Raw genomic sequence first — 49,717 nt, 5'->3', positions numbered from 1 at the left:
ATGAAAACCCGTGCAGCCGTCGCCTTCGAGGCGAAGAAACCTCTGGAAATCGTCGAGCTCGACCTGGAAGGCCCGAAGGAGGGCGAGGTCCTGGTCGAGATCATGGCCACCGGCATCTGCCACACCGACGCCTACACTCTGGATGGTCTCGACAGCGAAGGCATCTTCCCCTCCGTTCTGGGCCACGAAGGCGCCGGCGTCATCCGGGCCGTGGGTCCGGGCGTGAAATCGGTGAAGCAGGACGATCACGTCATCCCGCTCTACACCCCCGAGTGCCGCCAGTGTAAATCCTGCCTCTCGGGCAAGACCAACCTGTGCACCGCGATCCGCGCCACCCAGGGCCAGGGCCTGATGCCCGACGGCACCTCGCGCATGTCCTACAAGGGCGAGGCGATCTACCACTACATGGGCTGCTCGACCTTCTCGAACTTCATCGTGGTGCCGGAGATCGCCGTGGCGAAGATCCGCGAGGACGCACCCTTCGACAAGGCCTGCTACTGCGGCTGCGGCGTGACCACGGGCGTCGGCGCCGTGACCAACACCGCCAAGGTGACGCCCGGTTCGAACGTCATCGTCTTCGGCCTGGGCGGCATCGGTCTGAACGTGATCCAGGGCGCCCGCATGGTCGGCGCGGACAAGATCATCGGCGTGGACCTGAACGACGCCAAGGCCGACTGGGGCCGCAAGTTCGGCATGACCGATTTCGTGAACCCCTCGAAGATCGACGGCGACATCGTGCAGCACCTGATCGCCATGACCGACGGCGGCGGCGACTACACCTTCGACTGCACCGGCAACACCATGGTGATGCGCCAGGCGCTGGAAGCCTGCCACCGGGGCTGGGGTGTGTCGACCGTGATCGGCGTGGCCGAGGCGGGCAAAGAGATCTCCACCCGTCCGTTCCAGCTGGTGACGGGCCGCGTCTGGAAGGGCTCCGCCTTCGGCGGCATGAAGGGCCGCACCGAGGTGCCGAAGATCGTCGACTGGTACATGAACGGCAAGATCGAGATCGACCCGATGATCACCCATGTCCTGACACTGGAAGAGATCAACAAGGGCTTCGACCTGATGCACGCCGGCGAGAGCATCCGCTCCGTGGTGGTCTTCTGAATTCGCCCCCGGACGGGCCTGCGGGCACGGCCGGGGCGGATACCGCCCTTTGGAGGAGGGGCGGATATCGCGGCCCCGTGACCGGGCCGCACTCATGGGAGGAAAACATGACGAACAAACCTGGAATGATCGCCCTCGCGGCGGTCAGCGCCCTCGCTGTGTCCAGCGCCTGGGCGGATGAGATCAAGGTGGGCGTGGTTGCGCCCTTCTCCGGGCCCTTTGCCCAGTATGGCGTGCAGTACCAGCAGGCGATCGAAACCTACCAGGCCCAGCACGGCACCACGGCGGGCGAACACGAGATCACCTTCATCTACAAGGACGTGGGCGGGGTGAACCCGGACCAGTCGCGGGCGCTTGCGCAGGAACTGCTGATCCGCGAGCGGGTCGATTACCTGGCCGGTTTCACCTTCACCCCGAACGCGCTGGCGGTCGGCCCGGTCATCACGCAGTCGGAAACGCCGACGGTGATCTTCAACGCCGCCACCTCGGCCATCAACGCCGAAAGCCCCTTCTTCCTGCGCACCAGCTACACGCTCCCGCAGGTCTCCGCCCCGGCGGCGGAATGGGCCTATGACCAGGGGATCCGCAGCGTGGTCACCACGGTCAGCGATTACGGCCCGGGCATCGACGCCGAGGTGTCGTTCAAGGCGGCCTTCGAGGCCAAGGGCGGCACCGTCACCGACAGCGTGCGGATGCCGCTGTCGACCACCGATTTCACGCCGATTCTGCAACGGGTGAAGGACCAGGCGCCGGATGCGGTCTTCGCCTTCCTGCCGGGTGGCCCGCCCACCTTCTCCTTCACCAAGACCTACAATGAGAACGGGTTGCGCGACGACGGGATCACCTTCCTCGGCACCGCCGAGACGGAGGAAAGCAACCTGCAGGCCCTGGGCGACCTGGCGGTCGGTCTGCACACCGCCTACCACTACTCCGCCGCCCACGACAGCGACGAGAACCGCGCGTTCCTGGATGCGCTGGCCGAGCTGCATCCCGACGGCATCGTCAACTGGGCCTCGGTGGGCGCCTATGACGGCGTGCACCTTATCTACGAGATGGTCGCGGCTGCCGGCACCGACGGCCCGGCGGCGGTCGAGGCGGCCCTGGGTCTGGCCTGGGAAAGCCCGCGCGGCCCGATCGAGATGGACCCGGAGACCCGCACGGTGATCCAGAACGTCTACATCCGCGAAGTGGCCCGCAACCCGGAAACCGGGCTGCTGGAAAACGTCGAGACCGGCGTAATCGCCACCGTCGGCGACCTTGGCTGGAACCAGTGAGCGGCAGGACGGGCGGGCCCTGATCCGCCCGTTCCACCGAGAACACGGGACGTGACATGACATTACTTCTGAACATCGCGGTCGACGGGGTGGCCTACGGCATGATCCTGTTCATGATCGCCGTCGGCCTGTCGGTGACCATGGGGCTGATGCGGGTGGTGAACCTGGCCCATGGCGGCTTTGCCCTGATCGGCGGCACGCTGGCCCATTGGCTGGGAACCGAGGTCGGGCTGCCCTTCGCGCTGGTCCTGCTGGGGGCCGTGGCAGGCACCATCGTGATCGCCATGCCGCTGGAGCGACTGGTCTATCGCCGAATCTACGGCTTCGGAGAACTGCAACAGGTGCTGGCCACCATCGGCCTGACCTTCCTGATGATCGCCTCGGTCAACCTGTGGCAGGGGTCTTCGCTTCTGTCGATCACGCTGCCCGAAGGGTTGAACCGGTCGGTCGACCTGGGCTTCCGCCAGCTGACCGCGCATCGGGCGCTGGTCATCGGAGTGGGAGCGCTGGTGATCCTCGGCCTGTGGCTGCTGCTGGATCGAACCCGTTTCGGCATTCGCCTGCGCGCGGCGGTGGACAATCGCGACACCGCCTCCGCGCTCGGCATCGACACCGGGCGGATCTACATGCTGACCTTCGCCCTGGGCGCGGGACTGGCCGCGCTTGGCGGGATCCTGGGGGCAGAGCTGCTGCCGATCGATGCCTATTACCCGCTGCGCTACATGGTGCTGTTCCTGATCGTCGTGGCGATCGGTGGGCTGGGATCCATCCTGGGCTCCTTCGTGGCGGCCCTGGCCATCGGGATGATCGAGACCGCCAGCCGCTACCTCGTGCCCGACATGGCGACGATCACCTTCTTCGTCCTGGTGATCCTGTTCCTGGGGCTGCGCCCGCGCGGCCTGATGGGGAGGGCAGGGGCATGAACCGGCGTCTTCTCTCGCTTCTTCTGATCCTTCTGGCGGGCGGTGCGGCCTACCTGCTGTTTCCCTACAACCTGGCCTTCCTGACACGCATCCTGATCATGATCGTGCTGGTCCTGTCGCTGGACCTGATCCTGGGGCTGGCGGGGATTGCGACGCTGGGGCAGGCGGCCATGTACGGCGCAGGCGCCTACGCGGCGGGGCTCTTCGCGATTCACGTCTGGGCCGATCCGGTCGCCGGGCTTCTGGCCGGGGCCGTGGCAGGTGCCCTGCTGGCCGCGGTTTCGGGTGCGGTGCTGATGCGGACCCAGGGGCTGACCCTGATCATGCTGACCATCGCGGTGGCGCAGATCTGTGCCGAGATCGCCAACCGCGCCCGCGGCGTCACCGGTGGCGCCGACGGCCTGCGCGGCATCCGCCCCGGCAAGGTGCTGGGCCTGTGGGAGTTCGATTTCATCGGCATCACCGGCTACTGGTACGCCTTCGCCGTCATGTTCCTGGTCTTCTTGGCCCTTGCTGTCATCGCCCGGTCCCCCTTCGGGCTGTCGCTGCGTGGCATCCATGAAAGCCCCGAGCGCATGGTGGCCATCGGCGTCTCGATCTACCGCCGCCGCCTGGCCGCCTACACAATGGGCGGGGCCATCGCCGGGATCGCGGGGGCGCTGTCGGCGCAGATCACCCAGCTGGTCAGCCTGGAATCCTTTTCCTTCACGCTGTCGGCCGAGGCGCTGATCATGCTGATCCTGGGCGGCACGGGGCGGCTCTACGGCGCGATCCTGGGCACGGTGATCTTCATGGCTGTGCACCACGTGGCGGCGGCCAACGATCCGTTCAACTGGCTCTTCGTCATCGGCGCGCTGGTCCTCGTGGTGGTCTTCTTCCTGCCGCGCGGGCTGGTCGCGCTGCCCGCCAGCCTGAAACGTCTTGCCAAGGGAGGCCGCCATGCAGGGTCTTGAGGTACGTGGACTATCGAAGCGGTTCGGCGGGCTGGTGGTGTCCGAAGATATCGACTTCGACCTGCCGCCCGGCGCCCGCAAGGCGCTGATCGGGCCGAATGGCGCGGGGAAGAGCACCTTTGCCAATCTGGTCACGGGCATCCTCGCCCCCACGGGCGGCAGCATCCGCTTCGACGGGCAGGACATCGCGGCCCTGGACGAGGCCGAGCGGGTCAAGCACGGTATCGCCAAGACCTTCCAGATCACCACGCTGTTTTCCGGCCTGACGGTGCGAGAGAACCTGCGTCTGCCGGTGCTGGAACGTCTGGGGCAGGGCGGGCGCCTGTTCCGCCGCGCCGACAGCGATCCGAAGATCGAGGCCGAGGTCGAGGCGCTGCTGGCGCAGTTCGATCTGCTGGCGCTGGCGGACCGGCCGGTGGTCGATCTGGCCTATGGTCAGCAGCGCCTGGTCGAGATGGCCCTGACGCTGGCGTTGAAGCCGCGGGTGCTGATCCTGGATGAGCCTGCCGCCGGTGTGCCGTCAAGCGAGACGCATCTGATCATCGAGGCCATCGAACGACTGCCAGAGGATCTGGCGGTGCTGGTGATCGAGCATGACATGGACCTGGTGTTCCGGGTGGCACGCTCGATCGTGGTGCTTGTGCAGGGGCGGATCCTGACCGAGGGCATGCCCGAGGAGATCGCCCGCAACGCGCAGGTGCGCGAGCTTTACCTGGGAGGCGCCCATGGCTGACCGACTTCTGGAGCTTGGCAATGTCACGGCGGGCTACGGCCCGACCCACGTGCTGCGCGACCTGTCGCTGAGCGTGGCGCCCGGCGAACGGCTGGCTGTCATCGGCCGCAACGGCGCGGGAAAGACGACGCTGCTCAACACCATCATGGGGCTGACCCGGCTGCACGGCGGGCACCTTCGCTATGGCGGGCGGTCGCTGGACCGCATGGCCCCGCATCGCCGCAACGGCCTGGGACTGGGCCTGGTGCCGCAGACGCGCGACATCTTTCCCTCGCTCACGGTGGAGGAAAACCTGCTGTCCTGCCTGCGCGGCGACGCCACGCTGGAGGAGGCCTATGCGCTGTTCCCGCGCCTGAAAGAGCGGCGGCGGAACGGCGGGATGCAGCTGTCGGGCGGCGAGCAGCAGATGTTGTCCATCGCCCGGACCCTGATGACCCGGCCCGAGGTGCTGCTGCTGGACGAACCGCTGGAGGGGCTGGCGCCGGTGATCTGCGAACAGCTGATGGCGGTTTTCGAGGAACTGGCGAAGGACGGCACCCGTGCCGTCGTGCTGGTGGAACAACACGCGGAGGCGGCGCTCGCCTTTGCCACGCGGGTCATCCTGATGGCCAACGGGACGATCGTGCATGAGGGCCCCGCCGGGGACCTGATTGCCGACAAGACACTGCTGCACCGCCATGTCGGTGTCGGCATCGACCCCTGAGGAGGAGGGCATGAGAGATATGGAACTGATCGAAGGCCACCGTGCCATCACCCCGCCCGAGGGCATGCCGGTCTGGGACGTGGATCCCTTCGACACGGCGATCCTGAGCGATCCCGAACCCTACTACGCAGGCCTGCGCGCACGTGGTCCCGTGGTCTACATCCCGCGCTGGTCGGTTCTGGCGCTTGGCCAGTACGAAACGACCAAGGCGGTCTTCAGCGACCACGAGAATTTCGTCTCTTCGCGCGGCGTCGGTCTGAACGACTTCCATGTCGGGGATCCCTGGCGGCCGCCGTCGATCATCCTGGAGGTGGATCCCCCCGACCACACCCGCACGCGCCGGGTCATGTCCCGGGCCCTGTCGCCCAAGGTGGTGAGGACCATGGCCGGGATGTTTGCCGAGGCGGCGGAGGAGCTGGTCGACGAACTGGTCGCCCGTGGCCGCATCGAGGCGGTGGAGGACCTGGCCGAACGCTTCCCGATCACCGTCTTTCCGCGCGTCGTGGGCATGCGCGATGTCGACCAGCGGATCCTGGTGGATTACGGCGCCTGTGTCTTCAACTCCATGGGTCCCGACAATGCCCTGCGCCGCGCCGCCACCGCCCGCAACAAGGAAATCGCGCCCTGGATCATGGCCGCCTGCGCCCGCGAACGCCTGACGGAGGACGGGATCGGCGCGATGATCTACGCCGACGCCGATGCCGGTGAGATCGGCCAGGACGAGGCACCGCTGCTGGTTCGTTCGCTTCTGTCGGCCGGTGTCGACACGACCGTGACCGGGATCGGCAACGCGCTTTACTGCTTCGCAGCCAATCCGGGTGAATGGGACCGCCTGCGCGCCGAGCCTAAGCTGGTGCGCCCGGCGATCGAGGAGGTGCTGCGCTATACCTCGCCCGTGCATACCTTCGGACGCACCGCAGGGCGCGACTGCGAAATTGCCGGCTATCCGGTGGAGGAGGGGACGAAGATCCTCTGCGTGCTGGGCGCGGCCAACCTGGACCCCGACAAATGGGGCGATGCCGACACCTTCCGCATCGACCGGCGCCCGGTGGGCCACATGGGCTTCGGCGCGGGCATCCATGGCTGCGTCGGCCAGAACATCGCCCGCGGTGAGATGGAGGCGGTGCTGACCGCCCTGGCCCGCAAGGTGGCCCGGATCGAGTTCGACGGTGACGCCCCCTGGCGGCCCAACAACGCGATCCATGCTCTCGACAAGCTCCCCCTGAAGCTCACCCCCGCCTGAGGAGACCCCCATGCCCAAGGTTACCTACATCGAACATGACGGCACCGAGACCACGCTGGAGGCCGCGACGGGCGACAGCGTCATGGAGACGGCCATCGCCGGTGGCGTCGACAGGATCGTCGCGGAATGCGGCGGCTCGATGATGTGCGCGACCTGCCATTGCTACGTCGACGACGCCTGGATCGAGCGCACCGGCACCCGGTCGGAGGGAGAGGACGACATGCTCGCAAGCGCGGTCTGCGAGGTGAAGCCGACCTCGCGCCTGTCATGCCAGATCGCGATGACGCCCGAGCTGGACGGCCTCGTCGTGCACCTGCCGGAGGAACAGGTATGAGCAAGGGTGCCGTCGTCATCGTGGGCGCGGGGCAGGGCGGGTTCCAGGCCGCCCTATCCCTGCGACAGGAGGGATACGAGGGGCCGATCACGCTGATCGGCGCCGAGCCGGGGCTGCCCTATCAGCGCCCGCCGCTCTCGAAGACTTACCTCAAAAACGGCGAGGCGGAGAAGCTGATCCTGCGCCCGCGGAAAGTCTTCGATGCCAAGGACATCACCCTGCGGTCAGGCGCCCGCGTCGAGGGCCTCGACCGGGCGGCGCGGCAAGTTGTCATCGGCCACGAGCGACTGGACTACGAGATCCTGATCCTCGCAACCGGCACTCGCAACCTGCGCCCGCCGCTGCCGGGGGTGGAACGGGCGCTGGACCTGCGCACGCTGGAAGATGCCGCGACCCTGCGTGCCGCCCTGGACCAGCCGCGCCGCATTGCCGTTATCGGGGGCGGCTTCATCGGGCTGGAATTCGCGGCCGTGGCTGCCTCCCTCGGTCATCGGGTCAGCCTGGCCGAGGCGGCGCCCCGTCTGATGGCGCGCGCCGTTTCTCCCGAAATGTCGGAGCGGTTTCGCGCCCTTCACGAAAGCCTTGGCACCGCGCTGTATCTCGGCAATGGCGTGACCGAGGTGATGGATCAGGGCATCGGGCTGGCCGACGGGACCCGGCTGGACGCCGACCTGGTGCTGCTGGCCGCCGGCGTCTGCCCGAACGTGGACCTGGCCGCCGCGGCGGGACTGGAGGTCGACAACGGCATCGTCGTCGATGCCACCCTGCGCACCGCCGACCCGCATGTCTTTGCCCTGGGCGATTGCGCCGCCTTTCCCGAGGCCCGCAGCGGCGCGCGTGTCCGGCTGGAAAGTGTCCAGGCGGCCACCGATCACGCCCGGGCCATCGCGAAGACCATCGTGCATGGCACGACGGATCCCTATGCGGCGGTGCCCTGGTTCTGGTCCGATCAGCACGATTGCAAGCTGCAGATCGCCGGCCTCGCCTTGCCCGGCGACGAGAGCGTGCTGCTGGACAGCGGTGCGGTCCTGCGCTTCCGCGATGGTCGCCTGAGCGCGGTCGAAACGGTCAATGATGCCAAGACCCACATGAAGGGACGCCGGGTGCTGGCGCAAGACGCCGCGCCCACCCGTGACAGTCTCCTGAAAAGGAATTATGACCTGACAGCCGCATAGGTCCTAACCCCGGGGGCGTAGTACCGTGACCGACGAGCCGAACCGCCGCATCTCCAGCCCGACCCGTGACCGGGACGGGGTGCAAGTCCTCGATATCGACTACTACGCGCCCTTCCTTCTCAGCGCCGTCAGCAGCGCCTGGCAGCGGCAGACCTCGGCCATCTACCGCCGTGACTTCAACCTCGGGATCGTGGACTGGCGGGTGATCGCCATGATCAACATCGAGCCGGAGATCACGGCCAACCGCATTTGCGAGGTGATCCGTCTGGACAAGGCCGCGGTCAGCCGGTCGCTGAAGCTGCTGGAGGCGCGGGGCCTTGCGACGTTCGAGGCATCGGGCAGCGATCCGCGCCGGCGAAAATGGTGGCTGACCGACGCGGGGCAGGCGGTGCACCGCGACATCTTGGCCATCGCGCTGGAATGCGAGTCCCGCATGCTGGACGGCATCGACCCCGAGGACGTGGAGATCCATCTGAAGGTCATGCGCGGTATGCTGACGAACCTCGACAGGTAGCTCTGCTTCACCGTCGCCTGCCGAACATGATCTCGATCCGGTTGCACTGTTTGTAGCGCCGCTTGTCCACTGCCCGGCAGGGCATTGCGCAGCAATGTCCAGAGAGTGGTATCTGACAGTCGCCTTGCGCTGTTTTCGGCCAGGGATGCAGGCGCGTATACCCTTGTCTTGAACATTGGCGTGGTCTGTTGCCACCTTTGGGCACATGCGCGCCGAGGCCTGCAGCCTTCAATTAGCTTCTAGGCAAGGCCTTGGGCGCCCATCAGGTTGATCGCGTTTACTCCGGGTGTGCCTAACCAGCGGGGCTGTGCAGGGGGCCAGTGGAGACAGATCGGTCATCTGGTCGGGGCGACTGACTCCGTTTCGAACACGGTGCTGATATTGCGAACGAAGGTTATGGTCAGTTCATCGCCGAACTCTGGGTCGTCCAGAAGAAATGGTCCAGGGCGACCGAGAAGGGCGTTGATGATCGTGCCGAACAGAATCTGGAAGGACATCGTGATCCGTGTGGTCTCCCAGTCCTTCAGATCCCGGCCAAGGGTGCGGCGCGTCCAGGACAGAAAGCCCTCCAGCAGGAAGCGCCCGTGCTGCTTGGCAGCGGTGTTGCGACCCGGGTCGATATAGGCGCGCAGGATGGCCGCCTTGTAGATCGGCGCGAATCTGACGTGCCGGGCGATGGTCTGGCGCACGATCTCGGTCGCCAGCATCTCGTGGTTCTGTTGGGTCTCGAAGACATTCAGCATCAATTCCCGGGCCTGCTGCAGAGCCGCGCTGAGCAAGGCCTCCTCGAAAACCTCCTTATTCTTGAACCTGCGGTAGAAGGCGCCGACGGAGCATCCCGCCCGGGTCGCCACGTCCGAAATCGTCATATCATTCAGGGACTTCTCGTGGATCAACTGATAGCCCGCTTCCAGTAGTCGATCACGTGTCTGTTCACTTCGGCGCTGCCGGGTCGGCAGGGCGCCGCTGTTCGGATCGTTTTTCAAGCTTGACCTCCGCGTTCCTCAATTGCGAACATGTATTCGCAGAATATGATTCCGATCAAGGGATCATGTTTGGCGGGAGAGGCGCAGGGTGGAGGACTCTGCAGCTCTCTCCGTTAGGGAGGATACACGATGAAAGACCTTTTTAATAAGGTGGCTTTTGCTTTTCTTGGCGTGTCGGTGATGACGCAGGGGGCGCTGGCCTCTAGCTGGGATGATGTTGTCGCGGCGGCGAAGGAGGAGGGTCAGGTTGCAATCTATCATTCGCAACTTGGCGCAGATTACTTTGAAGACGTCGTTCGGGGGTTCGAGACCGAAACCGGGATCGATGTCGTGCTTCTGGCCGGGCGCGCGACCGAGGTGATGGAGCGGGTTCGAAGCGAAGGGGCGAGCGGCCGGGTCGCGGGTGATGTCGTGATGAGCTCGACCGCCATCAACCAGCTGCTCGGCGAAGAGGGGTTTCTGGCCGAAATCGCAGAGGTTCCGAACGCTGCGAACCTTCGGCCCGAGTTCTCCGTAGCCCCGATGCAGCTGCCTGCCTTCAGTCAGGCTTATGGTTTGCTGGTGAATACCAACCTGGTGCCCGAAGCCGACCGGCCGACGTCGTGGAATGATCTGCTCGACCCGAAGTGGCAGGGGAAGATCCTGTCGAACGAGGTGCGCACAGTGGGCACCGGTCTTGCGGTGCTTGGCCCAATCTACGAGCTCTATGGCGAGGACTACGTCGAGGGTCTGGCCCAGCAGGATGTCACCTTCAGCCGCGATATTCGCCTGGAAGAACGGCGCGTTGCCATGGGGGAGTTTCCGATCCTGATGACCGAGATGTTCGGCTTCTACAAGGACCTTGAGGGGCTGCCGGTGGAGCTGATCCTGCCGGAACCGTCGAGCCCCTATACCCCGATCGACATGTCGGTCATTAAGGACGCCTCCCATCCCAATGCTGCCCTGCTGTTCATGAACTACTTCCTGAGCCAGGAGGCGCAGACCATCTACGCCAAGGTCGGCATGATCCCGGTGGTCGAGGGGGTGATCGACACTCTTTCGCCGGAAGAGGCCAGGCTCTCGGGTGTCGAACTCATGGGCTGGATCGGTCGCGACCAACGCGGCCCTGCAATTGCCGTCATGAAGAAGCACTTCGGCGAATAGTCTGAAGAGCTCTTGCGACGTGGGGTCTGCCCGCGTCGCTCTCACTACCACACTCACACGACGACAGGGGCCCTCCGCGCGGAGATCGGCACCCTATGGCTAGGACTTTGCCCATGACACCCGAGAATTTCCCCCCCGGCTTCCCGCAGCCAACAGGTGCACCCGAGGGTGCCCCGAACGTCATAGTGGTCCTGACCGATGATGTCGGCTTCGGCGCCACCAGCACCTTTGGCGGTCCCGTTCCCATGCCGGTGTTCGACCGGGTGGCTGAACAGGGGGTCCGTTTCAACCGCTTTCACACCACGGCGATGTGCTCGCCGACGCGCGCCTCCCTGCTGACGGGGCGCAACCACCACGCCGTTGGCTCCGGCGGCATCACCGAAGTCGCCCACGGGGCGCCGGGATATACCTCGGTCATTCCCGATTCTGCTGCGACCTTCGGGCATGTGTTGCGCGACAATGGCTATGACACGGCCTGGCTGGGCAAGAACCACAATACGCCGATGTGGGAAACCACCTCCATGGGGCCGTTCGATCGCTGGCCGAACGGATACGGCTTCGACTATTTCTATGGCTTCTTCGGCGGATCCGGGAACCAGTTCGCGCCCGCCCTGGTCGAGAACCGAAATTTCCTTGAGGCCCCGGCGGACGATCCGGACTACATCCTCGACCGGGATTTCGGCGATCGCGCGATTTCCTGGATCGACCGGCAGAACGTGCTCCGTCCGGAAAAGCCGTTTCTTATGTACCTGTCGCCGGGAACCGCGCACTCGCCGCATCAGGCGCCGAAAGAGTGGATCGAACGGTTCAAGGGGGCGTTCGATGATGGCTGGGACGCCGTGCGGGCGCGCACCTTCGAGCGGCAGAAGGCCCTTGGCATCATCCCGGAAACGGCCAAGCTGACCCCGCGCCCGGATCGCATTCCGGCTTGGGACAGCGCCTCAGAAGACGAAAAGCGCCTCTACCGCCGAATGATGGAGGTCTATGCGGCGCAGCTGGCGCATTGGGATTTCCAGTTCGGTCGCATTCTCGACCGGGTTGAGGCTCTTGGACAGCTGGAGAATACTCTGATCGTCTATGTTCAGGGCGACAACGGCGCTTCGGGCGAAGGCACGCTGGAGGGCACGACCAATGACGTAGCCACGATGAACGGCGCCTCCCCAAGTGTCGCGGAGATGTTGGCGAACATAGACGACATTGGTGGGCCGGAAAGCTTTGGCAACTACCCGGTCGGCTGGGCCTGGGCGATGAACACGCCCTTCCAGTGGACCAAGCAGGTGGCTTCGCATTTCGGCGGTACGCGCAACGGGATGGTCGTCTCCTGGCCGGCTCGGATAAAGGATGTCGGACGGGTCTGCAGCCAGTTCCATCACGTCATCGACGTGGCGCCGACGCTCTACGATCTGATCGGGATTACGCCGCCGGAGAGCTTCCGCGGTGTCGCGCAACAGCCTTTCGACGGGATCAGCATGGGTCCGTCGATCTTTGAGGGCGATGCCGCGCCGGACAGGCGTGCGCAGTATTTCGAGATGGCGGGTCACCGCGCCTATTACCAGGATGGCTGGATCGGCTCGACCTACCCGGAGTCGGTGCCCTGGGAGAAGACGTCGGACCTGCCGCCCGAAGACTGGCGATGGGAACTCTACGATCTAACCTCGGATTATTCGCAGGATCAGGACCTCGCCGAGCAGCAGCCCGAGCGACTGGCCGCCATTCGTTCCGGTTTCGAGGCAGCCTGTGACAAGAACAACGTCAATCCGGTGCATGTCGGCTATTTCTATGGGTTGCATCAGCCCAAGCCCTCGCCGTTCCGTGGACGGTCGGATTTCACCTACTATCCCAGCGGCCGGCGCATGCCCGGCGCCGAATTTCCGGATCTGAAGAACAAGTCCTGGCGCGTGGAAGCCGTGTGCGATCTGACCGATCGCGAAAGCGGGACGATCATTTCCCAGGGCGGCTGGCTTGGCGGCTGGTCCCTGTACCTCCTCGAGGGGGTGCCGCAGGTCATCTATCGCCTGGGCGTTGAGGCGGAACTGCGGACCCGCATTGCTGCAAAGGCGCCGCTTGATGCGGGGATCCACCGACTCGCCCTGGACCTGCGCTATTCCGGCGAGGGCCGCGGAGGCCCTGCCGAATTGGTTCTCACCGTAGATGGAGAGATTAGCGGCGCCGCAAGGATCGACCGGACGATCGGAAACCTGATCTCCGGCTCCGAAGGGGTGTCGATCGGGTTCGAGCGAGGCGCCCCTCTGCCCCCCGAGGCTCGACGACCTTTCCGCATGCGCGGCCGGATCGAACGTCTTGACGTTCATTTGGGCGATACCGCCGTCGCGACGGCCACCAAGGACACCTGAAGGATAACAACACCATGTCTGCGACGACCGACACATCCAGCGAAATGCCCGGTGGCAGGTTTGCCGCCCGGCACCGCTTTCAAACGCGGTACATCTACATCGGCCTTCTCATCGCCTTCCTGGCCTTCATAACGCTCTTCCCACTGGGCATGCTGGTCTACGGCAGTTTCCACACCGGATCGCCAAGCAGCCCCGAGTCCGTGGTTAGTCTCGATGGCTACCGGGCGGTCTTCTCCGCCGGGAACCTCGAGATCCTCTGGAACACGCTCTACATCGCCGGGGTCAAGTCGGTGTTCTCCCTGTTGATCGCAGCCTTCCTGGCCTGGATCGTCGCGCGCACCGACACGCCGATGCGGGGCCTTCTTGAGGTTCTGATCACCCTCCCGTTCTTCATCCCGCCGATCCTGACGGCGATGGCCTGGTCGCTTCTGGGCAATGCCCAGACCGGGCCGATCAACATGCTCTGGCGATCGCTCACCGGATCGAGCGAGCCTCTGATCGATGTCTATTCGACCGGCGGCGTGATCTGGCACATGATGCAATACGCGATCCCGTTCATGTTCCTGTTCCTGGTGGAATCCTTCCGCCGCATGGACCCGTCGCTGGAAGAGGCGAGCCGGATGTGCGGCGCGTCTCGCATGCGGACCCTGCGGGGCATCACGCTGCGGCTGATGATCCCGGTCATGGCCACCGTGTTCACGCTGTCCTTCATCCGTGGCATGGAATCCTTCGAGTCGCCGCTGTTCTTCGGCACGCCCGCAGGGGTGCGCGTGGTTGCCACCGAGATCTACAACGCGATCAACCAGGACTTCACCCCGAACTACCAGTTCGCCACGGCCATCGCGATTGTGGTGATGGGCCTGATGCTGCTGCTGCTGCTGGCGCAGCGGGCGATCATCGGCGGGCGCAACTACCAGACCGTTTCGGGCAAGGGTTACCGGCCCGGGGTGATGGCTCTGGGGCGCTGGCGGTGGGCCACCTTCGCCTTCTGCCTGCTGTTCTTCTTCCTGTCGGTGGTTCTTCCGGTGGGCCAGCTCTTCATCGGGTCGTTCTACAAGTACATCGGCTTCTATGACACGAAGTTCCTGACGCTGGAGCACTACCGCAACGTCTTTGAAAATCGCGCGATGTGGGATTCGGTGCTGAATACCATGATCCTGGGCCTGGGCGGCGCCACGCTGACCATGCTGCTGGGGTCGATGGTGGCCTATATTTCCATCCGCACTCGCTGGCATGGCCGCCGTCTGATCGACTTCATGGCCTGGCTGCCCTGGCTGATGCCCGGCATCGTGCTGGGGGTCGGTTTCCTCTGGGCCTTTGCCTACCTGCCCGGACCGATCACGATCTACGGCACGCTTTGGGCGCTGCTGCTGGCCTATATCGCAATCTGCATGCCCCTTGGGGTGAACGCGATGTCCACGGCCTTCGTGCAGCTCTCGGTGGATCTCGAGGAATGCTCCCGCGTCCATGGCGCCAGCTTCCTGCAGACCATGTCGCGGATCCTGATCGCCCTGGCCTGGCCCTCTTTCGCAATCGGCTGGCTGCTCTGCTTCTTCGTCGTGATGCGCGAACTGAGCGCCTCGGTCCTGCTCTACTCCGTCGGGAACGAGGTCATGTCCGTCGAGATGCTGAAGCTCTGGGAAAACGGCCGGGCTGAAGAGGTCTGCGTGCTCAGCATGTTCATGATCCTGCTCGTCGTCGCGTTCCGGGGGATCCAGATTTTCGTCACCGCGCGCCGCACCAAACTTACGCAATAAACACCGAGGCAAGACCGAAGATGGCAAATGTCGTTATAGAAAACCTTTCCCGCGACTTCGGCAGCTTCCGGGCTGTCGACAGTTTGAACCTGAACATCGAAAGCGGGCGTTTCGTGACGCTGCTTGGTCCCTCTGGATGCGGCAAGACAACCACGCTGCGGATGCTGGCGGGGCTGGTGAAGAACACCGAAGGCCGGATCACGATCGGCGACACGGTGGTCAGCGACGCCTCTCGCGGGCTTTTCGTGCCGCCGGAGGGGCGCAACCTTGGGATGGTGTTCCAGTCCTATGCGATCTGGCCCCACATGACCGTGTTCGAGAACGTGGCCTATCCCCTGTCGATCCGCCGGGTCCCGAAGGCGACCATCCGTGAAAAGGTGGCGGCCGCGCTGGAGATCGTCGAGATGGGGCATCTGGCGAACCGGCCTGCGCCTGACCTGTCGGGCGGCCAGCAACAACGTGTCGCCATCGCCCGGGCGCTGGTGTTCGAGCCGCGCGTCCTGTTGCTGGATGAACCGCTGTCGAACCTCGATGCCCGGCTGCGGCTGCAGATGGGCGACGAATTCCGGGTCCTGCAGCAGCGGCTGGGGATTACCACTGTCTACGTCACGCACGACCAGTCGGAGGCGATGGCCCTGTCGGATGATGTCGTGTTGATGAACAGCGGCCGGATCCTTCAGAACTCGGCGCCACGGGAAATGTACCTGCAGCCGAAATCGCGCGATGTCGCGACCTTCTTCGGCGCCCCCAACTTCATCGAGCTGACCGTCCAGAAGGCGACGCCGCGACCGGAAGGGGACTTCACCCTCGATGTCGCGGGCGCAGGGGGCCGTGGCCATTGCCTTTCGGCCTTCGATCCCGGCGAGGGCGGAACGGTCACCGTCATGCTGCGACCCGAGAATTTCGAGATCCTGGTGCCGGGCGAGGAGACGCAGGGCATGGCCTGGGAAGGGGTCGTGAAAAGCGTGACGTTCCGCGGCCAGACCCAGACGGTTGTGGTCGATACCGGCGCGATGGAGCTGAACATCGAGGCTGGACCGCTTGTTGAGTTGAATGTGGGCGACCAGATCCACGTTGGCGCGGCGCTGTCCGCCGCCTGGGCGGTGCGGGATGCCTGAGCCTCAAGCCCGATCATCCTTTGCCGGAGACCGGAGGGCAGGGGCGGCGCGGTCGCCCGTGGCCTTCGGCCCCCCGGTCTGGGCGGGACGGGGCGCCACGGTGTGCCCCTGTCACCTTCGGCAGCCCTTTTGCCGCGGCAGGGGGCAGGAGGCGTCGGCATGAAGAAGCTGATCAACGACGTTCAGGATATCGTACCGCAGGCGCTGGCTGGCTACGTCGCCAGTTGCAACGGATTGACCCTGATGCCGGACACTCAGACCGTGATCCGCTCCGACATCGCGGCAGTGGTGGCCTCCGGCCAGGTGGCGATCGTCTCGGGCGGTGGTGCGGGCCATGAGCCGGCGCATTGCGGCTACGTCGGTAAGGGCATGCTCACCGCTGCGGTGACGGGGGATGTCTTCACGTCTCCCTCGGCACACGCGGTGCTGCAGGCGATACGCGCGGTGGCCGGGCAGGGCGGTGTTTTGTTGATCGTGAAGAACTATGCCAGCGACCTGGCCAACTTCGGGCAGGCCGCCCGCATGGCCGACGCGGAAGGGATCCCTGTCGAATGCGTCGTGGTAGATGACGACATCGCGCTGCGCGCAGACGCGCCAGCGGGGGAGCGGCGCGGTATCGCCGGCACGATTCTGGTACACAAGGTCGCCGGTGCTGCGGCGGAGGCGGGACGGTCGCTGGCTGAGGTCAAGAATGCCGCAGAGGCGGCGGTCTCGGACCTCGGCTCGATCAGCATTGCCCTCTCGCCCGGGGTCGCTCCTGCAATCGGCCCTTCGCAGTTCGCGCTGACCGAGCATGAAATGGAGTTCGGTCCCGGCATTCATGGTGAGGCCGGCCTGAAGCGCGTCCCGGTCGAGAGGGCGCGCAGGTTGGCCCACAACATGGTGGTCCGGGTGGCCGCCGCACGCGGCTTCGGCCCGGACGACGACGTTATGCTGATGGTGAACAACCTGGGCAGCACGTCGTTGATGGAGCTTTCGATCATGACGGGCGACGCGCTGACGGCCTGTGCGGGGCTGGGGCTTTCGGTGCACCGGGTGCTCTGTGGAACCTTCCTGACGGCAAGCGATATGGCCGGTGTCTCGGTGTCACTGCTGCGCCTCGACAGCGCGCGGCTGGAGGCGCTCGATGCAAGGACGTTGGCCCCGGCCTGGACATCCCCCGGCCGTCGCGGCTCCGGTCTTCTGTCCATCGGGGCAGGAGGAGACGAGACCGGGGCGGCGCCGAACGCCGGGCGGGGAAGAGATTGTATGGAGGACAATCATGATTGACGCGGCAACGGCCGGACGGCCCGAACTCGATATTGATCCGTTCAGCCGGCATTCGATGGACAATCCACTGGAGTTGGACCGCGCTATCCTTGCGGGTCCGCCGGTGGCCTGGGTGCCCAAGTACGGTTTCTGGATCACTGGGCGCGACGCCCTGGCGCGAGAGGCCTTCGAGGACTGGAAGCGGTTTTCCTCCGCTTACGGGACGGGGCTGACAAATGTCGTGCGGGACACGCCGTGGCGGAAGCCCTCGGTCATCCTGGAAAGTGACCCGCCGCAACACACCGTCGTGCGTCGCGTCCTGAGCCGGGTCCTGTCGCCGCGGGCGCTACGTCGGCTGGAGGCCGATTTCCGGTCCGAGGCGGAACGCATGGTCGATGCCCTGGTGGAACGGCGACGTTTCGACCTGGCCTCCGATCTGGCATTTGCCTTTCCGTTCAAGGTCCTGCCCGACGCGGTCGGACTTCGGCCCGAGGGGCGGCCGCATCTGATGCCCTATTCGACACTTAACTTCAACGCGATGGGACCGAAGAACGAGCTCTACCAGGAAGCGCTTAAGATCGTCGAGGAGAACGGCACCCTGGAGTACGTGGTGGCCCAGATGGCGGAAGAAAACCTCTTGCCCGGCGGCTTCGGGACCGAGATCTACGCGGCGGCCCATGCCGGAGAGATCAGTCACGAGGATGCTGGCATGATGGTGCGCACCTTCGTGTCGGCTGGTATCGACACGACGGTCTTTGGTATCGGCAGCACTCTTCTGGCCCTGATCGAGAACCCCGATCAGTGGGATCTGCTGCGAGCGGATCCCAAGCTGGTGCGTCCGGCCTTCGAAGAGGGGCTTCGCTGGTATCCGCCCAGCCCGGTGATCGGTCGGACGACGGCTGCGCCCACGCGGTTCGGCGACGTCGAGATGGGCACCGAGGAAAAGGTCATGCTGTGGCTTGCCGCCGCAAACCGCGATCCGGATCGTTGGAAGGACCCCGATCGTTTCGACATCACGCGCCGGCCAGTCGGTCATCTTGCCTTCGGGTCCGGTATCCACGGCTGTGTCGGGCAGATGGTGGCCCGTCTGGAGGCCGCTTCCGTCATCGGTGCGCTGGCTGCCAAGGTCAAGCGCATCACCCTGACGGACGCGCCTGAACGCATCCATATCAACTGGCTCCGCGGCTATTCCAGCATCCCCGTCGAAGTCGAACCCGCCTGACGGCGGGGCCCGTCACGCAACCATTCTCAGGGAGGAGAACCAAAAATGCGTAAGCTACTGGAAAGAACGGCCGCCCTCGGCCTCTGTCTGCTGTCCGCGGTTTCCGCGCAGGCGCAAACCAACTGGTCGGAGCTCACCGATCAGGCCCGGGAGGAGGGCAGTCTGGTCGTCTATCATTCCCAGCTCGGGGCGGAACACTTCATCGACTTCGTGAAGACCTTCGAGGAGGAGACGGGGATCAAGGTCGAACTGCTCGACGGGCGGGCGAGCGAAACCGCCGAGCGCGTTCGCAGCGAAAGCGCCTCGGGCAAGGGCAAGGGCGATCTTCTGATCACCTCGGACGCGGTGCTTATGGGACTTGAAGCGGAAGAGCTGCTGCAGCCCCACGGCGATTTGCCAAACCTAGCCAACCTGCGCGAGGGCTTCGTGCCAACCGATAACAGCATCCCCGTTTTCGTGCAGAGCTACGGGATCCTGGTCAACACCGATCAGGTGGCGCCCGAGGACTATCCGAAGGAATGGACCGACCTGCTTGATCCGAAGTGGAAGGGGCAGATCATCAGCAACGATCCCCGGGCCATCGGCGTCGGTCTGGCGTCTCTCGGTCCGCTCTACGAGACCTATGGGTCGGACTTCCTGGAGGGGCTGGCCAAGCAGGACATCACCTTCAGCCGCAATATCCGGCTGGAAGAGCGTCGCGTCGCGCAGGGGGAGTTCGCGATCAACCTCGCTCAGGTCTTCTCCTTCGCAATCTCGGAATACGAGGGATTGCCCGTGACCCTGGTCGTACCCGGCCCGTCGGTGCCCTACACGCCGATGAGTGCCGCGGTCCTGCGCGATGCCGATCATGTCGCCGCAGCGAAACTGTTCCTCAATGCCTATCTCTCGGATCAGGCACAGCTGCTTTATGCAAATGTCGGCTTGATCCCGGTTGTTGAAGGGGTGGTCGAACAAGCCGACCCCGAGGTCCGTGATTTCGTCGGTGTGGATCTGATGGGCTGGATCGGGCCGGAGAACCGCGGCCCGGCCGTTGCCGAGATGAAGCGCGTCTTCGGCGAGTAACCCTCAGGGGCCGGCGTCGAAGCGGCGCCGGCCCTTTCTTTTTCTCTTCCGCGCAGCGAGTCCGACCGATGCAATTCCCTCAAGGCTTTCCCCAGCCGGCGACCGCCCCGGAAGGGGCCCCGAACATCCTGCTGATCATGACAGACGACGTGGGGTTCGGCGCCACGTCGCCTTTCGGCGGGCCCGTACCGACGCCTTGCTTTGACCGCCTTGCCGAGCAGGGGCTGCGTTACAACCGCTTCCACACCACGGCCATGTGCTCTCCGACCCGGGCGTCGCTGCTGACCGGGCGCAATCCGCACAACGTCAACGCCGGTGTCATCGCCGAGGCGGCCTATGGCAGCCGTGGCTACACCTCGGTTCTTCCGGAGGGGGCGGGTACGATTGGGCAGGTCCTCTCGGCCAATGGCTATGACACGGCCTGGCTCGGCAAGAACCATAACACCCCGCTGTGGGAGGCGACCTCTCTCGGGCCCTTCGATCGCTGGCCGAACGGCTATGGGTTTGACTACTTCTACGGCTTCATGGGGGGCGCCACAGACCAGTTCCGCCCCGGTCTTGTCGAGAACCGCAACATCGTCGAGCCGCCAGAGGATGACCCCGACTACATCCTCGACCGGGATCTTGCCGACAAGGCGCTGTCCTGGCTGCGGCGGCAGAATACCCTTGCCCCGGATCGGCCCTTCCTGATGTACATGGCACCCGGAACCGCCCACTCGCCGCATCAGGCGCCCAAGGAGTGGATCGACCGTTTCCGTGGCCGATTTGACGACGGTTGGGATGCGCTGCGCGAGGAGACCTTCGAGCGTCAGCGCGCCATGGGCATCATACCGCCCGAGGCGCAGCTGACGCCGCGTCCCGACCGTATCCCCGCCTGGGACTCCTTTACTGCCGAGGAGCAGCGGCTCTTCGCCCGGATGATGGAGACTGCGGCTGGAATGCTGGCCCATTGGGACCACCAGTTGTCTCGGGTCATAGACCACCTGGACGAGACCGGCCAGTTGGACAATACGCTGGTGATCTACATCCAGGGCGACAACGGGGCCTCCGGCGAAGGGGGGCTGACAGGTACGACCAATGAGCTTGGCCGGTTTAACGGGCTGGCGGCGGGGCTGGATCACATGCTGGCCCATATCGATGACATCGGGGGGCCGGACAGCTTCTGCAACTACCCGGTCGGCTGGGCCTGGGCGATGAATACGCCCTTTCAGTGGACCAAGCAGGTTGCCTCCCATTTCGGCGGCACGCGCAACGGGATGGTCGTTTCCTGGCCGGCCCGGATCGAGGGCGGCGGTGCGGTACGCAGCCAGTTTCACCATGTCATCGACATCGCGCCGACGATCTACGAGGCTGCGGGAATCACGCCACCCGACAGGCTGAAGGGCGTCGACCAGATGCCCATTGACGGTGTCAGCATGGTCTATTCCTTCTCCTCCGACAGGGCCGAGGGCACGCGCAGCGGGCAGTATTTCGAGTTGGGCGGGCATCGCGCCTACTATCTCGATGGCTGGATCGGCAGCACCTATCCCGATGCAGTGCCGTGGCAAAAGCCCAGCACCCTACCGGCGGAAGCCTGGCGATGGGAACTGTACGATCTGACCTCGGACTATTCGCAATATGAGGACCTTGCGGAGAAGCACCCCGAAAAACTGGCGGAAATCAAGGACCGCTTTGCCGAGGCCTGTCGGGAATTTCACGTCGGCACGGTCCGATCCAGCCCGCAGTATGGGGTGCTGCAACCGAAACCCGGCCACTTCCGGGATCGGAACCAATTCACCTATTTTCCCAGCGGCAGGCGGCTTGTTGGCAGCGAGTTCCCCGACTTCCGCAATCGCTCCTGGAGAGTGAGGGCGGTCTGCGACTTCGCCGAGGACGCGACCGGGGTCATTATCGTACAGGGGGGCTGGGTCGGAGGCTGGGCGCTTTATGTCCACGACGGGCAGCTGTGCGCGGCCTACCGCGCTTCGGACGCGCCGGGCCATCACACCACTGTCCGGGGGGAAGCGGCGCCTGCCGCCGGGCTGCACGAGGTCGTGCTCGACTTCCGCTACGATGGCGAGGGCGTGGGGCAGGGCGGCCAACTGACGCTGAGCCTCGACGGTGAAGAGGTCGCATCCGCGCGGATCCCCGCAACCATCGGGCGCCGCATGTCGGGCACGGAAGGGGCCTCGATCGGTTTCGCACGCGGAACTCCGGTGATTGCCGAACTCGACGGCAGGGCGGTCTTCAACGGCCGGATCGAAAGAATCGACGTGGCGGTCGAATGAGGGGGAAACCGGTTCGCGGATCGGCCGTTCCGCAGTGTCTTCGACGGCTGATTTTGACTAAAGAGTTCGGCATGAGACAGCGATTTACGATTTTGCCGAATGTCTGCGCCGGTCTGGGTTGGGGCTCTGCGGGCGTGCATCAAACCTGCGAGGTGCTGTGATGGCCTGTTGCGCCAATCGTGTTGGGCTCGCGCATGCCGGGACTGACGGTGATGCAAAGGCTCCGGACGTCACCCATCTTGCAGATAGCCGTCCCCCGGCACGGGTCGCGTTCAAGGGCGGGGTCAGCCACGTCGGCACCTCCGATCCGGCGATCCCTGCGGATGGCGAAGGGCTGCTGCGCAAGGTTCGCCTCAAGCCGTTTCTGGTCGATGTGGCCCCTGTCACCAACGCGCGGTTCGCGGCCTTTGTGGCCGATACCGGCTATGTCACATTGTCCGAGCGCCTTGGCTGGGGGCCGGTCTTCCGTGGTCTGCTGCCCGACCCGCAGGCGGTTCCGCCCTCTGACAGCCCGACGCCCTGGTGGGTGATCTGCGACGGTGCCGCCTGGTCCACGCCCGAGGGACCCGGCAGCGATGTTGCCGACCGTCTCGATCATCCGGTAACGCATATCTCATGGGAAGATGCGAAGGCCTTCGCAGCCTGGGCCGGGGGGCGCTTGCCGACCGAGGCCGAATGGGAACATGCGGCCCGCGGCGGGCTTAACGGCGACCCGCGCTTCCCCTGGGGCGAACAGGAACCCGATGACGTGGATTTCCTGCCTGCGAATATCTGGCAGGGGCGGTTCCCCGATCGGAACAGCTGTGCGGATGGCTGGCTCGGCACCTCGCCTGTAGGAGCTTTCCCGCCCAATGAAAGCGGCATCTGGGACATGATAGGCAATGTCTGGGAGTGGACCGCCGACCCGTTCCTGATCCGGTCCCAGACAAAATCCGCAAAGCAGCGCAACGCATCGGCCCGGGCGGCCAGGCTCAAGGTGACGAAGGGGGGCAGCTTCCTGTGCCACAAGAGCTACTGCTATCGCTATCGGATCGCTGCCAGGTCCGGCACCGCGTTGGACAGTGGCGCGTCGAACACCGGGTTTCGTGTATTCTATGATCGTTAGCGCGGGGCACGCGTGCTTCCGAGCCCCGGTGGGCTCTGCTGCGCACCTTTGAGGGTCCTGTTTCCCGCTTCCCGCGTTACGGGTATGTCGTGCCCGGTGTCGCCGCCGAGCACAGAGATACGGATCTGAAGTGTTGGAGCTCCATCAAGTGCTGAATAAGTGCGCTTAACCCTGGCAGTCCTGCCGCGTCGCCTGCGCGGCTGAACCACTGCGCGGCGCCCTTGTGGGACCGCGCAGCAGCTTCAGCAGAGAGGCCATTCCTTCGTCGTACAGCGTGATCTGGCAGTCCAGGGTCCGCAGTGCGGACAAGGCTGCCATTCATCCTCCGTGCGTCAATGGCCGCTTCGGGACGGATGCGGAGCTGAACACCTAGATCAATGCGCCCAGGTGCCGCAGCTCTTCTCGTACTGTCTCCGGCGTGACCGCGTTTGCCCCCTTGGCGTTGAGGGCTGCTGCGACACCCGCGGCCTCGCCGGTGGCGAAGGCCGTGCCCATGACCCGGATCGAGCCATAGGCGTAGTCATCGGCCCCGATGACCCGGCCCGCGTACCACAGGTTGTCCAGGTCGCGGGCGTGGATCGCGTCGTAGGGGACGTGGAAGTATCCCTCGCCTCCGACGTGTTCGTAGATCGGTTTGCCCGCTTCGGAATGCAGTTCGATCGGCCAGGCGCCGCGGGCGATGCCGTCTTCGCGCAGGCGCCCCTGCAACACGTCGTCATGGGTGATGTCGTAGCGCGCGGCCGGGTGGCGGGTTTCGCGCACACCGATCTGCGGCCCGGTCTGGGCCAGCCAGGCGTTTTCGAACCCCGGCACGCGGGCGCGCAGGATGTCGACCAGGCCCAGAGACATCTCGCGCCCTGTCTGCTCGGCGCGGGTGAAACTGCCCGAGCTGAGGTCCGGCATGTCGCGGTCGACGACCAGCCACCAGAAATCGGTGGTGCCGGGAACGCGGGTGAAGATGCCCGCGTCGGTCCGGTGGATCTTGTGCGGTGAGCCCTCGTTGAACTCGGCAATCGCGGCCTGCATCAGCGCGCGGTCGATCTTCGTGTCGGGGGCCAGGCCGCCGATGCGGATCGGCATGGTATAGGCCTGGATACGCCCCCGGCTGTCCCCGGTGCGCATGGGCACACCGGCCACAAGCGCCAGGTTCGCATCGCCGCTGGCGTCGACAAAGCTTTCGGCGATCAGGCGAAACCGCCCGTCCATGCCGGCCACGGTCACGCTTTCCAGTGCCCGTGCGGTGCGGCTGGCCGCCGCGACGCGCGAGTGCAGGAAGACATCGACCCCATGCGCCGCCAGCACCCGGTCCAGTGCCACCTTCAGGCGCTCCGGGTCCAGCAACACGATCCAGTTGTTCGTGGTGGGGGAGCGGTAGGGATCACAGGCGACGCCCATGGCGCGCATTTCCTCCAGCACCTGCTCACCCGCGCCGGCGACGGCGCGCAGCGGGTCATTGCCCTGGTGGAAGAAGCCGCAGTAGGCCAGCACCTGGGCGTTGGTCGCAGCCCCTCCGAGGAAGCCGTATTTCTCCACCAGCGCCACCCGGGCCCCGGACTTCGCCGCGCCGAGGGCCGCGCCGATGCCGCCCGCGCCGCCACCGGCGATGACAACGTCGTAATCGGTTTCGTGACGGGGCATCAGTTTCTCCATCCGAGGAAGTGGTTTTCGAGGCGCGAGATCAGCCAGTTCACCGTCAGACCAAGCAGCGACAGGATCGCCACCCCCGCGATCAGCTGGTCCGTGGCCATCAGGTTGCCAGCCAGCAAGACGTAGGCGCCGATCCCGTATTCGGCGCCGATCATCTCCGCCGCGACCAGCAGGATGATCGAGATCGAGGCCGCAATGCGGGTGCCCGACAGGATCCCGGGCAGGGCGGCCGGCAGGACGATCTTCCAGATGATCTGGGCCCGCGACAGGCTGAAGCTCTGGCCCATGCGGATCAGCGTGCGGTCGACGTTGTCGATGGCGCTGTAGGTGGCGATGACCATCGGGAAGAAGCAGCCGAAGAGGATCGTGGCGACCTTCGAACCCTCACCGATGCCGAACCAGATGATGAAGAGCGGCAGCAGCGCGATCTTGGGGATCGGGAAGATGGCCGAGACCAGCGGCGTGATCGCCGCGCGCGCCACCGAGGAGAGGCCCGCGGCCGTGCCGAAGATCAGGCCCAGGCTGACGCCGCAGGCAAAGCCGATCACCAACCGTTGCAGCGAGGCTGAGAGGTGCCGCCAGAGGTTGCCGGAATTGGCCAGATCCATGAAGGCGCCGAAGGCCTCCGAGGGCGCGGGCAGCACCAGCGAGGAGATCACCCCCGAGCGCGAGCCCAATTCCCACAGGGCGATCAGCACGACGAAGACGGCCAGACCCACCAGCTTGCGCGGTTTCGGGGCAAAGCCGCCGCCGCGGAAGCTGACCGGCTTGCCGGATGCCGCGTCCGGGGCGGCAGGGGCCGGGGTCTGCTGGCCCGGTTGGGTGGAAATGTCACTCATGAAGGTGTCCTTTCACGAAAGGGGGCATGGCGGACATCCTCGGCCCTGGATCGATAGGGGGCGGGTCTGTCCGGCTGCGGCCCGGGGCGGCGGCGATGCGCCGCTCTCCCGATGGCCAGATGTCTGTGTCGGTCGGCTGCCTCCGGGCGATCAGCCCGTGGCCAGTTCCATGTCGGCGGTCTGCGCCTCGTCGCGCATCATCTCCCACAGCTGCTGTTGCAGCGCGGCGAGCTTGGGGTTGGACACGTCGCGCTCCGACAGCGGAATGTCGATGTCGACGATCTCGCGGATCAGGCCGGGACGACGCGACAGTACGACCACCTTGTGGCCCAGGCGCACCGCCTCGTTCAGGTTGTGAGTGATGTAGCAGGAGGTGAAGGGCTCCCGCTGCCACAGGCCGACGAGGTCATCCATCAGCAGTTCGCGGGTCTGGCTGTCCAGGGCCGACAGCGGCTCGTCCATCAGCAGAACGGCGGGGTTCACCGCCAGGGCGCGGGCAATCGCCACGCGTTGTTTCATGCCACCCGACAGCTGCTTCGGCACCGCCTTGCGGAAATCGCTCAGCCGGGTGCGCTCCAGCACGTCGGCGATGCGGCGTTCCTTTTCCTCGGCCGACAGGCCATGCGGTTCCAGCACCAGCGAGATGTTGCCCTCGACCGTGCGCCAGGGCAGCAGGGCGAAGTCCTGAAACACGTAAGTCAGCGGGTTGAGCGAGCCGCTTGGCGCCTCGCCCAGTTGCAGGATCTGGCCCTTGCTGGGTTTCTCCAGCCCGCCCAGCAGACGCAGGAGGGTGGACTTGCCACAGCCGGACGGGCCGATGACACAGACGATCTCGCCATGCGGAATGGTCAGGTTGAGATCCCGCAGCACCTCGAGATCGTTGTAGAAATGCGAAAGGTTCTCGACGCGAAGGTCCATGTCATCAGCCTCGTGCAGGGATCAGTAGGTTTCGACGAAGCTGTCGTCGACCAGCTGGTCCACGGCCAGGTCGCTGTCGACGAGGTTCTGGTCCTTGAACCACTGCATTTGCGCGGCGACGTCGGTCATGTTCAGGGCAAGACCTTCGTTCAGGTTCATCGCGCCCATCTGGATCGACGCCATCGCCTCTTCATAGGGTTTGTCCGGTGCCACGTACTTGGCAATCATCCGGGTCATCTCGTCCAACTCCGCCGGGTCGGGGTTCTCCGCCAGCATCACGCGGTTGAACTCGGCAATCCCCTTGGCATAGGCGCGGATGAACCGCTCAACCATGTCGCGGTTGTTCTCGATGTTGTCCACGGAGGTGAACAGGGTCGAGATCTGGTATTCGGCATAGTCGTAAAGCCAGCCCAGCTCCTTCGCGGCGCCCGACTCGACCAGGGGCTTGGCGATATGCGGCACCATGATCATCGCGTCGACCTGGCCCGATTTCAGGGCGGCGACCATCGCGCCGACCTTCTGCAGCGGCACCAGACGCACGTCGGAGATGTCGAAGCCCTCGGCATCGGCGATCCGGCTGGTCATGTAGTGGAAGGTGGAACCGACCTGGGTCATCGCCATGGAGTGGCCCTTGATCTCGGGCACCGTGTCGAGACCGTTCTCGTAGGCCTGGTTGGACGCCATGACCATCATGCCGTCGACGCCCTTCTTCTCATGAAGGACGCCGCCAACGATACGCACCGCGTCCTTTTCGGCCAGGTTCATCATGCCGCCGGTCACACCGGCGAGGCCGAAGTCCACGTCGCCGCTGGCGGTGGCCACGGCAATGGGCTGTGCCGCCTGGAAGAATTCGAAGGAGACGTTGAGGTTTTCCTCGTCGAAGTAGCCCTTTTCATAGGCCACGAAACCGGCTGCGTGGCTGGTGAAGCGCAGGGCGCCCAGCACGACGTCGTCCTTTTCCTGCGCGGTGGCCGCGGTCGCGGACAGAAGCGACAGGCCTGCAACGCCGGCCAGCCAGGCACGGCGGGTCATGTTAGCGAAAGTCATTGAACTCCTCCCAGAGTCTGTTTTCGATGCCGAGCCGATATGCCTGCCCGGCACGGATCGCAACATTGGACCAGCCCCGCGCGAACGAAAAGCCCGGACTCAGTCGAGAAGCATAGCCCCAGGCTATGGATTTCCCATCAAACTAGCGTCACTTCGACCAGCCGAAGAGGCGCAGGACAAGCGGGATCTGCGCCAGGGCCATGGCGCTGCCGGGCTGGATCCGCGCGCCCAGGGCCTCCGCCTGACGCAGGAAGGGGGTGACCGGCGGCTTGGTGACGACGTCTCCGACCGTGGCGCTAGGGCGCAGGCCGGTCAGCGGGTGCACGGCTGACGTGCCGTCCAGTCCGATGGCGGTGGCATTGATCACGAGGTCATGGGCCTCGACGCTTTCCGGCACCGCCACCCGCTGCACCGAGCGGCCAAGCGCCTCGGCCAGCGTCGTCGCCTTGGCTGCGTCCGGATCCACCAGCTCCAGCCGGGCGACGCCGGCGGCCACCAGCGCCGCCGCAATCGAGGCGCCGGCCCCGCCGCAGCCGAAAAGCAGGGCGCGTTGCCCCACCGGATCGGCCCCGGCCTCTCTCAGCGCGGCGACGAAGCCGGCTCCGTCGGTATTGTCACCGGTCAGCCGCCCATCGGGCGCCCGGATCACCACATTCGCCGCGCCGACCAGCCGCGCCGCCGGGGTCAGGTCGTCCACCATCTCTGCCATGGCGACCTTGTGCGGGGCGGTCACCACCGCGCCGTCGCAATTGGCGATGCTGCGCAGTGCGGCGATGAAATCCGAAAGGGCCTCGGGCGCCACGTCGACGGGGGCCATGATCGCGTCGGTGCCGCTGTCATGGGCCCATGTGTTGACCCCCGCGGGCATGGCCGTGTGGGCGATCGGATGCCCGATCATGTAGGCCAGGCGGGCGGCTGCGGTCGGGGAACTGGGCATGTCTGGGCACCTCGGAATTTACTTCGCCGCGCAGAACGTCCTAATGTGAGACCTCTGTCAAGACAGGGACTTTCCGCCATCCCCTCGCGCAAGCGACAGCAGACGGGTCAAAAATTGCTTTCATTTCGACAGCTTGAGGTTTTCCGCGCGGTCATACTCACCGGGTCCATCAGCGGCGCGGCGCAGCAGCTTGGGATCGCTCAGCCCACGGTGACCAACACGATCCGCCGCTTGGAGGATGTGCTGGGCATTCAGCTGTTCAACCGATCCGGAGCCCGCCTTCGGCCCACGGCGCTTGCCCGACAGATTTTCGACGTGGCAGCCCCGTCGATGACCGCCTTCGAGCAGATTACCGATCGGGTCAACGACATGGTGCGCGGGAAGGGCACCATGTTCCGCATGGGCGTCTCGCCCTCGGTCAGCCAGGCTCTGGCGCCGCGCAGCCTGTCGATCTTCCGCCGTCGTCGGCCCGAAATGAAGCTTCGGATGGACACTTTGTCGATGAAGCAGAACCGCGATTACCTCTGGATGGCGGAAGGGACCTGCACGGTCACCATCTTCCCCCTCGACGATCCGGGCATCAGTTCATTCCGGGTCTCCTCTGCGGGCATGGTCTGCGTGGTACCGCAGGACCACCCCCTGGCCACGAAAACCGAGGTGACGGTGCATGACATCGCGGAGGAGCCGCTGATCTTCTTTCACCCCAACACCCCGCACGGCGCGCTGGTGCGCCAGATCTTTGAGGCGGCGGGGATTGAGCCCAATATCTCCATCGAGACCCGCTTTGCCGAAACCGCGCCGCACCTGATGCGCGAGGGGTTCGGCATCGCCCTGCAGGATCAGCTTTCGGCCATGGGGGTCACGAACCCCGCGCTGAAGGTGTTGCCGCTGGCAGGAACACCACGCCAGCCGATCTCTCTGCACTGTCGGTCCGACAACGTCGAGAACATCGAGGTGCAGGAGGCCCGGCGCTGCCTGCTGCAGGCCGCGTTGGAGTTGGGGTTGCCGGATGAAACCGCGTTTACGTCCTGACCTCATAGTCCGGAGCTATGGTTCATCATAGTCTTCGATCTGGACGGCAGGCCGCGCTCGCGCGCAAATTACCTCCCGACGAATGAGGAGGTTTCCATTGCCTATCAATGACATGCAGAGAGATGCCTGCAAACGCGCCAGCGACGCCGGGCTGCCCTTCGCTCTCTGGCGCGATCCCTTCGGGAGATCCTTTACCGCGCTGATCTCGACGACACAGCCGGAGAACGAGCCCGTTTTCGGCGACCAGACCGCCCCTGGTTTCGTCATGGCCCCGTTTGATACCGAGGACGGCAGTCAGGCCTGGACACTGCCGGCAGATGTCGTGATTTCGGACGACGGCCCCCTCTATCGTGACGGTATCGCGCTGGTCGACCACCCGGTAAGCACGGCCCAGAGGCGCATCACCGATCCGGCGCACACGCCCCCGTCGGCCCTCAGGACGCCAGACGGCGAAAGCCCTGATCCGACTGATCGGGAGACCTACATGGAACGGGTCTCACGCGCCGTGGCCCGTATTCGCGCGGGCGACTGCGACAAGATCGTTCTCTCACGCATCGATCCGCGCACCTTGCCGGAGGATCGCGACCTTCTGGACCTGGCAGAAGGTCTGGCAGAGCTTCACCCCCATGCGTTCGTCTGCCTGGTCTCGTCGGGGCCAACGGGCACTTGGCTGACCGCGACGCCCGAAATCCTGCTGGCCAATGATGAAAACGGGATCCGGACCATGGCCTTGGCCGGCACCCAGTGGCCCGAGCCCGAGACCGATATCGCCTCGCTGACCTGGCCCCAGAAGATCATCGACGAACAAGCCCTGGTGGCCGACTACATCCGCGAGGCCTTTGCAGCCGAAGGGTTCGAGGACGTCGACGAAACCGCGCCCTACACGGTACGCGCGGCCAACCTTTGCCATCTGCGCTCGGACTTCAGCGCGCCGGCTGGCAGCCAAGAGGCGCTTGGCCGGTTGCTGGGGCGCCTGCATCCGACCTCTGCGGTCTGCGGCATGCCGAAAGAAGCGGCGCGGGCGTTTATAATGGAAGAGGAGGGGCCGACACGCCGTTTCTATACCGGCTACCTGGGGCCGCGTGGCCTGAACGGAGGAACCCAGCTTTACGTGAATTTGCGCTCTGCCAGCATTTCCGGCAATCAGATTTTCCTGCACGTGGGGGGCGGCATCGTCGAAGCCTCGGACCCCGCCATGGAATGGCAAGAGACGGTCGAGAAAACCAAGACCATCAGTGCCGTTCTGTAGCCGCAGGCGGCCACAGGTCTAGGGTCAGGCTTCGACGGTTCTGTCGCCACGCCTGACCCTGGCACCGCTGAAAGATACTGCTGCCAGACTGATCCGGAGCCGACGTGGCCGAGCCGCACGGCTCACGGACGCCCGTCGGCTTTGCACCGGGTCTGGTCATTCGCTGCCCGGGCGGGCCGTTTGGCGCAGAGACCCGCAATCAAGGGCAGCAGCCGGAGGGCAAGATCGTTCAGCTCTCGCATCTCGATTTGCCGTCATTCTCGGGCCTGTTCGGCAGAAGATTTCGCAAGCTAGCAAAGAGTCCGGGTGCGCCTCTCGGACAGGGTGATATTGTCTTCGGACGCCCCGCATGCTTCGATGCCGCAGTCCGTGACATTATCGTCCGCCAACAAGAACCAACAGGACTTCCCCCATGCTCTCCAGAACAGACATGATTCTCGGTGCGCCGCTTGCGCGCGGCCGGGCCGCCCTTGCGACGCTGACGGCCGTTTCCGTCCTTGCGCTCTCGTCCGCCGCCGCCATGGCGCAGGACTACGACCCGCAGGCCGTGGTGAACATCGGATCGCTCTACGAGCCGCAGAACCTCGACAACACCCAGGGCGCGGGCCAGGGTATCAACGAGGCCTTCAACGGCAACGTCTACGAAGGCCTCTTCGTGCTCACCGACGACGGTGATGTCGAGCCCAAGCTGGTGGACAGCTACGAGATCAGCGACGACGGGCTGACCTATACCTTCACGCTGAAGGACGGCGTGACCTTCCACTCCGGCGAGACGATGACCTCTGCCGACGTGAAAAGCTCGATCGAGCGGGTCACCGCGGAAAATTCCGCCAGTTCGCGCAAGAAGACCCTGGCGGTGATCGACAGCATCGAGACCCCGGACGACAAGACCGTGGTGGTGACCCTGAGCGCCCCCTCGATCTCGCTGCCCTACAACCTGTCCTATGTCTGGATCGTCAATGACGACGCCGGCGACATCAGCGCCAGCGAGGACGGCACTGGCCCCTACACGCTGCAGGAATGGCGGCGCGGTTCGGCCCTGGCCATGGTGCCCTTCGAGGACTACTGGGGCGAAGAGCCCACCAATGGCGGCGTGATGTTCCAGTATTTCACCGACGCCACGGCGCAGAACAATGCGCTGCTGACCGGCGCGGTCGACATCATCACCTCGGTGCAGAGCCCGGACGCGCTGTCGATGTTCACCGACAACCCGGATTTCACTGTGTCCGAAGGGGCCTCCACCACCAAGGAGCTGATGGCCTACAACGACCGCGTCGCGCCTTTCGACAATGCCCAGGTGCGGGCCGCCCTGTCGCGTGCCGTGGACAAGGAAAAGCTGCTGCAGGCGATCTGGGGCGACTATGGCACCCTGATCGGGTCCTTCGTGCCGCCGACCGACCCCTGGTACGTCGATCTGACCGACGTGAACGCTTACGATCCGGAAAGCGCCAAGGAGATGCTGGCCGAGGCGGGCTATCCCGATGGTTTCTCCTTCACCCTCGACACGCCGGATTACGATCCGCATCCCGTGGTGGCGCAATTCCTGCAGAACGAGCTGGCCAAGATCGACGTGGACGTGAAGATCAACATCATCACGGCCAACGAGTGGTACACCAAGATCTACAAGGCGCATGATTTCGATGCGACCCTGCAGGAACACGTGAACCACCGCGACATCGTCTTCTACGGCAACCCGGATTTCTACTGGGGCTACGACAACCCCGAGGTCACCCGGCTGATCAGCGAAAGCGAGAGCGCGCACAGCATGGAGGAACAGACCGAAATGCTGACCGAGGCGAACAAGATCATCGCCGAGGATGCCGCCAGCATGTGGCTGTACCTGTATCCGCAGATCGTCGTCTCCACGTCGAACGTCTCGGGCTATCCGCTGAACGGCCTGAACTCGCAGTTCTTCGCGTATGATATCCAGAAGGCTGACTGAGGCCTCTGATCGCGCGCTATGAAAGGGGCCGCGCCATAGGGCGTGGCCCCGAAACGTCCGGGGAACGGGATCAACATGCTCAGATACATTTTGCGACGGCTGGTGATCCTGCTGCTGTCGCTGTTCATTGCCGCGGTGGTGCTTTTCGTGCTGTTGCGCCTGCTGCCGGGGGATCCCGCGAACGCGCTTGTCGGCGTGGGCGCCACACCCGAGCAGATTGCCGCGGCGCAAGCGCAACTTGGGTCTGATCAGCCGCTCGGCGTCCAGTTCCTGTCCTACCTGGGGGACCTTGCGCGGTTCGACCTCGGCAATTCCTTCGTGTCGCGTTCGTCGGTGCTCGACGAGATATCGCGGCGTCTGAGCGTGACGCTGCCGCTGACACTGGCCGCCTTCGTGCTGGCGCTGGTGATTGCCATTCCCCTCGGGATCCTGGCTGCGGTGAAGGCCGATCGCTGGTACGGGCTGCTGCTGTCGGTGGTCTCGCAGGTCGGCATCGCGGTGCCGGTGTTCTGGCTGGGCATCCTGCTGGTCTATGAATTCTCGCTGAACCTGCGGCTGCTGCCCTCGGGGGGCTTCCCGCTGCGGGGCTATGCCGATCCGGGGCGCGCCATCGAGTCGATGGTGCTGCCGGTGCTGACCATCGCCATTGTCATGTCGGCCTCGCTGATGCGCTATGTGCGTGCGGCGACGCTGGAGGTGCTGGGATCGGATTTCCTGCGCACCGCACGGGCCCTGGGCGAGAGCCATACCGGCGCGCTGATGCGCCACGGGCTGCGCAACGCCGCGGTGCCGGTGGTCTCGGTGCTGGGCATCGAACTGTCGACCACTTTCCTTGGGGCCGTTGTGGTGGAGCAGGTGTTCTCGCTGCCGGGCATGGGCTCGATGCTGTTGCTGGGGATCCAGCAGCGCGATTACCCGAACATCCAGGGCGTGCTGATCGTTTCGACCCTGCTGGTTCTGCTGACCGGGTTCTTGGCGGATATCCTGCAACGGGTTCTTGATCCGCGCCTGCGCAAGGAGGCCCGCTGATGTCTGCTGAAAGCACCGAACTGCCGCGCCGCCGGCGGCGCGGCAACGCCACTTTCTGGCTGGGACTGATCCTGGTGGGGGGGATCGTTCTCGCCGGGATCGTGTCGTTCTTCTGGACGCCCTATGCGCTGTCGGACATGGCCGGCGGACGGCTGGAGGCGCCGAGCGCGGCGCATTGGGCGGGCACCGACCGCCTGGGCCGCGACCTGTTCACCCAGCTGATGATCGGGGCGCGGATCGCGCTGATCGTGGGCTGCGGCGCCGTGGCCATCGGCGCGGTGATCGGCGTGGCGACCGGGATCCTCGCGGCCTTTGCCACGCGGTTCCTGGATGATGCGCTGGCGGCCTTCTTCGATATTCTGATCGCCTTTCCGACGCTGCTGATCGCCATGCTGGTGGTGGCCGCGCGCGAAGAGGCCTCTCTCGGGACGGCGATCCTGGCGCTTGGCATCGGCCTGTCGCCCATCGTCGGTCGGATCACGCGGATCCTGACGAAACAGGTGCTGGGGCAGGATTACATCACCGCGGCGCGGGTTTCGGGCACCTCCTGGGGGGCCATCGTCTACTGGCACATCCTGCCGAATATCGTGCCCTTCCTGGGGGTGAACCTGGCGTTGCAGTTCGGCCTGGCCGTGATGGCCGAGGCCTCGCTGTCCTATCTCGGGCTGGGCGCGCCGCCGCCCAATGCAAGCTGGGGGCGGATGCTGCAGGAGGCGCAGGGCACGGTCTATACCGCGCCATGGGGCGCCGTCTTGCCTGGCCTGGCGCTGTTTGCGTTGGTGATCGGGATCAACCTGCTGGCGGACGGGCTGCGCGACCGTTTCGACCCGGCACGGAGGGACGGATGATGAGCGATCTGTTGACTGTGCGCGGCCTGACGCTGGCCACCCCGGACAAGGTGCTGGTGGAGGGCCTGTCCTTTTCCATCGCCCCGGGCGAGCGTTTCGGCCTGATCGGTGAGAGCGGGTCGGGCAAGTCGCTGACCTCGCTGGCGGTGACCGGGCTGCTGGCGCCATCTATCCGGCCCGCGGGCAGCATCACGCTGGCCGGTAAGGAGATCATCGGCGCGCCGGAGAAGCGCCTTGTGCGGATGCGCGGTGATGCGGTGGCCACGGTGTTCCAGGAGCCGTTGACGGCGCTGGATCCGCTGATGCCTCTGGGCCGGCAGATCGCCGGGCCGGTGCGCCGTCGCTTGAAACGCAAGGGGCAGGAAGCCGGTCGGGTCGCCGTGGCCCGAGAGGTGCGGTCGCTGCTGGAACTCGTGCGCCTGCCCGAGCCGGAGCGGCTGATCAGGTCCTATCCGCATGAGGTCTCGGGCGGCCAGCGGCAGCGCGTGGCGATCGCCATGGCGCTGGCCTGCCAGCCGCGCCTGCTGATCGCGGACGAACCGACAACCGCGCTTGACGTGACCACCCAGGCGGAAATCGTGCGCCTGATCACCTCGCTGGTCGAGGAATTGGGCATTGCGCTTTTGTTCATCAGCCATGACCTCGCCGTCGTGGGGCAGGTGGCCGAGAGCGTGATGGTCATGCGGGACGGGCGGATGATTGAAACGGGACCGGCGGAGCAGGTGCTGACCCGGCCCGAAGACAGCTATACCCGCAGTCTCGTGGCGGCCGCGCGGCGGTTCGACGAGGCGCTGGAGGGACAGCCATGACGTTGATGTCGGTAGAAAATGTCGGGTTCGCCTATGGCTCGGGGCGGCGGGTGCTGGAGGATGTCTCCTTTGCCGTGCCACGCGGCGCCAATGTCGGCCTGGTGGGGGAAAGCGGGTCGGGCAAATCGACCCTGCTGCGGCTGATGCTGGGGCTGGACAGCCCGCAACAGGGACAGATCCTGTTCGACGGCGCGCCGCTGGAGGCGCGTGACCGGACGTTCATACAGGGCTACCGCAAGCGGGTGCAGGCGGTGTTCCAGGATCCCTATTCCTCGCTCAACCCGGCGCACCGCATCGGCCGGATCGTGTCCGAGCCGCTGCGCTCGCTCAAGGTGCCCGGCGATCACCGCAAGATGGCCGAGGAGGCAATCACATCGGTCGGGCTGAGCGCGGACACGCTGGATCGCTTTCCGCATCAGTTTTCCGGCGGGCAGCGGCAGCGGATCGCCATTGCCCGCGCCATCGTGGCCCGGCCCGAACTGGTGCTGGCCGACGAGGCGGTGAGCGCGCTCGACCTGTCGACGCGGGTGCGGGTGGTCGACCTGTTTCAGGAAATTTCCGAGCGGATGACGATGATCTTCGTGTCGCATGACATGGGGGTCGTCGCCGCGCTCTGTGACCAGATGGTGGTGCTGGATCGCGGTCGGATCGTCGAGGCGGGCGCCACCGCCGAGATCCTGCGCAATCCGCAGCATGCCTATACCCAAAGCCTTCTGGCCAGCATCCCGCGGATGCCGGAAGGCCCCGTGACCCCCTAGTTTCAAGGACATGACATGACCGTTTCCCCAGAGTTCCAACAGGCCCATGCCGCCTGGTTCGAGACCCGCATGGCCAAGCTGACGGCCGAGGACGGCTGGCTGAACCTGCTGGGCCGTTGGTGGGTAACCCCCGGCACGCTGAGCATCGGGCGCGGTGCGGCCTGCGATGTGCGCCTGCCCGTCGGGCCAGAGTTGCTGGGCCGGTTGACCCTGAACGGCGACGATACCGGTGTCTTTGAAGGGACGGACGGCGAGGCAATCCTGCTCGACAAGGCGGCGGGTGCGTTTGCCTGGCGGGCAGATCGCTTCCTGCTGGAGATCACCTCTCTCAACGAGCTGCGCGCGCTGCGTATCCGTGATGCGGAGTCCGAGGCTGCGGCACAGATGAAGCCGATCGCGTTCTTTCCGCTGGACCCGGCCTTGCGGATCACGGCCCGCTGGGAACCGCTGCCCGAACCAATGAACCTGACCCTCGACACGATCATCGGCGTGCCCACGCAGGTGCCGGTGACCCATGTGGCGAAATTTGAATTCGCGGGCCGCGAGATGGCCATGCTGCCGACCTATGGCACCGCCGACCGGCCGCAGTTCGTGTTCCGCGACCTGACCTCGCTCGACGATACCTACGCGCACATGCGCTTTGTCTTCGGCGAGGAGGTCACCGAGGATAGCGCGGTGCTCGATTTCAACCGGGCGACCAACCCGCCCTGCGCCTTTACCGCCCATGCGGTTTGCCCGCTGCCTCCGCGCGAAAACCTCTTTCCGGTGCGGATCGAAGCAGGGGAACGCCGTCTCTGACGGGCAGCACCGCCTCTTGCGGGCGGTTTCGAGGGTGGTCCTTGGCGCTCTGCAGGCCGTGAGCCGTTTGGCGGCACATCAGGTTACCGAGACCCTGGAAAGGCGAGAGGGTCGGGCGGGCGCCTTGAGGCTTGCCTGCCTGAAAGCGGAGCCGGAAAAGGGCCGGGGCGGAGGCCTCGGCTCTTCGCTGTCGCCAGCCTTTCCTTTTGGTCGGAAGAAAGCGCCGCACGGGATCAGGTGCAGTCCTTTCGATCGGACGCCAAACCCTCAGGTGATCGTCCGACTGGGAACCTGCCTCGCCTGGCACGCAAGGCAGCTTTGCGCGGGGTTTGAGAGCCTGCCGCTCCGGTTGGCAGGAGCCGCGTTGACAAGACCGTCATATCTGCCCCGGAAACCACTTTTGCCGATGCCCTCACCGATCCATCTGATATTTTGGGGGCATGGACATTGTTCTGATCACGACCGTCATTTCCTCGCTGTTCCTCGTCATCGGCTTCGCAGAGCCCCTGGCGGCGCGGTTGCGCCTGCCGTTCAGCGTGATCCTGGCCAGCCTTGGCATCTTGATCGGTGTCGGCGCGATCTTCCTGTTGCGGACCGAGCTGACCGACGCGCTGAACCCCGTGGCCGAGGCGATCCTGGGCCTGCCGATCCGGTCCAACGTATTCCTCTACGTGTTCCTGCCGACGCTGCTGTTCCAGGCGACGTTGGGGATGGACCTGCGCCGGATGCTGGACGACTGGGTGCCGATCCTGATGCTGGCCGTGGTGGCCGTGGTCGCGGCAACGCTGTCGGTGGGCTACGCGCTGTCCTGGGTCAGCACGCTGCCGCTCGCGGCCTGCCTGCTGGTCGGCGCGATCATCTCCACGACCGATCCATCCGCCGTGGTCTCGATCTTCCGCTCGATCTCGGCGCCGCGCCGCCTGTCGCGGATCATCGAGGGCGAGAGCCTGCTGAACGACGCCGCCGCCATTGCGCTCTTCGGCCTCTTCATGGGCTTTGTCATGCTGGGCGTGCCGGACCCGAAGCTGGGGGATGCGCTGGCGCGGTTTCCCTTCCTGATCGGCGGCGGGGCGGTCACGGGCTGGCTGGCGGCGCGGATCGCCCTGGGCATCATGGGCATGTTCGGGCGGCATGAGCTGGCGCAGATCTCGATCTCCGTGTCGCTGCCCTACCTCGCCTATATCGGCGCGGAACAGAGTGTCGGGGCGTCAGGGGTCATCGCCGTGGTGGCCGCCGGGCTGACATTGAACCTGACGGGGCCGGGGCGCTTGCCGCCACAGGCCTGGACCAACCTGCGCGAGCTTTGGGACGTGCTGGCGCATTGGGCGGGCGCGCTGATCTTCATCCTGGCGGCGCTGCTGGTGCCGCGCCTTCTGGAAGAGGTCCGGATCGAGGATTTCGTCCAGGTCGCCGTCGTGATCCTGGCAGCCATCTTCGCCCGGGCGCTGATCCTCTTTGTCCTCCTGCCGTTGCTGTCGGCCCTGAAATTGTCGCCGAAGGTCGAACAGCCCTATCGGGTCGCGATCCTCTGGGGCGGTCTGCGCGGCGCCGTCACCCTGGCGCTGGCGCTGGCCGTGACCGAAAGCTACCGCGTGCCGGACGATGTGCAGCGCGTGGTCGGCATCCTGGCCACCGGCTTCACGCTGTTCACGCTGCTGGCCCAGGGGACGACGCTGCGCTGGATCATCGGCAAGCTGGGGCTGGATCGCTTGTCCCCGATTGACGAGGCGCTGTCGCGCCAGGTGGTCGCCGTGTCCCTGCAACAGGTGCGCGAGGATCTGGCGCGCACCACCGAGAACTACGAGCTGGGTCGCGACACCGTCCGCACCGAGGCGAAGCGGTTCGGGGAGCGGCTGCAGGAGGCCGTGCGGCTGGCCGAGGACAGTGCCGACATCCTGGACCGGGACCGGATCACGCTGGGTCTGATCGCGCTGGCCGGGCACGAACGTGACACGATCCTCGCCCGGGTTCGGGAACGGACGATCTCGGCCCGGATGGCCGAGAGGGTGCTGGCGGATGCGGACCGCCTGATCGAGGGGGCTCGCTCCAACGGTCGGAACGGGTACAATCGCGCGGCCCGTCGCAGCGTGGCCTACGGCCGTGCCTTTCGCGTGGCCGTGTTCCTGAACGCCCGGTTGCGCCTGTCGCGACCGCTGGCCCAGCTGACCGCGGCCCACTTTGAACTGCTGCTGTCGCAACGGCTGGTCCTGAGGGATCTCGGCAGTTTCATCACCGGACGCATTCGCCGCATCCACGGCAAGCGGGTCAGTGACCTGCTGTCGGGTCTGCTCGCACGACGTATCGAAATGGTCGAAACCGCCCTGGAGGGGCTGCGCCTGCAGTATCCGGGCTATGCCGAGGAACTTGAACGGCGCTTCATCCGACGGACCGCGCTGCGTCTGGAAGAACGCGAATATGCGGCGATGCGGGAGGACGCCCTGATCGGCGCCGAGGTCTACACCAAGCTGATGGCGGACCTCGACCTGCGCCGGGCCGCAGCCGAGGAGCGCCCGAGCCTGGACTTCGCGCTGCGCCGCATCGAGCTGGTGCGCCAGATTCCCCTGTTCGCCGGTCTGAACGAGCGCGACCTGAAACGGCTGAGCCGCGTGCTCCGCTCCCGCCACGCGAATGCCGGTGATGTCATCGTCCGTCGGGACGGGGCGGCGAAAAGCGTGTTCTTCATCGCGTCCGGGGCGGCAGAGGTCGAGACGGCGGGTCAGACCTGGCGCCTGGGCCGGGGCGAGATGTTCGGCCAGATGTCGATCCTGATGAAGAAGACGCTGCGGTCGGAGGTGCGCGCGATCGCGCCGTCGACCCTGCTGGAACTGGACGAGGTGCGGTTCCGCCGTCTGCTGAGCCGCAGCAAGCCCCTGCAGGAGGCGGTGCGCGCCAGCGCGAAGAAGCGCGGAATCTCGCCGGAGGAGCTGTTCGGGGAAACGGAGGCCGCGTGAGGCCTACCGCTCTGGACCGGATCTCGGCCTTGTTCTTGTCCGGCGTGCGTCCCGAAAGGGGCGTAGGGTGACCCTTCGGGATGTCTGAAGGCCGGGCCGAAGTGGCGCAGATGGGGTCCCGGATCGAGACCCCGTTGACGGGGGCGCAGTCAGCTGTCATGGGCGCGAGGGCGGTGAGCGGATCGCCTCCTAGTCGGGAGGGTATGGAGGCAGAATTCTGCGCAAATCTCCTGCGGGGGATGTAAGGCGATGCCAGCGCCGCGCGAACTGGATTACCAGCGCCAAAAAAGAAGAAACAGCGCGGGCCAATCCGCGCCACTGGACGAGAGCAGGAGCACATTTCACGTGCCAACACATCAGACAAACGGCCGAAGCGGGCGCGCTTCGGTAGCGGCGCGGCCTTTCCAGCTGCGCGGCAGGTTCATCACCGCGGTCGGGCTGCGCCTTGAGGCCGAGAGCCTGGATGAGGCTTTCTATTCTATGCTGGACGAACAGCTGCGCAGTGCGCCCCAGCTTCTGCTGGATGCGCCGATGCTGCTGGATCTGTCCAAGGTCCCGGGGCTGACCGACACGCAGCAGGTGCGGGCGCTGGTGGACGCGCTGCGGGCGCGCAACCTGCAGGTTTTCGGGGTCGAAAACGCCACCGATCCGCAGCGTCGGATGGCAGAGGAACTGGGCCTGATCCCGGTTCTCATCGGTCGCGACGCCCCGGTGGAAAAGGTCGGCGCCGATCGGCGGCGCAAGGCGGACAAGCTGCTGCCCCCCGACAACCTGCTGATGACCCAGCCCATTCGCTCGGGCCAGGTGGTCGTGGCGGAACGGGGCGATCTGACGGTGATCGGGTCGGTCTCTTCGGGGGCGGAGCTGATCGCGTCGGGCAATATCCACGTCTACGGCAACCTGCGCGGGCGCGCCTTTGCCGGCGCTTACGGGGACGAGACGGCACGGATCTTCTGCCAGCGGCAGGAGGCCGAACTGCTCGCCATCGCGGGGATCTACAGGACCAGTGAGAGCCTGGGCGACGATATGCGCGATCAGTGCCTGCAGGTATTTTTGAAGGATGACGGTTTGAAACTGGAGGCGGTCACATGACGACGCAAATTAAGGAGGAGGCCCCGTTGGGGAAGATCATCGTGATCACCTCCGGCAAGGGTGGGGTCGGCAAGACGACATCGGCCGCGGCCATCTCCGCCGGGCTGGCGAAGCTGGGGCACAAGACGGTCGTGATCGACTTCGACGTGGGCCTGCGCAACCTTGACATGATCATGGGCTGCGAGCGCCGGGTCGTGTTCGATTTCATCAACGTGATCCAAGGGGATGCGAAGCTGAAGCAGGCCCTGATCAAGGACAAGCGCCTGGATACGCTGTCGATCCTGCCCACGTCGCAGACCCGCGACAAGGATGCGCTGACCCAGGAGGGTGTCGAGGCGGTCCTGAACGAGCTGAAGCAGGAGTTCGACTACATCATCTGCGACAGCCCGGCGGGGATTGAGCGCGGCGCGCAGCTGGCGATGTATTTTGCCGACGAGGCCGTGGTGGTGACCAACCCCGAGGTTTCCTCGGTGCGCGACAGCGACCGGGTGCTGGGCCTCCTGGCCAGCAAGACCCGGCGGGCCGAAAGCGGAGCTGCGGAGCCGGTGAAGGCGCAGGTCCTGCTGACCCGCCATGACCAGGGCCGGATCGACCGGGGCGAAATGATGACGGTGGAGGACGTGCTGGAAATCCTGGCCGTGCCGCTTCTGGGGATCATTCCCGAAAGCCAGGCGGTGCTGCGGGCCTCCAACGTCGGCACGCCGGTCATCCTGGACGACCCGTCCAACGCCAGCCGGGCCTATGCCGACGCCGTGGCGCGTCTGACCGGAGAGGACGTGGAAATGCGCGTCGGTGATGAGCCCAAGCCCGGCCTGTTCCAGCGACTGTTCGGACGGTCGGCATGAGCCTGTTCGGTTTCGCCTTCAAGCCCCGCCGAGCCAAGACCGCGCAGACCGCCAAGGACCGGTTGCAGCTGCTTCTGGCGCATGAGCGCGCCAGCGGCGCCCCCGATATCGAGTTCCTGCCGCAGCTTCAGGCCGATCTGCTGGCGGTGATCCGAAAGTACGTCAAGGTCGACGACGACGATGTCGAGGTGAAGATGCAGCGCGAAGACGATGTGTCCAGCCTCGAGATCAACGTCGAGATGCCTGCCCGAGCGAAGGACGACGCCAAGGCAGATGCCGGGACGGACAGCGCCAAGAAGGCCTAGAGCCCTGACCGGCAAGGGCCGTGGCGCCACTCCGCCTGGCGGACGTCTGACATGATCGGGCGCCGGGCGGAACGAGCGCCGGCCTTCCGCCGAACCGCAGGCGGAGGGCAGGCCGGCGGTTCGGCCTGCCGCCGGGCTCAGGCCCGCTCCGGCACCGGCTGGCGGTCGAGCGTCCAGTACTTCGGGCCGCGTTCTGCTTCGAGCTCCGCCAGCAACTCGCGATGGACGGCGTGGATGCGCTCTGCCGTGATCGCCGCAGCGGGGTCCACCTCCTCGATCTCAATGCTCGTCTTGCCCTCGTAGAGATGTTCCCCCTTGAGCAGCCCCCGTTCGTCGTTGGGCCAGATGAAGGCCTGGCGGCTGGAGGCGTGATAGATGGTGTCATCCTCGGGCAGATCATAGCCCGCCGCCTTCAGCTCGGCCCCGCGGGCGATCTGGTGGAAGGTCAGCTCGTCCGCGATGCCCCAGTCGTTCACCGCAATGTAGTCGTCGGAGATGCCAACGGACCTGCGTGGTGCCCCAGATGCGACGGGCGAGGACGCCTGCGCGCGTCGCGCAACGCGGACATTCCCGTCAGGTGATCTTGAGGGCGATCTCGCTGGCGCCACCACCGGTCTTTGTCACCTCTAGTTGCACCGGGATGCGGTCCTTCATCGCCTGCACGTGGCTGATGACGCCGATGGTGCGACCCTGGGCCTGCAGCCGCTCCAGGGCGTCGATGGCCAGGTCGAGGGACTCTGCGTCCAGACTGCCGAAGCCCTCGTCGATGAAGAGCGTGCCCGCCAAGGCGCCCCGGCTGCCCATGCCCGACAGCGCCAGTGCGAGCGACAGCGAGACCAGGAAGCGTTCCCCGCCCGAGAGCAACCGGCTGGGCCGCGTGTCGCCCGCCATGTCGCGGTCGATCACATGCAGCGCCAGGTCCTGGTCGGCCACCGCCAGCTGGTAGCGCGGCTTCAGCTGGTCGAGGTGCAGGTTCGCGCGTTCCACCAGCATCGCGAGGGTGACAGCCTGGGCGATCTGGGCGAAGCGGTCGCCGCGGGCGGAGCCGATGGCATCGTTGATCGCCGCCCAGGTGTCGGCCACCTTGCGCGCCGCCTCGATCTCGGCCTCCAACCCCGCCAGCGCCTCACGCGCGCGGGCGTCGGCCTTGCGCCGTTCCGTCAGCGCTCCGAGGTCTTCGGACAGCGTGGTGGCCTCGGCCGCCAGCGCGTCCTTGCCGGACTGCAGATCCTCGCGCGGCGTCTCGGGCAGCCCCTCGGCCTGCAACGCGTCCCACTCCTGCCGGCGTTCGTCGCGGGCGCCCAGGGCGCTGGCGCGTTCCGTCTCGGCGGCATTGAGCGCAGCACGGCGGCTTTCGACCGCATCGGTCTCGGTGGCATGCAATGCCTGGACCCGGTCGACGTCCAGACCGGCGGCGGCGCAGGCCTGGGCCAGGGCCTCGGCGGCCCTGTCCCGGCGGGTGTGGACACGGGTGAGGGTGGCCCGCGCGGACGTCAGGCTGCCCACAGTCTGAGCCAGCTCCGCGCGGGCCTCGGCGTGCTGGCGCTGCGCTGCGCTGGCCGCCGCCTGCGCAGCCTTGCGCGCTTCGTTGTGGCGCGTGCGGTGCGGCCCGGTGGCCTCGCCCCCCAGCAGGGTGGCGCGGTCGGCGCTCAGGCTTTCCAGGGTTGTCTTGCGGCTGTCCCGGGTCTCGATTGCCTCGGTCACCCGGTTCGTGGCCGTCCGGGTGGCGCTGCGTGCTTCGGTCAAAGCGGGCATCTGGGCGGTACGGGCGGTTTCGGTCTCCTCGATCGTCTTCAGCAGGGCCCCGGCACGGCCGGCGGTCTCGCGCAGGGCGTCGAGGGCGGGCTGGCCGTCGGCGTCGAAGGTCTCGGGCGACAGGCCAAGGGCAGCGAGGGGATCGGCCAGCCGGGGCGCCAAGGCCGCGATCTCGCGCTGCGCGGTGTCGCAGCCACGGGCCAGGTCCTTCGCGTGCGCCTCGCTCTCGGCCAGGGCGGCGGTCAGGCCTGCCGCCTGCTCGGTCTGGGCGGTCAGCCGGGCCTGCGCCGTTTCGATCTCCTGGCCGAGGCGCTGATGGTCGCGGTCCAGCAACGCCAGCCGGTCGCGGTCCTCCTCCAGCGCGGGGCGGCGGGCCTCCAGCCGCTCCAGAAGGATGGCGAAGGCTGTGTCGGGGGCGCGGGGATCTGTCGGGAGATCCGGCAGGGCGCTCACCTCCAGCGCGGCGCATTGGCGGGCGTGGTCCTCGATCCGTTCGGCGAGGCGCGCGGCGAGGGCCGGGGCCTCGGAGTCCTCCCGGGCGATCGCGGCGGCCGCCTCGTCGCGTCGGGTGGTGGCGTCGCGCAGGGCCGCCTGTGCCGTGTCGCGGGCCTCGGTTGCTGTCTGCATCTGCTGGCGTAGATCCGTGGCGAGGCGCGCCAGGGCGGTGTTGTCCAGCACCGGATGTTCGGTCGCATGGCAGACCGGGCAGGGGCGGCCCGGCTCAAGGTGCTGGCGCAGGTGATCCGCCTCGGCGCTGATCGCCGCCTCGGCCGAGGCGACGGGGCGGGAGAGCGCGTCGATGTGGTGGCTTGCCGTCTTCAGCTCCTCCGTGAGGCGCTGGCGGTCCGCCTCGGCCTGATCGCGGGTGTCACGGGCGGCGCGCTGCCGGGCCGCGCTCTCGGCGATCGCGCGGTCGGTCTCGCGGACTTGGGCGGCGGCCTGACGCAGGGCGCGCAGATCGATGAGCTGCTGGCCGAGGGTCGCCAGCGCCTCCGCCGGGCCGGCGGCCTGCAGGCGCTGGCGCTCGGGCTGCAGGTCGGCCTGCTGCTGGCGCAGGTCGGCCAGCCGGGCGGTCAGCGCGGCGGCCTCGGCGTTGGCCTCGTCCCGGGTACGGGTCTGCGCCGCGGTGGCCTCCTTAAGTGCGGTGCGTGCCTCTTCCGCCTCACGCAGACGGGCGGCGGCGGCGATGCGAGCCTCCAGCCGCTCCTCCAGGGCGCTCCAGTCGTGGCGCAGAACCGCGTGGCCGGGGATCTGCTCAAGCGCGGTCTGTGCTTTGGTCCGCCTGTCGGCCAGAAGCTGGTCCTCTGCCTCCATCGCCTCCTGTTTCTCCTTGGCCGCCCCGGCCTCCCCCTGGCGCCGGGTCAGCTCCGTCTCGGAGCGGGCCAGCTCCTCCGTGGCGCTGGCGATCCGGCTGTCGAGCTGCTCGGCCTTCGTCCATTCCGGGCCAAGAGCCTTGAACTCTGCCTCGACCTGATCGAGCCGCGCCTCTGCCGTGGTGACGGCCTCCGCCAACGCCTCAACGGCTTCGCCCTGTTCTCGCTCCGCTGCGGTCAGCTGCGCCTCGGCCTCGACCGCCTCGCGCAACGCCGCTTGGGCGGCCTGATCCTCGCGCAGCTCGCCGCGCAGGGCCTGGGCGCGATCCCAGTCGGCCAGCCAGGCCCGCTGGTCCGCGAGCCCGGTGAGGGCCGCCTCCGCCGCGCTCACACGCGCCTCGGCGCGGGCGAGGGCAGTCTGGGCCGCTTCCTGCGCGGCATAGCGCCCGAGGTCGGCTGTCACCTGGGTCAGCTTTGCCTCGTTCGCGGTCTTGCGTTCGCGCAGGGTCTCGGCCTGACGTTCCAGCGCGGCGCGGTCCTCGGGGCTCAGCAGCTGGTGCTCGCCACGCCGGGTCTCCAGGGTCTGCAGCGCGGACTGGGCGCCTGTGTTGCGCTCGTAGATGCGGCGCGAGATGTCGCGGTAGATCTGCGTGCCGGTGACCTTCTCCAGGATCGCCGCCCGCTCACCGGTCTGGGCCGACAGGAAGGCGTCGAAGTCGCCCTGGGCCAGCAGCACGGTGCGGCGGAACTCGTCATAGGTCAGGCCGGTCAGCTCGCTCACCCGGTCGTTCACGCGCGACAGTTGGCTTTCCAGCACCTGGGCGTCGGAGACGCGCAGCAGGCTGCGGTCGACGGCCTGCAGGCGCCCGTCGATGCGGTCGCGCGCCCGGCGGGCGGACCAGCCGGCGGTGTAGACCTCGCCGTCCGTGGCGCGGAAGGTGACCTCGGCCAGGCCCCGCGCCGCGCCCCGGCGCAGCACCATGCGCGCGTCGGTGGCGCGCAGGGCGGAGCCGTCGACATCCTCCACCGCCTCCCGCGTGCCGCTGCCCGACAGGCGCGGGCAATCGCCGTAGAGTGCCAGGCACATGGCATCCAGCAGGCTCGATTTGCCGGCGCCTGTCTCTCCGGTGATGGCAAAAAGGCCGGCACTGGCCAGCGGTCCGTCGTCCAGGCGGATCTCAAAGGGCTTGGCGAGGCTGGCGATGTTCTCGCCCCGGATCGTCAGGATCTGCATGGCTCAGACCTCCGCCAAGACATCGCGGAAGGCCGCGAGGTGGCGGTCCTCCGGGGCGAAGCCGTTCTTCGTCTCGAAGGCCCGGGCGAAGAGGTCTTCGGGGCTGGTCTCACCCAGCGAGGGCGCGGGTGCGGCCGGTGCGGCACTGTCCTCGGCGGCCCGATGAATGCGGATGCCAGCGGGGCGGACGGGCGCGTCGCGCAGCAGCGCCTCGGCCCGGCCCATCATCACCGAGGGCGCCTCCTCGGCCAGCAGTTCGACATAGACCAGCGGACGCAGGTTCACGTCCTCGACCGGGGCGATCTCGGCCAGGGCGGTTTCCAGTTCGGCCAGGGTCAGGGTGCCGGAGGCGGGCAGGCGCAGGACCGGCGCCGGCAGGGGGATCGCGTGGTGGGTGGCGCGGATGTCGCGGCCCTCGATATCGAGGATCGTGACCCCATGGCTATAGCGGATCTCGGAGGCCGAAAGCGGGAAGCAAGAGCCGGAATAGCGCACCCGCCCGCCGTCCAGCGATTGCGGCCCGTGCAGGTGGCCAAGGGCCACATAGTCGATGCGGGGCGGGTAGATCTCGGGCGGGACGGCGTGGGATCCACCGATGAGGATCCGCCGCTCCGCGCCTTCGGCCTCCAGCCCGCCGGTGCAATGCAGGTGCCCCATGGCAATCAGGGGCAGATCCCCCACGCGGGGCAGGGCGGCCTCGGTCAGTTCGGCGTGGAAGCGGCGGGCGGCCTCGATCACCGTATCCTCGCCCTCGTCACTGGCGAAGCTGAGGCCAGAGAGGTCGGCGGCGCGCAGGAAGGGGATGGCGAGGACGTAGAGCGCGGGCACCCCGTCGGGGCCGGGGCCGGGGCCGGGCACGGGGATCAGGTGGCGGTTGAGATCAACGGCCCCGTCCTTTCGGTGCACCGTGCCGATGGTGTGAATGTCGAGGCTGTCCAGCACGTCGCCCGGCGCCTCCAGCCGCAGGGCCGGATCGTGATTGCCGCCGGTGAGGATGATGCGCAGGTTTGGCAGGCGGGCCTTCATTGCCGCCATGGTGCGGTAGAACAGCCGCTGGCTCTCGCCCGAGGGGTTGGTGGTGTCGAAGATGTCGCCAGCCACCAGCAGCAGGTCGATCTGCTCGGCCACCATCAGATCGGTCAACGCCGCGAAGAAACGCGCATGTTCGGCCTCGCGGGACCAGCCGTTCAGGGTCTGGCCGATGTGCCAGTCAGCGGTGTGCAGCGCGCGCATGGGGGGCTCCTTCGATACTGCGGGCAAAGTCGCGGGGACGGGCGGGAGCGTCAAGGGGCTGGCCAATGCCGCAGGGACCGCCGTTGATCAGGATCGCACGATCTGTAAGGGCCATGACATCTACCCTGCACGGGCTTCGAAGCTCGCGATTTCTCAGCTTGCTGAGGTGGGCTGCGGTGACGCTGAGATCCAAGCCGTGACGGGGCAGTTGACCCAGGTGGTCGCATCCTGTCGTTCAAAAGCCGACAAAAAGCGGCTCTCGAAACAGGCGCAGATGCGGCGCTGCCAGAACGGGAACAGAACGTAAATGTGGGCTCAGGGTACGGGCTGCATCGAAAGTCAACGAGGCAACACGTGTCGCATGGAAATGGAAAACCACGCAAAATAAAGTTGGTACCCAAGGCCGGACTCGAACCGGCACGCCTTGCGGCGGGGGATTTTGAAACGCATCAATCCCTTACTTAATCAACGGCTTGAGTGTTATTGGGTCACTCAGACATTTCGGGAACTTTCGTGAACCTGTGACCCGCAGAATATGGTGCTTGGCTTAGTCCAAGCGCGACTGCGCCGACCTGCTGAGGCGTTTCCGATTGGCCATTTTACGGTAGTAGGCGACGATCTCGGCACTCTGCCCGGTTACTGCCTGAATTTCAGCGTCCCCGCATCCTGCTTCGGCGAGTTCGACCACGGCGAGTTTGCGCAGACCGTGCAGGGTGAAGGGGCTGGCGCGCTCGCCGAGCGTTTCGCGCCACTTCCGAAATGCCTTTTCCACCCCGCCGTAGCCAACCGGTTCGCACGAGTTCTTCGCCAAGATGTGTTCGCCTCGGCGCGGCCAGGTCGGCAGATGCTCTCTCAGACGAGCCGGGCAGTAGACGTCGAATTCCTTCCCTCCTTTCTCATCCCGCACGGTCATCCACTCGCCTGAAATCTGATCGTGACGCATGGCAATCGCAGCGCTCGGTCGCTGTCCGGTGTAGCGGATGAGCGTGGCCGCGATGCGAACGTTCTCTGGTGCCGTTGTCAGTTTCTCGAGCATCCATTCTGGCCATGGAGCCATTTCACGGGCGGGCTTGTACGCGGCGAGCCCCTTCGCTGGGTTCGGTCCCATAGGCCAGTCCAGTTCCCGCTCCGCGTAGTTCCAAAGCAGGCTGATCGTTTGGGCATATCGGCTAGCCTTGCGTGGGGTACCGGACATGGTTTCCAGCGCAGTCCGAACCGCCTGCCTCGTGGTCCTGCGCATGTCCTTTGAGGCGTTCTTCTCCAGGATCGCGTCCATGGTCCGTCGGTAGCTTGCCCGTGAGCTAGCCGCCAGCTTCCCTTGTCCTTTGATCGCGTCTCGCCGCCAGGCAATCACGCAGTCCCGCCAGGTGTATTGTGCTGGTGTCTGTTGCGCGCTGTGCTTGCCCGTGTGGGCGAGCCAGTAGAGGCGGTCCAGTTCCTGTGGATCTCCACCCCAGTTCAGGAAGACCTGGCGGGCTCGCTGCCGCCCGCCCTCGGTCCATGTGACACGGTAGACGGGTATCCAAGCATTGCGCTTCCATCGCCATAAGAGGCGAGGCTTCGCGATCTTTGGCTTGGGTGGTCTCAAAGCTCAAAATCTCCATTTGGCAGAGCGGCTCGGCCATCCAGAGTTGCCCGAATGTGCTCCACCAGCCACCTCTCATGTGTTCCGATCACGATTGGGCCAGGCAGAGCGCCTTGGCTTACGAGGCGTCGGAAATCAGTAAGGGGCATATCGAGCATCTCAGCAGCATGCCGTTCTCTGACGGCTAAAGGTGATTGTGATCTCATGCCACGTCCTCCTTCTCAGCCAGCTGCCCGCAGTTCGCCTTCACCACCGCCGCTGCCACAGGCGGACAGACAGAGTTCCCGACGCAGCTGACCTGGGTGTTCTTGGTGAAGCTGCGCCAGT

At 66.0% G+C, this 49,717-nt stretch carries 41 protein-coding genes and 1 tRNA gene; 31 read left to right on the top strand and 11 right to left on the bottom strand.

Going from position 1 to position 49,717, the window contains the following annotated elements; translation table 11 throughout:
- The 10 genes from CVM50_RS21185 to CVM50_RS21140 form a co-directional block, all read left to right on the top strand.
- Positions 1-1,110: S-(hydroxymethyl)glutathione dehydrogenase/class III alcohol dehydrogenase (locus CVM50_RS21185; RefSeq protein WP_100148409.1), on the top strand; the 1,110-nt coding region annotated here is incomplete at its 5' end.
- Positions 1,111-1,217: 107 nt separating this feature from the next.
- Positions 1,218-2,384, top strand: a complete 1,167-nt coding sequence (locus CVM50_RS21180) for an ABC transporter substrate-binding protein (RefSeq protein ID WP_085890090.1) — start codon at positions 1,218-1,220, stop codon at positions 2,382-2,384.
- A gap of 56 nt (positions 2,385-2,440) precedes the next feature.
- Positions 2,441-3,307, top strand: a complete 867-nt coding sequence (locus tag CVM50_RS21175) for a branched-chain amino acid ABC transporter permease (RefSeq protein ID WP_085890091.1) — start codon at positions 2,441-2,443, stop codon at positions 3,305-3,307.
- Positions 3,304-4,260 (top strand): branched-chain amino acid ABC transporter permease, encoded by a 957-nt coding sequence (locus CVM50_RS21170; RefSeq protein WP_085890092.1) that lies wholly within the window; start codon positions 3,304-3,306, stop codon positions 4,258-4,260. The genes CVM50_RS21175 and CVM50_RS21170 overlap by 4 nt, the downstream gene beginning before the upstream one ends.
- Positions 4,247-4,993, top strand: coding sequence for an ABC transporter ATP-binding protein (locus CVM50_RS21165; RefSeq protein ID WP_085890093.1), 747 nt, complete (start codon positions 4,247-4,249; stop codon positions 4,991-4,993). The genes CVM50_RS21170 and CVM50_RS21165 overlap by 14 nt, the downstream gene beginning before the upstream one ends.
- Positions 4,986-5,696 (top strand): ABC transporter ATP-binding protein, encoded by a 711-nt coding sequence (locus tag CVM50_RS21160; protein ID WP_085890094.1) that lies wholly within the window; start codon positions 4,986-4,988, stop codon positions 5,694-5,696. Before CVM50_RS21165 ends, CVM50_RS21160 begins: the two co-directional genes overlap by 8 nt.
- 10 nt (positions 5,697-5,706) lie before the next feature.
- Entirely contained in the window at positions 5,707-6,939 is a 1,233-nt protein-coding gene (locus tag CVM50_RS21155) for a cytochrome P450 (RefSeq protein ID WP_232618338.1), read from the top strand.
- A gap of 10 nt (positions 6,940-6,949) precedes the next feature.
- Positions 6,950-7,273, top strand: coding sequence for a 2Fe-2S iron-sulfur cluster-binding protein (locus CVM50_RS21150; protein WP_085890096.1), 324 nt, complete (start codon positions 6,950-6,952; stop codon positions 7,271-7,273).
- Entirely contained in the window at positions 7,270-8,448 is a 1,179-nt protein-coding gene (locus CVM50_RS21145) for an NAD(P)/FAD-dependent oxidoreductase (protein ID WP_085890097.1), read from the top strand. The genes CVM50_RS21150 and CVM50_RS21145 overlap by 4 nt, the downstream gene beginning before the upstream one ends.
- Positions 8,449-8,473: 25 nt before the next feature.
- Positions 8,474-8,962, top strand: coding sequence for a MarR family winged helix-turn-helix transcriptional regulator (locus CVM50_RS21140; RefSeq protein WP_085890098.1), 489 nt, complete (start codon positions 8,474-8,476; stop codon positions 8,960-8,962).
- A gap of 335 nt (positions 8,963-9,297) precedes the next feature.
- Here CVM50_RS21140 and CVM50_RS21135 read toward each other — a convergent pair whose 3' ends face one another.
- Positions 9,298-9,948, bottom strand: coding sequence for a TetR/AcrR family transcriptional regulator (locus tag CVM50_RS21135; RefSeq protein ID WP_085890099.1), 651 nt, complete (start codon positions 9,946-9,948; stop codon positions 9,298-9,300).
- A gap of 129 nt (positions 9,949-10,077) precedes the next feature.
- Between CVM50_RS21135 and CVM50_RS21130 the strand changes: the two genes are divergently transcribed.
- From CVM50_RS21130 to CVM50_RS21090, 9 genes are all read left to right on the top strand, one after another.
- Entirely contained in the window at positions 10,078-11,091 is a 1,014-nt protein-coding gene (locus tag CVM50_RS21130) for an ABC transporter substrate-binding protein (protein ID WP_085890100.1), read from the top strand.
- Between the two features lie 113 nt (positions 11,092-11,204).
- Positions 11,205-13,445: an arylsulfatase gene (locus tag CVM50_RS21125; RefSeq protein ID WP_157792266.1), complete on the top strand. Its 2,241-nt coding sequence runs from the start codon at positions 11,205-11,207 to the stop codon at positions 13,443-13,445.
- 14 nt (positions 13,446-13,459) lie between these two features.
- Positions 13,460-15,202: an ABC transporter permease gene (locus tag CVM50_RS21120; RefSeq protein ID WP_198431964.1), complete on the top strand. Its 1,743-nt coding sequence runs from the start codon at positions 13,460-13,462 to the stop codon at positions 15,200-15,202.
- 20 nt (positions 15,203-15,222) lie between these two features.
- A complete protein-coding gene (locus tag CVM50_RS21115) occupies positions 15,223-16,320 on the top strand; it encodes an ABC transporter ATP-binding protein (protein WP_085890102.1) in 1,098 nt (365 codons plus the stop codon).
- 159 nt (positions 16,321-16,479) lie between these two features.
- Positions 16,480-17,589 (top strand): dihydroxyacetone kinase subunit DhaK, encoded by a 1,110-nt coding sequence (locus tag CVM50_RS21110; RefSeq protein ID WP_085890103.1) that lies wholly within the window; start codon positions 16,480-16,482, stop codon positions 17,587-17,589.
- Positions 17,582-18,790, top strand: coding sequence for a cytochrome P450 (locus tag CVM50_RS21105; RefSeq protein WP_157792265.1), 1,209 nt, complete (start codon positions 17,582-17,584; stop codon positions 18,788-18,790). The genes CVM50_RS21110 and CVM50_RS21105 overlap by 8 nt, the downstream gene beginning before the upstream one ends.
- A 45-nt stretch (positions 18,791-18,835) precedes the next feature.
- A complete protein-coding gene (locus tag CVM50_RS21100; protein ID WP_085890105.1) occupies positions 18,836-19,852 on the top strand; it encodes an ABC transporter substrate-binding protein in 1,017 nt (338 codons plus the stop codon).
- Between the two features lie 68 nt (positions 19,853-19,920).
- Positions 19,921-22,119, top strand: a complete 2,199-nt coding sequence (locus CVM50_RS21095; protein WP_085890106.1) for an arylsulfatase — start codon at positions 19,921-19,923, stop codon at positions 22,117-22,119.
- Between the two features lie 160 nt (positions 22,120-22,279).
- Positions 22,280-23,224, top strand: a complete 945-nt coding sequence (locus CVM50_RS21090; protein WP_085890107.1) for a formylglycine-generating enzyme family protein — start codon at positions 22,280-22,282, stop codon at positions 23,222-23,224.
- 369 nt (positions 23,225-23,593) lie between these two features.
- On the opposite strand, the gene CVM50_RS21085 is transcribed toward CVM50_RS21090, so the two are convergent.
- From CVM50_RS21085 to CVM50_RS21065, 5 genes are all read right to left on the bottom strand, one after another.
- On the bottom strand, positions 23,594-24,862 hold the full coding sequence (locus CVM50_RS21085) for an FAD-dependent oxidoreductase (protein ID WP_085890108.1): 1,269 nt from the start codon (positions 24,860-24,862) through the stop codon (positions 23,594-23,596).
- On the bottom strand, positions 24,862-25,710 hold the full coding sequence (locus tag CVM50_RS21080) for an ABC transporter permease (protein ID WP_232618337.1): 849 nt from the start codon (positions 25,708-25,710) through the stop codon (positions 24,862-24,864). Before CVM50_RS21080 ends, CVM50_RS21085 begins: the two co-directional genes overlap by 1 nt.
- A 150-nt stretch (positions 25,711-25,860) precedes the next feature.
- Complete coding sequence (locus tag CVM50_RS21075) at positions 25,861-26,628, bottom strand: ABC transporter ATP-binding protein (RefSeq protein ID WP_085890109.1); 768 nt, start codon at positions 26,626-26,628, stop codon at positions 25,861-25,863.
- 21 nt (positions 26,629-26,649) lie between these two features.
- Positions 26,650-27,675, bottom strand: coding sequence for an ABC transporter substrate-binding protein (locus CVM50_RS21070; protein ID WP_232618336.1), 1,026 nt, complete (start codon positions 27,673-27,675; stop codon positions 26,650-26,652).
- 148 nt (positions 27,676-27,823) lie between these two features.
- Entirely contained in the window at positions 27,824-28,612 is a 789-nt protein-coding gene (locus CVM50_RS21065) for a shikimate dehydrogenase family protein (RefSeq protein WP_085890111.1), read from the bottom strand.
- A 114-nt stretch (positions 28,613-28,726) separates the two neighbouring features.
- On the opposite strand from CVM50_RS21065, the gene CVM50_RS21060 reads away from it, so the two are divergent.
- The 12 genes from CVM50_RS21060 (at position 28,727) to minE (ending at position 42,270) form a co-directional block, all read left to right on the top strand.
- Positions 28,727-29,644 carry a LysR family transcriptional regulator gene (locus CVM50_RS21060; protein WP_085890112.1) on the top strand — a complete coding sequence of 306 codons (918 nt, stop codon included), beginning with the start codon at positions 28,727-28,729 and terminating at the stop codon, positions 29,642-29,644.
- Positions 29,645-29,741: 97 nt separating this feature from the next.
- Positions 29,742-30,893 (top strand): chorismate-binding protein, encoded by a 1,152-nt coding sequence (locus tag CVM50_RS21055; RefSeq protein ID WP_157792264.1) that lies wholly within the window; start codon positions 29,742-29,744, stop codon positions 30,891-30,893.
- Positions 30,894-31,305: 412 nt separating this feature from the next.
- Positions 31,306-32,835, top strand: a complete 1,530-nt coding sequence (locus tag CVM50_RS21050) for an ABC transporter substrate-binding protein (RefSeq protein WP_085890114.1) — start codon at positions 31,306-31,308, stop codon at positions 32,833-32,835.
- Positions 32,836-32,910: 75 nt separating this feature from the next.
- Entirely contained in the window at positions 32,911-33,864 is a 954-nt protein-coding gene (locus tag CVM50_RS21045) for an ABC transporter permease (RefSeq protein WP_085890115.1), read from the top strand.
- The gene (locus CVM50_RS21040; RefSeq protein WP_085890116.1) at positions 33,864-34,712 is read left to right on the top strand and encodes an ABC transporter permease; all 849 of its coding nucleotides are present in this window, start codon (positions 33,864-33,866) and stop codon (positions 34,710-34,712) included. Before CVM50_RS21045 ends, CVM50_RS21040 begins: the two co-directional genes overlap by 1 nt.
- Complete coding sequence (locus CVM50_RS21035) at positions 34,712-35,521, top strand: ATP-binding cassette domain-containing protein (protein ID WP_085890117.1); 810 nt, start codon at positions 34,712-34,714, stop codon at positions 35,519-35,521. The genes CVM50_RS21040 and CVM50_RS21035 overlap by 1 nt, the downstream gene beginning before the upstream one ends.
- Positions 35,518-36,279 (top strand): ABC transporter ATP-binding protein, encoded by a 762-nt coding sequence (locus tag CVM50_RS21030; protein WP_085890118.1) that lies wholly within the window; start codon positions 35,518-35,520, stop codon positions 36,277-36,279. Before CVM50_RS21035 ends, CVM50_RS21030 begins: the two co-directional genes overlap by 4 nt.
- Before the next feature lie 15 nt (positions 36,280-36,294).
- On the top strand, positions 36,295-37,077 hold the full coding sequence (locus CVM50_RS21025) for a DUF1684 domain-containing protein (protein ID WP_085890119.1): 783 nt from the start codon (positions 36,295-36,297) through the stop codon (positions 37,075-37,077).
- Positions 37,078-37,517: 440 nt separating this feature from the next.
- Complete coding sequence (locus CVM50_RS21020) at positions 37,518-40,028, top strand: cation:proton antiporter (protein WP_085890120.1); 2,511 nt, start codon at positions 37,518-37,520, stop codon at positions 40,026-40,028.
- Positions 40,029-40,373: 345 nt separating this feature from the next.
- On the top strand, positions 40,374-41,120 hold the full coding sequence (minC, locus tag CVM50_RS21015) for a septum site-determining protein MinC (protein WP_085890121.1): 747 nt from the start codon (positions 40,374-40,376) through the stop codon (positions 41,118-41,120).
- Positions 41,117-41,965 carry a septum site-determining protein MinD gene (gene minD, locus CVM50_RS21010; RefSeq protein ID WP_085890122.1) on the top strand — a complete coding sequence of 283 codons (849 nt, stop codon included), beginning with the start codon at positions 41,117-41,119 and terminating at the stop codon, positions 41,963-41,965. Before minC ends, minD begins: the two co-directional genes overlap by 4 nt.
- Positions 41,962-42,270 (top strand): cell division topological specificity factor MinE, encoded by a 309-nt coding sequence (gene minE / locus CVM50_RS21005; RefSeq protein ID WP_085890123.1) that lies wholly within the window; start codon positions 41,962-41,964, stop codon positions 42,268-42,270. The genes minD and minE overlap by 4 nt, the downstream gene beginning before the upstream one ends.
- A gap of 137 nt (positions 42,271-42,407) precedes the next feature.
- Here minE and CVM50_RS21000 read toward each other — a convergent pair whose 3' ends face one another.
- The 5 genes from CVM50_RS21000 to CVM50_RS20980 all read right to left on the bottom strand — a co-directional run bounded on the left by CVM50_RS21000 (position 42,408) and on the right by CVM50_RS20980 (position 49,081).
- Positions 42,408-42,746 carry a hypothetical protein gene (locus tag CVM50_RS21000; protein ID WP_085890124.1) on the bottom strand — a complete coding sequence of 113 codons (339 nt, stop codon included), beginning with the start codon at positions 42,744-42,746 and terminating at the stop codon, positions 42,408-42,410.
- Positions 42,747-42,843: 97 nt separating this feature from the next.
- Positions 42,844-46,572, bottom strand: a complete 3,729-nt coding sequence (locus tag CVM50_RS20995; protein WP_085890125.1) for an AAA family ATPase — start codon at positions 46,570-46,572, stop codon at positions 42,844-42,846.
- Positions 46,573-46,575: 3 nt separating this feature from the next.
- Positions 46,576-47,805, bottom strand: a complete 1,230-nt coding sequence (locus CVM50_RS20990) for an exonuclease SbcCD subunit D (protein WP_085890126.1) — start codon at positions 47,803-47,805, stop codon at positions 46,576-46,578.
- A 391-nt stretch (positions 47,806-48,196) separates the two neighbouring features.
- Positions 48,197-48,294: transfer RNA gene (locus CVM50_RS21655), tRNA-OTHER, on the bottom strand.
- A gap of 58 nt (positions 48,295-48,352) precedes the next feature.
- Positions 48,353-49,081 (bottom strand): tyrosine-type recombinase/integrase, encoded by a 729-nt coding sequence (locus tag CVM50_RS20980; RefSeq protein WP_085890128.1) that lies wholly within the window; start codon positions 49,079-49,081, stop codon positions 48,353-48,355.
- Positions 49,082-49,717 lie beyond the last annotated feature (636 nt).

This window comes from Pseudooceanicola marinus (assembly GCF_002786295.1).
In the GTDB taxonomy this organism is placed as follows: domain Bacteria; phylum Pseudomonadota; class Alphaproteobacteria; order Rhodobacterales; family Rhodobacteraceae; genus Pseudooceanicola; species Pseudooceanicola marinus.
The sequence above is the reverse complement of the archived record's forward strand: the minus strand, read 5'-3'. Positions and strand labels throughout refer to the sequence as shown.

Coding starts and splice junctions, on each gene's coding strand:
- minE (WP_085890123.1), top strand. CDS start 41,962: ATGAGCCTGTTCGGTTTCGCCTTCAAGCCCCGCCGAGCCAAGACCGCG.
- CVM50_RS21125 (WP_157792266.1), top strand. CDS start 11,205: ATGACACCCGAGAATTTCCCCCCCGGCTTCCCGCAGCCAACAGGTGCA.
- CVM50_RS21170 (WP_085890092.1), top strand. CDS start 3,304: ATGAACCGGCGTCTTCTCTCGCTTCTTCTGATCCTTCTGGCGGGCGGT.
- CVM50_RS21065 (WP_085890111.1), bottom strand. CDS start 28,612: ATGCCCAGTTCCCCGACCGCAGCCGCCCGCCTGGCCTACATGATCGGG.
- CVM50_RS21150 (WP_085890096.1), top strand. CDS start 6,950: ATGCCCAAGGTTACCTACATCGAACATGACGGCACCGAGACCACGCTG.
- CVM50_RS21095 (WP_085890106.1), top strand. CDS start 19,921: ATGCAATTCCCTCAAGGCTTTCCCCAGCCGGCGACCGCCCCGGAAGGG.
- CVM50_RS21050 (WP_085890114.1), top strand. CDS start 31,306: ATGCTCTCCAGAACAGACATGATTCTCGGTGCGCCGCTTGCGCGCGGC.
- CVM50_RS20995 (WP_085890125.1), bottom strand. CDS start 46,572: ATGCAGATCCTGACGATCCGGGGCGAGAACATCGCCAGCCTCGCCAAG.
- CVM50_RS21115 (WP_085890102.1), top strand. CDS start 15,223: ATGGCAAATGTCGTTATAGAAAACCTTTCCCGCGACTTCGGCAGCTTC.
- CVM50_RS21085 (WP_085890108.1), bottom strand. CDS start 24,862: ATGCCCCGTCACGAAACCGATTACGACGTTGTCATCGCCGGTGGCGGC.
- CVM50_RS21110 (WP_085890103.1), top strand. CDS start 16,480: ATGAAGAAGCTGATCAACGACGTTCAGGATATCGTACCGCAGGCGCTG.
- CVM50_RS21145 (WP_085890097.1), top strand. CDS start 7,270: ATGAGCAAGGGTGCCGTCGTCATCGTGGGCGCGGGGCAGGGCGGGTTC.
- CVM50_RS21070 (WP_232618336.1), bottom strand. CDS start 27,675: ATGACTTTCGCTAACATGACCCGCCGTGCCTGGCTGGCCGGCGTTGCA.
- CVM50_RS21160 (WP_085890094.1), top strand. CDS start 4,986: ATGGCTGACCGACTTCTGGAGCTTGGCAATGTCACGGCGGGCTACGGC.
- minD (WP_085890122.1), top strand. CDS start 41,117: ATGACGACGCAAATTAAGGAGGAGGCCCCGTTGGGGAAGATCATCGTG.
- CVM50_RS21175 (WP_085890091.1), top strand. CDS start 2,441: ATGACATTACTTCTGAACATCGCGGTCGACGGGGTGGCCTACGGCATG.
- CVM50_RS21155 (WP_232618338.1), top strand. CDS start 5,707: ATGAGAGATATGGAACTGATCGAAGGCCACCGTGCCATCACCCCGCCC.
- CVM50_RS21045 (WP_085890115.1), top strand. CDS start 32,911: ATGCTCAGATACATTTTGCGACGGCTGGTGATCCTGCTGCTGTCGCTG.
- CVM50_RS21030 (WP_085890118.1), top strand. CDS start 35,518: ATGACGTTGATGTCGGTAGAAAATGTCGGGTTCGCCTATGGCTCGGGG.
- CVM50_RS20990 (WP_085890126.1), bottom strand. CDS start 47,805: ATGCGCGCGCTGCACACCGCTGACTGGCACATCGGCCAGACCCTGAAC.
- CVM50_RS21020 (WP_085890120.1), top strand. CDS start 37,518: ATGGACATTGTTCTGATCACGACCGTCATTTCCTCGCTGTTCCTCGTC.
- CVM50_RS21080 (WP_232618337.1), bottom strand. CDS start 25,710: ATGAGTGACATTTCCACCCAACCGGGCCAGCAGACCCCGGCCCCTGCC.
- CVM50_RS21180 (WP_085890090.1), top strand. CDS start 1,218: ATGACGAACAAACCTGGAATGATCGCCCTCGCGGCGGTCAGCGCCCTC.
- CVM50_RS21025 (WP_085890119.1), top strand. CDS start 36,295: ATGACCGTTTCCCCAGAGTTCCAACAGGCCCATGCCGCCTGGTTCGAG.
- CVM50_RS21090 (WP_085890107.1), top strand. CDS start 22,280: ATGGCCTGTTGCGCCAATCGTGTTGGGCTCGCGCATGCCGGGACTGAC.
- CVM50_RS21105 (WP_157792265.1), top strand. CDS start 17,582: ATGATTGACGCGGCAACGGCCGGACGGCCCGAACTCGATATTGATCCG.
- CVM50_RS21075 (WP_085890109.1), bottom strand. CDS start 26,628: ATGGACCTTCGCGTCGAGAACCTTTCGCATTTCTACAACGATCTCGAG.
- CVM50_RS21040 (WP_085890116.1), top strand. CDS start 33,864: ATGTCTGCTGAAAGCACCGAACTGCCGCGCCGCCGGCGGCGCGGCAAC.
- CVM50_RS20980 (WP_085890128.1), bottom strand. CDS start 49,081: ATGGACGCGATCCTGGAGAAGAACGCCTCAAAGGACATGCGCAGGACC.
- CVM50_RS21120 (WP_198431964.1), top strand. CDS start 13,460: ATGTCTGCGACGACCGACACATCCAGCGAAATGCCCGGTGGCAGGTTT.
- CVM50_RS21130 (WP_085890100.1), top strand. CDS start 10,078: ATGAAAGACCTTTTTAATAAGGTGGCTTTTGCTTTTCTTGGCGTGTCG.
- CVM50_RS21035 (WP_085890117.1), top strand. CDS start 34,712: ATGAGCGATCTGTTGACTGTGCGCGGCCTGACGCTGGCCACCCCGGAC.
- CVM50_RS21165 (WP_085890093.1), top strand. CDS start 4,247: ATGCAGGGTCTTGAGGTACGTGGACTATCGAAGCGGTTCGGCGGGCTG.
- CVM50_RS21100 (WP_085890105.1), top strand. CDS start 18,836: ATGCGTAAGCTACTGGAAAGAACGGCCGCCCTCGGCCTCTGTCTGCTG.